General features: G+C 70.5%; 44 protein-coding genes and 2 pseudogenes (2 of these 46 cut by a window edge). 15 read left to right on the top strand and 31 right to left on the bottom strand.

Annotated elements, in window-relative coordinates; all coding sequences use genetic code 11:
• The 4 genes in view from K7C98_RS03150 to K7C98_RS03135 are tightly spaced (at most 6 nt apart) and all read left to right on the top strand, a layout consistent with a single transcriptional unit that may run on beyond the window.
• Nucleotides 1-579 carry the 3' portion of a hypothetical protein gene (locus K7C98_RS03150; protein WP_224189993.1) on the top strand. It extends 444 nt beyond the left edge of the window, so only the last 579 of its 1,023 coding nucleotides appear in the window; its start codon lies beyond the left edge, outside the window; the stop codon is at nucleotides 577-579.
• Between the two features lie 6 nt (nucleotides 580-585).
• The gene (gene murA, locus K7C98_RS03145; protein WP_224189992.1) at nucleotides 586-1,851 is read left to right on the top strand and encodes a UDP-N-acetylglucosamine 1-carboxyvinyltransferase; all 1,266 of its coding nucleotides are present in this window, start codon (nucleotides 586-588) and stop codon (nucleotides 1,849-1,851) included.
• Nucleotides 1,835-2,563 carry an ATP phosphoribosyltransferase gene (gene hisG, locus K7C98_RS03140; protein WP_224189991.1) on the top strand — a complete coding sequence of 243 codons (729 nt, stop codon included), beginning with the start codon at nucleotides 1,835-1,837 and terminating at the stop codon, nucleotides 2,561-2,563. Before murA ends, hisG begins: the two co-directional genes overlap by 17 nt.
• Nucleotides 2,560-3,267, top strand: a complete 708-nt coding sequence (locus K7C98_RS03135) for a hypothetical protein (RefSeq protein WP_224189990.1) — start codon at nucleotides 2,560-2,562, stop codon at nucleotides 3,265-3,267. The genes hisG and K7C98_RS03135 overlap by 4 nt, the downstream gene beginning before the upstream one ends.
• Nucleotides 3,268-3,358: 91 nt before the next feature.
• On the opposite strand, the gene K7C98_RS03130 is transcribed toward K7C98_RS03135, so the two are convergent.
• The 15 genes and pseudogenes from K7C98_RS03130 to K7C98_RS03060 all read right to left on the bottom strand — a co-directional run bounded on the left by K7C98_RS03130 (nucleotide 3,359) and on the right by K7C98_RS03060 (nucleotide 15,529).
• Entirely contained in the window at nucleotides 3,359-3,865 is a 507-nt protein-coding gene (locus K7C98_RS03130) for an Hsp20/alpha crystallin family protein (RefSeq protein ID WP_224189989.1), read from the bottom strand.
• Between the two features lie 87 nt (nucleotides 3,866-3,952).
• On the bottom strand, nucleotides 3,953-5,218 hold the full coding sequence (gene hutI / locus K7C98_RS03125) for an imidazolonepropionase (protein WP_224189988.1): 1,266 nt from the start codon (nucleotides 5,216-5,218) through the stop codon (nucleotides 3,953-3,955).
• A complete protein-coding gene (gene hutU, locus K7C98_RS03120) occupies nucleotides 5,215-6,885 on the bottom strand; it encodes a urocanate hydratase (RefSeq protein WP_224189987.1) in 1,671 nt (556 codons plus the stop codon). The genes hutI and hutU overlap by 4 nt, the downstream gene beginning before the upstream one ends.
• A 640-nt stretch (nucleotides 6,886-7,525) precedes the next feature.
• On the bottom strand, nucleotides 7,526-8,818 hold the full coding sequence (locus K7C98_RS03115) for a tyrosine-type recombinase/integrase (protein WP_224190597.1): 1,293 nt from the start codon (nucleotides 8,816-8,818) through the stop codon (nucleotides 7,526-7,528).
• A 48-nt stretch (nucleotides 8,819-8,866) separates the two neighbouring features.
• Nucleotides 8,867-9,064: pseudogene (locus K7C98_RS45420) on the bottom strand (helix-turn-helix transcriptional regulator); the annotation flags it as partial.
• A gap of 83 nt (nucleotides 9,065-9,147) precedes the next feature.
• Complete coding sequence (locus K7C98_RS03105) at nucleotides 9,148-9,375, bottom strand: hypothetical protein (protein ID WP_224189986.1); 228 nt, start codon at nucleotides 9,373-9,375, stop codon at nucleotides 9,148-9,150.
• 64 nt (nucleotides 9,376-9,439) lie between these two features.
• A complete protein-coding gene (locus tag K7C98_RS03100; protein ID WP_224189985.1) occupies nucleotides 9,440-10,228 on the bottom strand; it encodes an alpha/beta hydrolase in 789 nt (262 codons plus the stop codon).
• Nucleotides 10,229-10,238: 10 nt separating this feature from the next.
• Complete coding sequence (locus K7C98_RS03095) at nucleotides 10,239-10,838, bottom strand: hypothetical protein (RefSeq protein WP_224189984.1); 600 nt, start codon at nucleotides 10,836-10,838, stop codon at nucleotides 10,239-10,241.
• 75 nt (nucleotides 10,839-10,913) lie between these two features.
• The gene (locus tag K7C98_RS03090; protein ID WP_224189983.1) at nucleotides 10,914-11,957 is read right to left on the bottom strand and encodes a hypothetical protein; all 1,044 of its coding nucleotides are present in this window, start codon (nucleotides 11,955-11,957) and stop codon (nucleotides 10,914-10,916) included.
• 14 nt (nucleotides 11,958-11,971) lie between these two features.
• Nucleotides 11,972-12,637, bottom strand: a complete 666-nt coding sequence (locus K7C98_RS03085) for a hypothetical protein (RefSeq protein WP_224189982.1) — start codon at nucleotides 12,635-12,637, stop codon at nucleotides 11,972-11,974.
• A 3-nt stretch (nucleotides 12,638-12,640) separates the two neighbouring features.
• On the bottom strand, nucleotides 12,641-13,369 hold the full coding sequence (locus K7C98_RS03080) for a hypothetical protein (RefSeq protein WP_224189981.1): 729 nt from the start codon (nucleotides 13,367-13,369) through the stop codon (nucleotides 12,641-12,643).
• A gap of 9 nt (nucleotides 13,370-13,378) precedes the next feature.
• Nucleotides 13,379-14,023, bottom strand: coding sequence for a hypothetical protein (locus tag K7C98_RS03075; RefSeq protein WP_224189980.1), 645 nt, complete (start codon nucleotides 14,021-14,023; stop codon nucleotides 13,379-13,381).
• A gap of 13 nt (nucleotides 14,024-14,036) precedes the next feature.
• Nucleotides 14,037-14,411 (bottom strand): hypothetical protein, encoded by a 375-nt coding sequence (locus K7C98_RS03070; protein ID WP_224189979.1) that lies wholly within the window; start codon nucleotides 14,409-14,411, stop codon nucleotides 14,037-14,039.
• A gap of 3 nt (nucleotides 14,412-14,414) precedes the next feature.
• Entirely contained in the window at nucleotides 14,415-14,756 is a 342-nt protein-coding gene (locus K7C98_RS03065) for a hypothetical protein (RefSeq protein WP_224189978.1), read from the bottom strand.
• A complete protein-coding gene (locus K7C98_RS03060; RefSeq protein WP_224189977.1) occupies nucleotides 14,753-15,529 on the bottom strand; it encodes a hypothetical protein in 777 nt (258 codons plus the stop codon). Before K7C98_RS03060 ends, K7C98_RS03065 begins: the two co-directional genes overlap by 4 nt.
• 347 nt (nucleotides 15,530-15,876) lie before the next feature.
• On the opposite strand from K7C98_RS03060, the gene K7C98_RS03055 reads away from it, so the two are divergent.
• The 6 genes from K7C98_RS03055 (at nucleotide 15,877) to K7C98_RS03030 (ending at nucleotide 28,216) form a co-directional block, all read left to right on the top strand.
• Nucleotides 15,877-16,482, top strand: a complete 606-nt coding sequence (locus tag K7C98_RS03055; protein ID WP_224189976.1) for a hypothetical protein — start codon at nucleotides 15,877-15,879, stop codon at nucleotides 16,480-16,482.
• A gap of 33 nt (nucleotides 16,483-16,515) precedes the next feature.
• Nucleotides 16,516-17,823 carry a hypothetical protein gene (locus tag K7C98_RS03050; RefSeq protein ID WP_224189975.1) on the top strand — a complete coding sequence of 436 codons (1,308 nt, stop codon included), beginning with the start codon at nucleotides 16,516-16,518 and terminating at the stop codon, nucleotides 17,821-17,823.
• The gene (locus K7C98_RS03045; protein ID WP_224189974.1) at nucleotides 17,823-24,647 is read left to right on the top strand and encodes an SNF2-related protein; all 6,825 of its coding nucleotides are present in this window, start codon (nucleotides 17,823-17,825) and stop codon (nucleotides 24,645-24,647) included. The genes K7C98_RS03050 and K7C98_RS03045 overlap by 1 nt, the downstream gene beginning before the upstream one ends.
• 28 nt (nucleotides 24,648-24,675) lie before the next feature.
• Nucleotides 24,676-24,930, top strand: a complete 255-nt coding sequence (locus tag K7C98_RS03040) for a hypothetical protein (protein WP_224189973.1) — start codon at nucleotides 24,676-24,678, stop codon at nucleotides 24,928-24,930.
• Nucleotides 24,931-25,426: 496 nt separating this feature from the next.
• Complete coding sequence (locus K7C98_RS03035) at nucleotides 25,427-27,418, top strand: hypothetical protein (RefSeq protein ID WP_224189972.1); 1,992 nt, start codon at nucleotides 25,427-25,429, stop codon at nucleotides 27,416-27,418.
• A gap of 81 nt (nucleotides 27,419-27,499) precedes the next feature.
• Complete coding sequence (locus K7C98_RS03030) at nucleotides 27,500-28,216, top strand: hypothetical protein (protein ID WP_224189971.1); 717 nt, start codon at nucleotides 27,500-27,502, stop codon at nucleotides 28,214-28,216.
• Between the two features lie 130 nt (nucleotides 28,217-28,346).
• Here K7C98_RS03030 and K7C98_RS03025 read toward each other — a convergent pair whose 3' ends face one another.
• Nucleotides 28,347-29,267, bottom strand: coding sequence for a hypothetical protein (locus tag K7C98_RS03025; RefSeq protein WP_224189970.1), 921 nt, complete (start codon nucleotides 29,265-29,267; stop codon nucleotides 28,347-28,349).
• Between the two features lie 763 nt (nucleotides 29,268-30,030).
• Here K7C98_RS03025 and K7C98_RS03020 point away from each other — a divergent pair.
• Nucleotides 30,031-31,122, top strand: coding sequence for a hypothetical protein (locus K7C98_RS03020; RefSeq protein WP_224189969.1), 1,092 nt, complete (start codon nucleotides 30,031-30,033; stop codon nucleotides 31,120-31,122).
• Between the two features lie 14 nt (nucleotides 31,123-31,136).
• On the opposite strand, the gene K7C98_RS03015 is transcribed toward K7C98_RS03020, so the two are convergent.
• The 6 genes and pseudogenes from K7C98_RS03015 to K7C98_RS02995 form a co-directional block, all read right to left on the bottom strand.
• Nucleotides 31,137-32,765: a hypothetical protein gene (locus tag K7C98_RS03015; protein WP_224189968.1), complete on the bottom strand. Its 1,629-nt coding sequence runs from the start codon at nucleotides 32,763-32,765 to the stop codon at nucleotides 31,137-31,139.
• A gap of 20 nt (nucleotides 32,766-32,785) precedes the next feature.
• Entirely contained in the window at nucleotides 32,786-33,856 is a 1,071-nt protein-coding gene (locus K7C98_RS03010) for a hypothetical protein (protein ID WP_224189967.1), read from the bottom strand.
• A 5-nt stretch (nucleotides 33,857-33,861) separates the two neighbouring features.
• Nucleotides 33,862-37,230 (bottom strand): protein kinase domain-containing protein, encoded by a 3,369-nt coding sequence (locus K7C98_RS03005; protein ID WP_224189966.1) that lies wholly within the window; start codon nucleotides 37,228-37,230, stop codon nucleotides 33,862-33,864.
• Nucleotides 37,231-37,344: 114 nt separating this feature from the next.
• Nucleotides 37,345-37,713, bottom strand: a complete 369-nt coding sequence (locus K7C98_RS03000) for a hypothetical protein (protein WP_224189965.1) — start codon at nucleotides 37,711-37,713, stop codon at nucleotides 37,345-37,347.
• A 65-nt stretch (nucleotides 37,714-37,778) separates the two neighbouring features.
• Nucleotides 37,779-37,841, bottom strand: a pseudogene (locus K7C98_RS45415) (hypothetical protein); the annotation flags it as partial.
• Between the two features lie 942 nt (nucleotides 37,842-38,783).
• Complete coding sequence (locus K7C98_RS02995) at nucleotides 38,784-40,055, bottom strand: vWA domain-containing protein (protein ID WP_224189964.1); 1,272 nt, start codon at nucleotides 40,053-40,055, stop codon at nucleotides 38,784-38,786.
• A gap of 145 nt (nucleotides 40,056-40,200) precedes the next feature.
• Between K7C98_RS02995 and K7C98_RS02990 the strand changes: the two genes are divergently transcribed.
• Complete coding sequence (locus K7C98_RS02990; RefSeq protein ID WP_224189963.1) at nucleotides 40,201-42,747, top strand: Ig-like domain-containing protein; 2,547 nt, start codon at nucleotides 40,201-40,203, stop codon at nucleotides 42,745-42,747.
• 6 nt (nucleotides 42,748-42,753) lie between these two features.
• Here K7C98_RS02990 and K7C98_RS02985 read toward each other — a convergent pair whose 3' ends face one another.
• Complete coding sequence (locus tag K7C98_RS02985; protein WP_224189962.1) at nucleotides 42,754-43,845, bottom strand: hypothetical protein; 1,092 nt, start codon at nucleotides 43,843-43,845, stop codon at nucleotides 42,754-42,756.
• Between the two features lie 3 nt (nucleotides 43,846-43,848).
• A complete protein-coding gene (locus tag K7C98_RS02980) occupies nucleotides 43,849-44,718 on the bottom strand; it encodes a DUF4215 domain-containing protein (protein WP_224189961.1) in 870 nt (289 codons plus the stop codon).
• A gap of 161 nt (nucleotides 44,719-44,879) precedes the next feature.
• Between K7C98_RS02980 and K7C98_RS02975 the strand changes: the two genes are divergently transcribed.
• Nucleotides 44,880-45,929: a TIGR03032 family protein gene (locus K7C98_RS02975; RefSeq protein ID WP_224189960.1), complete on the top strand. Its 1,050-nt coding sequence runs from the start codon at nucleotides 44,880-44,882 to the stop codon at nucleotides 45,927-45,929.
• 66 nt (nucleotides 45,930-45,995) lie between these two features.
• Here the strand turns inward: K7C98_RS02975 and K7C98_RS02970 are convergent, their stop codons facing one another.
• Nucleotides 45,996-47,537, bottom strand: coding sequence for a hypothetical protein (locus tag K7C98_RS02970; RefSeq protein ID WP_224189959.1), 1,542 nt, complete (start codon nucleotides 47,535-47,537; stop codon nucleotides 45,996-45,998).
• A 444-nt stretch (nucleotides 47,538-47,981) separates the two neighbouring features.
• Here K7C98_RS02970 and K7C98_RS02965 point away from each other — a divergent pair, with 444 nt between their 5' ends.
• Nucleotides 47,982-48,911: a MerR family transcriptional regulator gene (locus K7C98_RS02965; RefSeq protein WP_224189958.1), complete on the top strand. Its 930-nt coding sequence runs from the start codon at nucleotides 47,982-47,984 to the stop codon at nucleotides 48,909-48,911.
• A 328-nt stretch (nucleotides 48,912-49,239) separates the two neighbouring features.
• Here K7C98_RS02965 and K7C98_RS02960 read toward each other — a convergent pair whose 3' ends face one another.
• From K7C98_RS02960 to add, 5 genes are all read right to left on the bottom strand, one after another.
• Complete coding sequence (locus tag K7C98_RS02960; RefSeq protein WP_224189957.1) at nucleotides 49,240-49,881, bottom strand: lysoplasmalogenase; 642 nt, start codon at nucleotides 49,879-49,881, stop codon at nucleotides 49,240-49,242.
• 56 nt (nucleotides 49,882-49,937) lie between these two features.
• Nucleotides 49,938-52,988, bottom strand: a complete 3,051-nt coding sequence (locus K7C98_RS02955; protein WP_224189956.1) for a hypothetical protein — start codon at nucleotides 52,986-52,988, stop codon at nucleotides 49,938-49,940.
• A gap of 33 nt (nucleotides 52,989-53,021) precedes the next feature.
• On the bottom strand, nucleotides 53,022-53,591 hold the full coding sequence (locus K7C98_RS02950; protein ID WP_224189955.1) for a hypothetical protein: 570 nt from the start codon (nucleotides 53,589-53,591) through the stop codon (nucleotides 53,022-53,024).
• Nucleotides 53,588-54,289: an STAS domain-containing protein gene (locus tag K7C98_RS02945; protein WP_224189954.1), complete on the bottom strand. Its 702-nt coding sequence runs from the start codon at nucleotides 54,287-54,289 to the stop codon at nucleotides 53,588-53,590. The genes K7C98_RS02950 and K7C98_RS02945 overlap by 4 nt, the downstream gene beginning before the upstream one ends.
• A gap of 136 nt (nucleotides 54,290-54,425) precedes the next feature.
• Nucleotides 54,426-55,481, bottom strand: coding sequence for an adenosine deaminase (add, locus tag K7C98_RS02940; protein WP_224189953.1), 1,056 nt, complete (start codon nucleotides 55,479-55,481; stop codon nucleotides 54,426-54,428).
• Between the two features lie 60 nt (nucleotides 55,482-55,541).
• Here add and K7C98_RS02935 point away from each other — a divergent pair, with 60 nt between their 5' ends.
• On the top strand, nucleotides 55,542-57,182 hold the full coding sequence (locus K7C98_RS02935) for a hypothetical protein (protein ID WP_224189952.1): 1,641 nt from the start codon (nucleotides 55,542-55,544) through the stop codon (nucleotides 57,180-57,182).
• Between the two features lie 91 nt (nucleotides 57,183-57,273).
• On the opposite strand, the gene K7C98_RS02930 is transcribed toward K7C98_RS02935, so the two are convergent.
• Nucleotides 57,274-57,671, bottom strand: the 3' portion of a protein-coding gene (locus tag K7C98_RS02930; RefSeq protein WP_224189951.1) for a VWA domain-containing protein. It continues 898 nt past the right edge of the window; the window shows 398 of its 1,296 coding nt (coding positions 899-1,296); the start codon falls outside the window, past its right edge; the stop codon is at nucleotides 57,274-57,276.

Below are 57,671 nucleotides of genomic sequence, written 5' to 3'. Positions count from 1 at the left end.
TCGGCCGAGTTGGTCGGCCCGGCCTCGCCCGACGCCGCCTGCTACGAGCGCACCTGGGACCCGGTCGAGGACGCGCTGGCGCTGGCCTGGCCGCAGCTGCCGGGCCGCCGCACCCGCGTCGGCGAGACCTGGCGCGGCGCCCGGGTCGAGGGCCGCTGCAACCGCTCGTCCTGCGTCGACCCCGACAGCGGCGCCGGCGGCCAGGACGCCCACGAGCGCCCGTGCGCGACGATGTCGTGGCGCGAGCGCCTCGACGGCCTCTACACCCTGACCGGTCCGAGCGGCCAGGTCACCACGGTGGCCCAGATCGCCGGGTTTTGGAGCGACGGCCAGCCGCTCGACAAGGGCGTGTGGAGCGAGCGCACCGCCCTCGTCGACGCCGACCACGGCCGCCCGCTGCGCGCCGAGGTGTCCATCCACCACAACTTCACCGGGATCGAGCGCCACGTCGTGATCGACGCGATCGACACCTGTCCCGGAGGACTGGTCGCGGCCGGCTGGACCGCGCCGCAGGCGGTCGCCGACGAGCGCGCCGCCCTCACGGCCGCGCTGGAACGCGCGACCTCCCGCAAGCGTTAGGGGCCCATGGACAAGATCGTCATCCACGGCGGCGCACGACTCAACGGGGAGCTCCGCGTGCTCGGAGCCAAGAACGCCGCCCTCCCGCTCCAGTGCGCCGCCCTCCTCGGCGACGGCCCCACCACCTACCGCCACGTCCCGCGCCTGTCCGACGTGCAGACGATGAGCCAGCTGCTGGTCGGCCTCGGCTGCGCCGTCGAGGGCGACCGCACCCTGACGATCGACCCCACCGGCGTCCAGGACGGCCCGAAAGAGGCGCCCTACGAGCTGGTCAAGACGATGCGCGCCTCGGTCACGGTGATGGGCCCGCTGCTCGGCCGCCACGGCTTCGCCCGCGTCTCGCTCCCCGGCGGCTGCGCGATCGGGGCCCGGCCGATCGACCAGCACCTGCGCGGCTTCGAGGCCCTCGGCGCCAAGATCCGCATGTCCCACGGCTACGTCGAGGTCAAGGCCAAGCGCCTCAAGGGCGCCCGCATCAACTTCGACATGGCCACCGTCGGCGGCACCCAGAACGTCATGATGGCCGCCGCCATGGCCAAGGGCACCACCGTGCTCGAGAACGCCGCGCGCGAGCCCGAAGTGCAGGAGCTGGCGATCGTGCTCGGCAAGATGGGCGCGAAGATCGCCGGCGCCGGCTCGCCGACGATCGAGATCGAAGGCGTCGACGCGCTGCAGGGGATCGACCACGCGATCCTCCCCGACCGCATCGAGGCCGGGACCTTCGCCATCGCCGCCGCGATCACCGGGGGCGACCTCCTCCTCCTCGATGCTCCGTCGTCCCACATGCACGCGGTCATCGCCAAGCTCGAGGAAGCGGGCGTCCGCTGCCGGGTCGAGCCCGAGGGCCTGCGCGTGATCGGCCCCGACGAGCTCGCCCCCATCGACCTCGTGACCCGCCCGCACCCCGGCTTCCCGACCGACATGCAGGCGCAGATGATGGTCCTGGCGACCCTCGCGCGCGGCCAGAGCGTCATCACCGAGACCATCTTCGAGAACCGCTTCATGCACGTGCCCGAGCTGTGCCGCCTCGGCGCAGACATCCACGTCAACGGCAACGTCGCCGTCATCCGCGGCAAGGCCCGCTACACCGGCTCGATCGTCATGGCGACCGACCTCCGCGCCAGCGCCTGCCTCGTGCTCGCCGGCCTGGTCGCCGAGGGCAAGACGGAGATCCGCCGGGTCTACCACCTGGACCGCGGCTACGAGACCATCGAGAAGCGCCTGCGCAAGGTCGGCGCCAAGATCCGCAGGTACCATGGCGCCCCGAGCTGACGGCCTCACCCTCGCCCTCCCCAAGGGCCGAATCCTCAAGCAGGCGCTGCCCCTGCTGCGCCGGGTCGGGATCGACCTCGCCGCCGCGTGGGAGGGCGAACACGACCGCCGCCTCCTGTTCGACCTGCCCCCCGGGCCCGATCTGCCCGGCGGCGCGCGCGTGCTCCTGGTCAAGCCGGTCGACGTGCCCACCTACGTCGAGCACGGCGTCGCCGACATCGGGGTCGCCGGGTCGGACACGCTGGGTGAGGAGGCCCGCGACCTCTACGAGCCGCTGGACCTCGGCATCGGCGCCTGCCGCCTGGCGATCGCGGAGCCCGCCGCGCGCCCGACCCCGCTCCGGCGCGGCGTCTCCCTCCGGGTGGCCACGAAGTACCCCCGCCTGACCCTGAATCATTATCGCTCCAAGGGGATCCAGCCCGAGATCATCCCCCTGTTCGGGTCGGTCGAGTTGGGCCCGATCACCGGCCTGTCGGACCAGATCGTCGATCTGGTGGAGAGCGGCGAGACGCTCCGGCAAAATAACTTGCGGGAGGTCGAGACCATCCTGTACGTGACAAGCCGGCTCATCGTGCACCCGGCCAGCCTCAAGCTCAAGCAGGCGCCCATCACGGCGCTCATCGCCGCCCTCCGTGACGCGCTCGCGACCGACGGGTCCACTGCCCGCAACGTTTCGTCTGCACGACCCACCGGGTCTGAAGGGACGGCATGAGCAAACCCGACGACCCAGCCCTCGTCCGCGCCGCGGTGCTCCAGCGCCTGAAGGTCCACGTCCGCCTGGCCCAGCAGGGCCTGGCCCCGACCCCCGACCAGCGCCGCCGCCTCGCCGCCTCGCTGCCCGAGCTGGTCGCGTTCGGCGACCGCCGTTACGCCCAGTGCCACGCGGTGCTCGACTGGGACCACCGTCTGCCGAGCGACGCGGCCGTCCTGCGCCTCTACCTGTCCTATACCGACCGCGAGGCCGGCGCCATCGAGAACGCGCTCAAGTCCCGCGACCGGGAGATCGACGCCGGCAACCTCTACCCCGAGTTCGACGTGCCCGACTACGCCGACGTCGACGCCAGCGAGTCGTACGTCGCGGTGCTGCGGCCCGGCAACCACGAGGTCGGCGACCTGCGGTTCTTCAGCGACTGGCGCAAGGGCGTCCACCAGTCGGTCGCCCGCGAGGCCGTCGCGGCCGTGCGCGCCAGCCCCAGCTACGAGCGCTCGATGCGGGAGCGCAGCCACGACAACCTCGGCCCGCCGGTCGTCATCGGCTGGACCCCGCCGTGCCTGGCCCAGAGCAAGCACTGGGCGATCGAGGTCTGGCTGCTGGTCGACTTCGACGGCCACGTCGGCCGCGCCCACGTGTTCATGATCGACAGCAAGACGCACCTGGTCACCCGCGAGTACTTCACCGAGGTCCAGATCGGCTGAAGGGACATGTCCCTCCGCACAGGCCTTTCAGGCATGCGCGTGAGGACATGTCCCGAAGCTCAGCAAAGCCCCAGCAGACGCCCAGCAGGCGTCAGCTCTCCTGGACCTTGATCGTCTTGCAGCTCTCGCCCGCGATCTTCGGCAGCGTGAGGCTGAGGACGCCCTTCTCGAGGTGGGCCTCGGCCTTCTCCGAGTTGACGTGGCACGGCAGCTCGATGCGACGGATGAACGAGCCGAAGCTGCGCTCGTGGTAGAAGAAGTTCTCCTTCTCGTCGCGGATCTCCTCGCGCTTCTCGCCGCGCAGGGTCAGGATGTTGCCCTCGACGCTGATCTCGACGTCCTTCGGCTCGAGACCCGGGACCTCGGCGCGCACGAGCACGTCCTCGCCGCAGTCGCTGACGCTGATCGCCGGGTAGTTCAGGTTGCCGATCACGTTGCCCATCACGTTGCCGACGTTGCCGAAGGGCTCGAGGCCGAACATCGGCAGGCGGCCGAAGAAGCGATCGAACACGCGCTGCATGTCCTGCTGCAGCGGCGACATCTGGGTCGTGACGGGGACGTTCTGCGATTGTTGCCTCTTCCACGGGAGCAGCGACATGGTCATCCTCCTCGGGCGAAAACCATGGGCCGGGCGTCGCGCGCCGCAACCTCAAAATTTGCGCGCCCACGAGGCCGGACTGGGCCGTCAGCGCTGGACCACGCGACCGCGGTGGACCACCGCGTGGATGAGCGGCGAGCCGGCGTGGTACACGAGGTCGCGGACATCGTCGGTGGAGAGCACCACGACGTCGCCGCTGAGCCCGGCCTCGATGCGCCCGCGCTCGTCGTGCAGGCCGAGCGACGCCGCCGCGTTGTGCGTCGTCGCCGTGACGGCCTCGGCGGGCGACAGCCGGTTGCCGTAGCACGCCAGCGCCAGCACCACCGACAGCGACTCGAGCGCGCACGAACCCGGGTTGCAGTCGGTCGCCACCGCCACCGCCACGCCCGCCTTCACCAGCGCGCGGCCGTCGGCGAAGCCCTTGCCGAGCACCAGCGAGGTGCCGGGCAGCAGCGTCGCCACCACCCCGGCGTCGCGCAGCGCGGCCCGCTCGCCGTCGTCGAGGTGCAGCAGGTGGTCGGCCGAGCGCGCGCCGAACTCGGCCGCGAGCAGGGCCCCGCCGGTGTGGCCGAACTCGTTGGCGTGCAGGCGGATCGGCAGGCCCAGCGCGCGCGCCTTGTGGAGGATCCGCCGCGTCTCCTCCGGCGTGAACGCGCCGCGGTCGCAGAACACGTCGCAGAAGTCGGCCAGCCCCGCCGCCACCACCGCCGGCAGCACCTCGTCGCACACCCGGCCGACGAACTGCTCGCGCCCCTCGGGCCGGTCGCGCAGCTCGGCCGGCAGCGCGTGCGCGGCCAGGCAGGTCGTGACCCCGCGGACACCTGTCTCTCGGGCCAGCCGACGAGCGACCCGCAGCTGGCGCAGCTCGGTGTCGAGGTCGAGCCCGTAGCCGCTCTTGATCTCGACCGCCGTGGTCCCGGCGCTCAGCATGCGGCGCAGGCGCGTCGCGCTCTCGGCCAGCAGCGCGTCCTCGTCGCGCTCGCGAGTCTTGCGCACGCTCGAGAGGATCCCCCCGCCGGCGGCGAAGATCGCCTCGTAGTCGGCCCCGGCCAGGCGCATCTCGAGCTCGTCCTTGCGGTCGCCGCCCCACACCAGGTGCGTGTGGCTGTCGACCAGCCCCGGCAGCAGCGCGCGCCCGCGGCAGTCGAGCTCGACCGCGCCGGGCGGCACCTTCTCCGCCGGCAGCGCCGCGTCGGGTCCGGCCCACGCGATCGTCCCGTCGCGCACGATCACGCTCCACCCCTCGCGCAGGCCCAGCGCCGCCATCTCGGCGCCCGCGCGGGGCCTGTCCTTCGGGCCATCTGCGAGCGTGTACACCCGCGAGGCCGCGCGCAGCAGCACGTCGCCGGTCATCGCCCGTCCTCGAAGATCGTCCGGCCGGGCACGCGCACGTCGTGCTCGCGGGCGAACTGGAGCGCCTCGTCGTAGCCGGCGTCGACGTGGCGGACCACGCCCATCCCGGGGTCGGTCGTCAGCACGCGGTGGAGCCGGCGCGCCGCGCCCTCGCTGCCGTCGGCGACCACCACCATGCCCGCGTGCAGGCTGTAGCCGATGCCGACGCCGCCGCCGTGGTGGACGCTGACCCACGTCGCCCCGGCCGCGGTGTTGATCATCGCGTTGAGGATCGGCCAGTCGCCGATCGCGTCGGAGCCGTCCTTCATCCCCTCGGTCTCGCGGTTGGGCGAGGCCACGCTGCCGCAGTCGAGGTGGTCGCGGCCGATCACGATCGGCGCCTTCACCTTGCCGCTGCGGACCAGGTCGTTGAACAGCAGCCCGGCCCGCTCGCGCTCCCCGTAGCCGAGCCAGCAGATCCGCGCCGGCAGGCCCTGGAACTTGACCTGCGTGCGCGCCAGCTCGATCCACCGCCGCAGCCCCGCGTTGTGCGGGAACAGCTCGAGCACCGCGCGGTCGGTCACCGCGATGTCCTCCGGGTCGCCCGACAGCGCCGCCCAGCGGAACGGCCCCTTGCCCTCGCAGAACAGCGGGCGGATGTACAGCGGCACGAAGCCCTTGATCTCGAACGCATCGGCGACCCCGGCGCGGACCGCCTGCGCGCGGATATTGTTGCCGTAGTCGAACGCGATCGCCCCGCGGTCCTGCATCGCCCGCATGGCCGCCACGTGCCGCCCCATCGCGTCGACGCTGCGGCGCACGTACTCCTCCGGGTCACTGCGGCGCAGCTCCTCGGCTGCCTCGAGGGACATGCCGTCGGGGACATATCCGTGCAGCTCGTCGTGCGCCGACGTCTGGTCGGTCACCACGTCGGGGATCACCCCGCGGCGGACCAGTTCGGGCAGCACCTCGGCGCAGTTGCCGAGCAGGCCGACCGACAGCGGCTCGCGGGTCTTGCGGGCCTCGTCGAGCCAGCGGAGCGCCTCGTCGAGGCTGGTCGTGCTGCGCATCAGGTACTTGTGCTGCAGGCGCCGCTCGATGCGCTGCGGGTCGACCTCGACGCACAGGATCGCCGCTCCGTTCATCGTCGCCGCCAGCGGCTGGGCCCCGCCCATCCCGCCGAGTCCGCCGGTCACCACCAGTCGCCCGCGCAGGTCGCCGCCGAAGTGCGTCTGTCCGCACGCCGCGAACGTCTCGAACGTCCCTTGCAAGATCCCCTGCGTGCCGATGTAGATCCAGCTGCCCGCCGTCATCTGCCCGTACATCGTCAGCCCGAGCGCCGACAGCCGCTCGTGCTCTGCCAGCGTCGCCCACTTCGGCACCAGCAAGCTGTTGGCCAGCAGCACCCGCGGCGCGTCCTCGTGTGTCTTGAAAATTGCCTGGGCCCGGCCGCTCTGGACCAGCAGCGTCTCGTCCGCCGCGAGGCTCTTCAGGCTGGCGACGATCCGGTGGTAATCGGGCCACGAGCGGGCGGCGCGGCCGGTGCCGCCGTAGACCACCAGGTCTTGCGGGCGCTCTGCCACCTCGGGGTCGAGGTTGTTCATCAACATGCGCAGGGCGGCCTCCTGCGGCCAACCCTTGCACGACAGCGCGGTGCCGCGCGGTGCGCGGATCTCGGGGGCATTCATGGTGGCCCGAGGGTAGCAAGCGCCCGCCGGACCGGCGGCCGCCGCGAGTGTGACTTTGTCGGCGCGCACCCCCCTGCGCCCCGCGAGCTCGGCATCTCACGCCGTTCCCCGCCCGCGCGGCGCGCCCGCTCACGCCGGGCCGCCTCGACCCTCGCTTGCCCGTCCGCGTCGCTCCCGACGTCGCGCCAGTGCGGCGGCGACGCTCGACGCACGGCCGCCCCGTCGCTACCGCAGCCTTGTCTTGACATCCATCAGATGGCCCTTGCGACATGTCCGAACCACCATCACAAGGGGTCTCCCGAAAGACAGCCTCTCTTCTCGTCGCCGGACACGCAACCCTACGTCCCACGACCAGCGGGGCCGAGACGATCGTAGCAGCGCGGGCCCGCGCGCGACGAGAATGGGACGCATCGAGGTGTCCCGAAAGACAGCCTCCCTTCTCGTCGTCGGACACGCAAACCTACGTCTCACGACCAGCGGGGCCCGAGACGCTCGTCGCAGGGCGGGCCGGGCGCGGCGAGAATGGGACGCAGCGAGGGGCCCCATGCCTGACGCGCAGACGCGGGATGAATCTTCGGACATGCCCCATCGACCACTCCGCGTCGAGCATCTGGCATGGCTTGTCCTGCATTCATGCATTTCAGGCCGTGCGGGCCCGTTTACGCCGGATCTGGACGACGTTGTCAGGCGTTGCCGCGCCGTTGCCAGCGGGCGGTGTCGTGACCCCCGAGGGGGCCGGCTCGAAGATGGACATCACCCGGCGCGCGACGTGGAACTTGCGCTCCTTCTCCAGGTGGACGTAGTACCCGCGGGTGGTCGCGGGGTCGGAGTGACGCGCGAAGTGCTGGGCCTCTTCGAGCGTCGCTCCGGCCACGTAGAGGTGGGTGATCACGGAGTGGCGGAAGAGGTGCGGGCCGAGCGGACGCTTGCCCCCCTCGTTGACGATCCCCGCGCGTTGCATGAGGAGTGCGATCCTCTGCTCGACGCTCGTGTCGCTCTCGTGGGCAAACTGCGGCTTCTTGCCCGGCCGCGGCGGCCGAATCAGCACCCACAGATCGGAGTGCCCCTCCGCGCGGAGTCGGCGGAGTGCTGCCGCGAGGCGCCCCGAGATCGGCGTCGCCCCCTCGCCCTCCTTGGGTGTGTCCTGCAGGACGCGCTTGCACACGTTCCGCTTGACGTCGATCCGCCCGCAGGTGCTGTCGGGCGCGGGGTGGTCCCAGAGGGTGATGTCGGCCCACTGGAGTCCCGCGACCTCGCCGGCGCGCAGACCCGCGTGCCAGGCGAGCAAGACCATCACCTCGTCGTGCGCGGTCTGGGCCTGCTGCATGACCGCCTCGCACTCCTCGAGGGAGAGCGGGTTGATCTGCGGCGTCTCCTCTTCGGTCTCGCGGATCAGGTTCCGCGGGATGTCCTTGAGGACACCCATCACCATCGCGTCGCGCAAGATGGTGATCACCTTGTCCACCGTGCCGTTCCGGTAGGACGGGGCATGCTTGCGCTCGCGCAGGTGCTCGCGCAGGCGGCCGATCGCCACCGAGTCGATCTTGTCGAGCCGGGTCTCACCCAGGATCGGCATGACGTTCTTCATCGCCAGCTCGTAGCCGAGGCGCGTGGCGTGCTTCTTGTTGTCGACCCGATGCTTGCGGAACACGAGCCATCGTTCCGCGAGCGTCGGCACTCGACCCTCGGCCTTCTCGGCACCTTCCTCTCTCGCCTCGCTGGGGATCGCGGGGACCCGGCAAAGGTCCGTGACGATCTTCAGGCGCTCGTGCTCACCCCACGCGATCGCGGCCTCCATCGTCGTCCGGTCCCTGGGGGCGACCTTGCGGACCCGGACTTCGAGGTTGGTGATCGGGTGGGTGAGGAACATCGAGACCTGCCAGCGGTTTGTGCCCCTGTAGGGCCACGCGGTGACTTCTTTGACTTCGCTCATGGGGGGACGGGCCTTGTCTCCGGTGCCCCCCGTTTCCTGGCTGTTGAGCCATTGGACGATAGCGCTCCTGGAGTATGCAACCCGTCGCCCGAGGCGAATCACTGGCGGGCCCTTCTGTTCAGAACGCCACTTTTCGAGCGTCTTTAGGCTCAATCCGAGGAATGCGGCGGCCTCAGCGGCAGACCAGAGTCCACCCGCATCGCGTGCGCCATCGCACCCCGCAGCCTCACCATCCCCCCCTTGCATCCCATCCTCCAATACTATCCAACACCGCCCCGTCCAGGATGGAGCGCCGCCCGTGTTCATCGACCCAGAGCGAGTCGGATGTCCTAAAGACCAGAACAACTAGCGTGCAGGTCTTCAACCATCCGGCCGAACGCTTCGCGCTTGTCCTTGGGCAAGGCTTGCCCGTGTGCGACCCCGTCACGGAACGCCGCGGCGAATGCTCGCCAGTTGGACAGCGCCTCTGCGAGTGCCGCACGACCCTCAGGCGAGGCTGGATCGTCAAGGGCTTTGCTGAGCAGCGCTTCCATGTGATCGATCATGTCCTGATCCATCGGGCGTCCATCCTTCCCTTTTCGTTCTGTCTCTTGGGTCAGACCAAGCACACCTTCGGGAGCATCAACGTCCCCTAAGCGTGCTCGTGGCGAGGCCGGCCGCGTTGCTGGTGAGCACTCGCTCGAGCGCCGGCGCGAGCGCGGTGCCCATGCTCGACAGGCCATGTCCCGCGAGGCGCTGCGTCGTCAGCCGGACCGGATAGCCGGCAGCCCGGAAGGTTCGCGCCGTCGCCTGGCCAGCGTTGTAGGGGATCACGGGGTCACGCATGCCGTGGACTGCTTCGATGCGCACCTGTCGAGTCGGACGCGGCGGCTTGAAGCTCGGCGGTAGCGCGCCCGACATGGCGACGACTCGATCGACGCGGCCGGTGGTCGCCAACCACCAGGCGATGTGCGCGCCCTGGCTGTAGCCGATTACGATCCGCTCCGTGTAGAGCCGCTGCGTGGCGATCTGATCGAGCACGGTCGCGACTTCGGCCGCTGCGCGCGAGACGTCCGTGATGAACGCCGCCGCGTTGCTCTTGAAGCGGGACCGGAACCATTGGAACCCGTTGCCGGTCGCAAGACCACCGCGCAGGAGCACGAGCCGCATCGGCCGGCTGGAGAGCATGTACGGCGCGAGCTGCGTCTCGTCGGCGCCGACGCCATGCAAGACCAGCACGAGGGGCACCTTGGTCCGAGCGTCGCCGCCCCCGTACAAGCGCTCGACCGCGACGCGGCCGGGGATCACCAGTGGGACCTGCGAGTCCGGCTCAGGGGCGAAGAGAGCCTGTTGCACGACCTGTCGCTTGAGCCAGATCCCGGCCCCGACCACACCCGCCGCAGCAAGCCCGCCAACAACGACACGCTTCATCGTCCACCCCCTACTTGAAGTCCTCGTCCACCTGCACGACCGTGTGCGCGTCGATCACCCCGTCGTCGTCGTCGTCGCCCTGGGCGTCGTCCGGCCCCCGCTCCGACGTCGCCGACACCGCGGCGAGGCTCAACACGAGCCCCGCCGCGAAGCCGCGATGCAGCGCCGTGATCGGACCCATCGAGACCGTGTGCGTGTCGGCGATGCCAGCCCATCGCGCCTGCGGGTGCAGCGTCGCCGTGAGCGTCCAGGGCTGGACCGTCACGACAAAGATGTTCTCCACCGAGCCGGCCATGCGCAGGAGCTCGTCCATCGCAGCGCGGACATCCGAGACGTACTCGAGGACGCACGCCGCGTAGACCACCGCCGAGTCGCTGGCGATGCGGTCGACGCGACCGCGCTCGAGCTCGGCCGACGACACGACGGGGATCCGCCGCATGTGGAAGACCTCGGGGTAGTGGCGGCCCATCTCGTAGACGCGCAGTGCCCTCGTGATCGAGCCCTCACGCTCGGGCAGCACGACCACGAACCTGCGCCGCTCGACACGAGCGCGCTCGGCCGCCGCCGCGAACAAAGACCGCCGCCGCTCCCACCGCGACCATGCAGCCATGGACTCGGCGAGCACCACACCGCCGAGGCCAAGCCGCGCGAGCGTTCGAGTGTTGTTGCTGGCCATCGTCCGGACTCACTTCCACGTGGGCGTTAGGCCCTTCATGCCCTCGACCACGGCCTTGAGGCCGGGCCAGCGCGACGCGTCCGGCGGCGGGAGGTCGGTGATCTTGAGGCCCAGCTCCGCGAGGTCCTCGTCGAGGCGGCCCTTCACCGCCTTGAACAAGGATCCCGCGGGGTCGCTCTTGAGCTTCGACGGGTTCGCCCAGCCGAGGCGCACGCGGTAGTTATCCTCGGACGTCGGAGCGCCGCCCGCGAACACGGTTGGGTAGTAGGTCACGATCCGCTGGTAATACTTCGCGGCGCAGATGGCAGCGACGATCGGGTCCTCGACGATCGTGTAGTCCTCGTCCAGGTAAGGCATGAAGTCCTCGTCGAGGCCCGTCCACGCGACGTAGGGCGCGAGCGCACCGAACAGCCCGCCGGAGCCTGCGCCCGCGATGGACGTGGCGAACTTTGGCGTCGGGTTCTTCCGACCAGGCCCGGCCGCGATGGCGGCCGCGGACGCAGCGGCCTCCACCTTGTCCTGGTTGCGGGCCTTGCGGTTCCAACCGGCCTCGCGGTTGGCGACGACCGAGAGGTAGAGACGCAGCGGCATGCGCGAGACCTCTTCGATCTTCGCTAGCACCGATCGGAACTCGGCGCCACGCGATGTCGTGCCCCAGAAGTTCGGATCTGCCGCCGGCGAGGTGCCCTGTGCAGGAGGGGCGACCCCGCCGTTCTGCCCACCGTTCGGTGGTGGTGTGCCCTGGGTCTGTCCGCTGTCGTCCGGCAGAGACGTGCCCCCCTCACCGGCGGCCAGCGCTTGGCGCCGGCGCCACCACTGGACGCCATAGATCGCCGCGCCCCCGAGCGCGAGTAGTCCGCCAGTCGCGACCACCGGGGCCATGCCCGTCTTCGGGACGAAGGGCTCGGGCACCGACGTCCTCGGCGGTTGCGAAGCCGCGGGTTCGTTGACGACGACGCGCGGTCCGTCTGTGCGCTCTCCAGTGGGAGCGGTCGAGCCGTCGTCCTTGATCTCGCCGCTCGCGGTCGTGCTGTTCTTGTTGCCGTTCGCCATACGCCACCTGTCTCTCAGGACTTGTCACGTAGCAGGTAGATCCCGCCGACCACCACCGCGCCGACGCTCAACACGCCGACGGCGATCTTCACCGCCCCGCCGATGCCCTCGCCGATCGACCCCAGACCGCCACCAAGACCCTTGCCGAGTCCCCCGATGCCCTCGCCGACGCCCTGGCCGACCGTCTCGACCACGCCGAACACGCGGTCGGCCGTCTCCGCGTACGTCTGGCCGACCTGCTCGAGGCGCGCCAGGAGCCAGGTCGACCACTGCTTCTTGTCGTCCGCGACGAGCTTGCTGATCTCCTCGTAGCGGTCGACCCACGCGCCGACCGGGAAGCTCCGTGCGACGAGCGACGGGATCAGCGGGTCCGCGTCGAGGAGCAGCTCCGAGCGGGCGCCCCATTCGCGCGGGGCGTTCATGAGGAACTCGAGGACATCGTCTTTGCGCGAGTGCGTGAGCAGCTCGCCAAGGAAGAGGTTGACCTCGCCGCGGAACGACCGCCCCGCGGCCTCGGCGGCCGCCGCTGCGGTCGCGCCGTGCTGCTGCGCCCGTGCCACATATTCGTCGCGCTTGCCGCGGAGCAGTTCCCACAGCTTCAGCCGCTCGGCGCGGTAGGTCGTGGTCTGCGGGAGCGTCTCCATCTCCAGCAGGCCGGGCGGATCGACGTGCGTGGGCATGATTCAGCTCCCCGCGAACACCCACTGATCGCCGTTGTGCATGACGATCCCGCTGCGCGTGACCGCCTGGGCGTTGAGGCCGGCGCCGAACGTCTCGCCTGCAGCCGGCAGGATCGTCGGGACGCCGCCCCCCTTGCGGGTGAACGTCATGACCGCGTCGAGCGGCACCGTGGCGAGCGGCGGCAGGTTGACGCTGCCGGCCACGTTGTCGTTGTAGATGACGTGCAGCACGCCGGCCCACGCGGCCAGCTGGGCGTTCGCCATCACCTCGGCGATGCGGGGTCCCGAGTTGTTGGCCCGGGTGATCGTCGACTCCGCCCACTGGTGCAGGCGAGAGCCGAGCTCGTTCGTGCCGCCGATGCTCTCGACCAACATCTCCAGCTTCACGAGGGCCTGCGGGGGCGTGAAGATGCGGAGCGCATCGCTGGGTCGCACCAGCGTGAGGCGGATGTTGGCCGCATAGGGCGTGTACTGAGCGCGCACTTGCATCGGAGCCCCGGTCCGGACCTCGAAGACCGACTGCGCGTTCATGATGTCGGTCGTCAGCAGGTTCGCGTGGAGCAGGTATGGATCGCCCGCGGGGACCTGTCCCCAGAGACCGGCGGGCAAGATGCCCGCCGGGGCCGTCAGCTCGGCCTCGTTCCACCCCTCGACCAGCCGGAACGTCGGCGGCTGCGTGACGGGGGTCTGCCCGTCGAAGCCGCCGCGGATGATGAGCTTGATCTTGTTCATCGCCGGCCCCTACTTGTCGCCGCCCTTGCACCCGCGCTGGCACGAGCGGCCGGACGCGCACCCGGAGCAGCACTTGACCGCGTTCGCGTGTTCGACGTGCAGGCGGATGTTCTCGATCTGGTTGGCGTTGCCGAGGTGCGAGATCCGGACGCGCAGGCGGTTGTTCCCGCCGATGCAGCAGTGCTCGCCCATGGCGAGCGGGATCGGCAGCTTGCCCTCGCCGATCACGGTGTTGTCGTTGTTGTAGATCTCGCTGCCGTACTGGAGCGCGTCGAGCGGCTCGCCATCGACGAACCACTCGATCTTGATGTCGTCGTGGTTGTTCGCGTTGTTGGCGAGCCGGTAGCGGAGGACGTAGCAGCCGGTGGCCCACGGCGGGTACGCGGCCTGCGACAGCACGACCGACGAGCCCGGCGCTACTGGGATCTGACCCTCGACCACCTGATCGATGTTGGTACGGCCACCACGGTAGAAGCGGGCCACCGTGATCGGCGCGTAGAGGAGGTTCTCGCAGCCGATCCTCGGCACGCTGGTGCCGCACGCCGGCAGCTCGCCTTCTCCGGCCGGTAGCACAGCGGTGCTGCCCATCCGCGCCAGGTTCTCGGCGATCTCGCGGCCGAGGTACTTCATCTTCTCTTGTGTCTCCGCGTCCATGGTCTCTCCTCCCTCACCGGCGCCGTCCGAACAGCGCGTCCATCTCTTCGTTCACATCACGCTCGCGCTCGGTGGCCGACGAGCCGAACACCGCGGCGAGCACCACATCCGTCATGGCCTGCTGGGCCGTCGCAGCCCCTGGGGGCGTCGAAGCGCTGCGCTCCGTCGCCGCGGAGGACCGCCCCATGCGTTCGCGCATCGAGGGCGCGCTCGTGGCGTCCAGGGCATCAAGAGAGACCACGAGGCGCTGACCCACGCGTGCCGGCAGGGAGCCCGCCGGGATCATTGCGCCCACCTGCACGCCGCCGGGCGCGTGGCCCTCCACGAAGACCATGGTCCCGGAGGGATCCACAGTCGTGATCTCGAGTTCCAGTCGCAGTGCTGCCATGGTCTACGCCTCCAACATCCGATCTTCTTCGAGCTGGTCCCAGAACGTGAAGTGCACGTTGGACAGCAGCAACGCCGCGCCGCCCACCGCGAGGCCGGCCTTGACCACGAACCGTTGGTGCGTCAGGTAGGCCGCGCCCGTCAGCGCGAGGCTGACGACGACGGGCATCGACCGCCATCGCCCGCGCAGGACCTGGTGACTCGCCCAGCCGGCGAGGATGCCGAACCCGACCGCGCCGGCGACGATCCCCACGTCGCGCACGCCGCAGAGACAGAAGTATTGGGTCATCTGGTCGCGCGTCTCCGAGAGACTGCTGACCGCGTCCTTGTTCTCGACGTCCGTCATGCTCCCTCCCTCACGGCCACCGGGGCCGGCGAACTCTGAGTGCTGGCGGCGAGCGCGAGCCGGGTGGCGAGCGTCGTCGCCAGCTGCGGCATGCCGCCGAGTCGACTTCGCACGCGCCGCGCTCGCGCGACGCGCGGCATGTCGACGGCCTCGATCGGTACCGCAACGTCGCCGCCGCGCTGCCGCGGCTCGGCGTGCACGGGTGCGCTCGCGTTGTCGGGAATGGCCGGCTCGCGCGGTCGGATGCGCGTGGGGACAGCCGGCGCGCACGGTCGGACCTCGGCGCCCTCGCTGGCGACCTCCTGGGGGACGGCCGGCTCACGCGCTTGCAGCTCGACGTCCGAGCTGTGCGTGACGGGCGAAGCGGGAGCGGCCGGGGTCACGCTGCGACGGCGGCGGCGGCTCTCACCCTCCTGTCGCGGCCGCTCGACGCGGCGGATCCCCATGAGGTTCGGCCCCGAGAAGGTGGTCGCCGCGATAAACGTGCCTGCGTCTGTCTCCACCTTAATCGTCGGAGGAGTCGCCGGCGGCGCGGGAGCTGCCCACCAGCCCGGCGTGGTCGCCTTGCTCGCCGGAGGCTCGCCCGATGCGGCCGGATTCGTGGCAGCGGGGTTCGCGGTGGGCTCTTTCGGCGGAGGCGGCGCCTTGTCCTCCCACCAGGGGCTCTCTTTAGAGGCCGCCGTGGGCCCTGCGCTGTCGCCGAATGGGTAGTCATCCACGATCCCCCAAAAGAGACCGCGCAGGATTGCCCATATCACTTCTAGCACCTTCACGAGGACGCACCGTAGCACGCCTCATCGAGAGTCAATACGCGGCCCGAAAGAATTTCTGCGAGCGCGTCATTGTGCCATTCGGCGCGCCAATGACCCCTTCTCGCTGGCCGGGTGCGAGGTCGACCGAATTGCTGGCACTTAAGATATCACCGCTATTTCTGGTGCTGTCCCAAAAGACATCATATGATGTCTTTCAATATATGACGTGGACAGCCTGGCGCACTTGAGCGCGCCGCATGCGATCAATGGCTGTCCTGTGAGACATGTGCGGCGGCCGCGGAGCAGGGGGCGAAGTCGCGGCCGACTTTCTGCGTGCATTCGCGGGTCCGCTGTGTATGCTCCGAGTTATGTCTGGTGATGGCGGTGTTAAAGAGGATGGGCCCGGCGCAGCGGGCACGCGCCCAGGTCGTGATCGCCACCGATATCGGATCTGCGAGCTGACGGAGGCGAGCGGCAAGGGCCGCCCGAAGCGCATCGAGATCATGGCCTGGGAGGACCTGACCGACGACGACGTCGAGCGCCTGCGCCGGCTGAACGAGCCGCGCCTCAAGCCGCGCCAGGTGGCCGAGCTGGACGGCCGGACGGTCGCGCGAGGAGCCGACGTCACGGCCGGCGAGGCCGAGGCGAGCGAGCCGGCGCCGAACCCCGCGAACATCCGCAGTGACAATCCGATGGAGTGCGCCGACTTTGCGTCGCGGATTTCCTGGGACGCCTATCAGCGGGCCGCAGACGCCTCGGCCGAACTGCGGGCGCAGATCGTCGAGCTCAACCAGCAGACGCTCAACCAGACCAAGCAGATCGTCGAAATGCTCGCCGAACTCCGCACGCAGGCGCAGCAGCAACCGCCGCCGCCGCCGCCGCCGGTGTTCCGACAGATCTCTGTCGAGGACATCGCCAAGCTGGTTCACGTCGGGGTCACGGCCGTCAAGGAGATCAAGAAGGGGAGCAACTGAGCCCCGCGCACCAGCGCGATGGAGATGTAGACGATGGCACGCGCAGCACATGAAGAGATCACGCTCCCGTGGCGAGAGACCGTCGACGGAGCCGTCGCAGAGTTAGGGGCCATCTTCCGCGTCGAGCTCGTCGGCGGCAAGTGGCAGTGCACAGCCAAGGACGGTCGCTGCCGCACCGTGATCGCTAAGGAGCTCTCGAGTCAGAACGAGGCCAAACGCCACGCACAAGCCCACGCGGCGACGATGCCGGAAGTTCGCGCAGCGGCGAAATCTCGTGCGGCGGACGCGAAGCCGGGGGCGAAGAAGACCGCGACGCGACGATCGAAAAGGCCGGACGCGAAGCCAGCGCAGACCGACACGCACGATCGTGCGCCGACGTCGAGGTCGCCGCGCAAGTCTGAGCCCGTCATCGTGGAGCAGCCGGGCCCGAGCGTGGAGCCACGCGAACCGGAGGTCCCTGAGCCCGCAGCGCCGATCACGACGCTCGGCGTCACGTACCAGACCATGGGCGACGGTTGTCTCTGCGGCAAGACCCAGGGCGTGTGCTGGGTAGCGAACGGTAAAGACGTGGTGTTCGCCCGGCCACCACCGCGCGACGTCCATGATCGAGTCCGCGACGCGGTGATGCAGCACTACGCAGCAGAAGAGGCCGCCCGCGTGGCCGCGGAACAAGCCGAACGCGACGCGGCGGAGCAGGCCGCGCGCCGCGAGACAGCGGCGCAGGCCCGAGCCAGCAAGACCGCGGCGAAGAAGGCGGCTGTCCAGAAGATCGCCAAAGCATCCAAACCCGCGAAGAAGGTCGTGGCCACGAAGCCCTCCCGTGCCGCGGTCAGGGACGCTGCGCCCGCGAGAGGTGCCAAGGGAACCCAGGCCAAGCCTGCGAAGGACGCGGGTGCCAAGCCCGGGAGGGGTCGCAAAGCTGGCCGCACGCGCTCGAGCAAACCGAAGCCCGCGAAGGGCAAGCGCAACGCGCCGAAGGAGGATGCCTCTGTGACGACCACGACGACCACGCCCACCGCGAAGCGCTCACGCAAGGAGACCGAGGCGCCCGCCGCTCCGCCGGGGCCGATCGCGTGGTCCGACGTTGAGGGCAAGCCACGTGGCGTCGCGGCGCACGGCACCTTCCTGATCGAGCCGGAGGGCCAGGGCTTCGCGCTCTACTTCGCCGACCCGGGCGGCCAGAGCCGACACCTGCGCAGCGGAGCAATGCCCGAGCTGCGCCGCGCCGCCGAGGAGTACGCCGCCCGCGGTGAGCCGGCGCCGCTGCACGACGCGCCGTCGCGCGAGCAGGACGAGGCGCTCATGCGGGTCTTCGCCGGCGGGGCGGTTGAGGGCGCGTGATGGACACGCTGGTTATCCCGCAGGAAGCGATCGACCGCTTCGAGCGGCGCGCGGCCGAGGTGCGTGACCTCCTCCGGCGCGCGCGGAAGGGCGGCCAGAACGTCCCCTCCGACGCGTACCTGGAGGACTTCCTGTCGCGGAAGCGCGGCCCGCTGATCCGCATGATTGCCGAGGCGCTCGCCCAACGCGCCCCAGTGATGGACCTCGAGCGCGCCGACGAGTGGACCGTCACGCAGCGCACCGACGCCAACCTCACCGCCATGCAGCTCCTTACCAGCAAGCCCGCGGCGAGCATGACGACGGCCGACCGCAAGGTGCTCGCGCGTTACAGCGGTTGGGGCGGCCTATCGATCGAGAAGGCGCAGGGGGGCTCCCCGCCCTCGCTGCGCGTCGACCCGGTGTCGCTGCAACATGAGTACTACACGCCGACCGCGCTCACCCTCGAGATCGCCCGCGCGGTGAGCTCGCTGCTGGCGGATCTGGTCGGCGCGGACGGCATGATCCGCGCGCTCGAGCCCTCGGCCGGCATCGGCCGGTTCATCCGCGCGTTCGATGCCGTGGGCAGCCCGCCGATCCGCTGGACCGCTGTCGAGCTGTCGGCGCTTGCGGCCTCCATGCTCGCCGCGGTGCGACCGGGCCTCGAGATCTTCACGTCGTCGTTCGAGTCGTGGGTCGCGCAGCACGGGCCCGAGTACGTCGGCCGCCTGAACCTCGTGGTTGCGAACCCGCCGTTCGGCTCGCGCGGCGAGTTCAAGGTCGAGGATCCCGACCGCAGCTACCGCGAGAGTGTGGCGTGGGCCTACTTCCTCCGGCGAGGTCTCGACCTGCTCGCGCCGGGTGGCCTCGGCATCTACATCATCCCCATGGGGTTCATGTCGGACCCCAAGCGCCGCAAGCTACGCGAACACGTGCTGCTGCGGCATCACCTCGTCAGCGCGTTCCGCTTGCCCTCCGTCCTGCGTCTTTCGGACGGCCGCAAGCGCGACCTCTTCCCCGGAACGCACAACGTCACCGACCTGCTCTTCTTCCGCCGCCGCGTCGGCGAGTTGGTCGAACTCGACGCGGAGGACACCTTCATCGCCGAGGGCCGCTACTTCGAGACGATCTCCGGCCATGTGCTCGGCACCGAGGATCGGTCCTACCGCCTGCAGATCATCGGCCCGCCCGTCCGTCTGCCCGCGATCGTCGAGCGGCCGATCTGCACCGCGTGCAAGATCCGCCCACCTGTCGCGCCGGCGGCTCGCGCGACGGAGAAGGTCGACAGCACCGATCCGCGGCTGTCGCTCGCGCGGGCGCTCGCGCAGCGGATCGACGCCTACTTCGCGGCGCTGTCAGGCGCGCGCGGCGGCGAGGATCCGTATCTGCTGTGGCCTGAGCTGGTCGGCGCGCTTCGGGCCTTCACCGCGCAGTACGGCAGCCCGCTCGATGTCAAGAACGTGCGCGTCCTGAGCCGCGACCGCGACGTCATGCGGAGCTTCGCTCGTGCATTCGAGCCGGACGGCGGCCTGCTCCCGAGCCTGCGCGAGCGACCGCGCCAGGCCGTGAGCGCCGGACCCACGCGTGACCCGCTCGCGCTCGCGGAGCACCTTTACCGGGCGGAGCGTGGCCTGACGCTCGCACGGCTGATGCAGCTCTACACCGGCGACGAGACCCGCGAGTCGGTCCTGAGCATGCTGCTTCAATCCGGGTGGTGCGTCGACGGTCCCGGCCTCACGCAGCTCGTGCCGGGCGAGGTCTACTTCACCGGCGACCTCTGGGCGCGGTACGACCGCGCCGTCGCGCACCCTGACGACCGGCAGGCGCAGAAGCAGGCGCGCCGCCTGCTCGACATCATCGGTCCGGCCCTGCTCACGGACCTGGGGAGCTTCACGCTGCGCGAGAGCTGGATCCCGCTCGCGCTCGTCTCCTCGTGGATCAGCGAGACCATCAACAGCGACTATCCGCCGGTCGAGCTGACCCGCGGCGAGGGTCTCGTCCAGGTTCGCGGCCTCGACTACCAGGCGCTCGAGGAGCACCCGCGGCTGTCGCCCGACACGATCTCTCTGCTCGGCTGGCTCAACCATGATCTCGTGCTCTACAAGCCCGAGAAGGCCAAGAAGATGGAGTCGCTGAACGAGGCGCGTGCGCGTCGGGCCGAGGGATGGGACCGCGAGTTCCGCGACTGGATCCGCGGCGCCCCCGAGCGCGAGCGGGCCCTGATGACCGCGTACAACCGCCACCACCGCGGGTTCGTGGTGCCGACGTTCAGCGAGGATCCGCTGGCGATCGCGCGGTGGACGAGAGACCCCACGAAGCAGCTCCACGACTACCAAGCCGGCGGCGTGCGCCGCATCCTGGAGAACCGGGGCGGCCTGCTCGTCTACGATACAGGCGTCGGCAAGACCTTCACCGCGCTCGCGGCGATCGCCGCTGCACGGCAGGAAGGCTGGGTCACGCGGCCTGTGGTCATCGTGCCGAACGCGATCGTTCTCCAGTGGCGTGACGAGATCGCCACAGTGCTCCCGGACTACCGCGTCGTCATCATCGGCGCGAACCCGACGACCACGGAGCGCGGCGGGCAGCTCGACGAGGAGAGCGAGACGGACACGCCGGCCGAGCGCGCGCAGAAGTGGGCCCGCTTCCAGGGCGGCGAGTACGACCTTGCCTTGTTGACCTACAGCTCCATGCCACGCACGCGCATCGACGTCGACGCGCTCGGGGCCATGTTCGCCGAGTCGCCCGCGCTGCAGCGACAGATCGCGCTCAAGCGCCGCAACATCCTCGACAAGAAGGAAGCCGATCGGACCGAGCGCGAGAAGGCGATCCTCAAGGGCGAGCTCGCGGGCTGGATCCTCGAGCGCCTGGAGCTTCCGGAGAATTGGGACTACGACGGCGACGTCCGGTGGGAAGACCTCGGGATCGACTTCCTGGTGATCGACGAGATCCACAACTTCAAAAACCTCTTCCTGCCCGAGCCGCGCGAGAAGGGCGTCCCCGCGTTCATGGGCTCCCCGGGCGAGGGCTCGGCCCGCGCGTGGCAGTTGTTCTTCCGCGCCGCGCTCGTCCGCCGCCGCACGGGCGGCGCGGGGATCCTCGGGCTGTCGGCGACGCCCGCGAAGAACGGGCCAATCGAGCTCTACAGCGTGATCAGCTACATCAACCCGCGGGCCTGGCTCGACCTCGGGATCTACGACGCAGAGAATTTTGTCGATCAGTTCTGCGTGCTGGAAGAACGCGAGATCGTCACTGCGGCGATGCGCCTCGAGAAGCGCCTGGCGATGGTCGGCTTTCGCCGGCTCCGCGATCTCCAGAGCATCCTGCGCCGCTTCCTCGACATCAAGTCGTCGTCGGAGATGGCCCGCCTTGGGCGCCTCAAGAAGCCGAAGGCGTCGTCCGAGCTGGTGCTCGTCGACCTAAATGACGCGCAGCGCGAGAAGACGGCACAGTACCTGGGCATCTACCGCCAGAAGATCGCCGAGGGCTCCGTGGGGAACTTCCACCTCGGCATGATCACGCGGTTGGGGCTCGTGGCGATCCACCCCGCGCTGGACGAGGGCTACAAGTTCGACACAGCGCTGACCGGCGGCGAAGAACTCCCGAAGCCGGACGACTACTCGTCGCCGAAGTTCGAGGCGGTCGCTCAGCGGGTGCTCGCGCAGGCGGTGTGCGGCCACATCGTCTTCGTCGAGCCACTCGCCGCGCAGGTGTGGCTCAAGGAGACGCTCATCCGGGCCGGCATCCCGGGCGCTAGGATCGCCCTGCTCAACGCTCAGAGCGCGCCGAGTGCCGCGGACCGGCGAAAGATTGCGCAGGCGTTCAACCGCGGCGAGTACACCGTCGTGATCGCCAACGCCATCGCGGGCGAGGGCGCGAACCTGCAGCGCCGAACGTGCGCCGTCCACAACGTTGATATCCCCTGGGATCCCATGACCCGGCGTCAGCGCAACGGCCGGGCCGATCGCCAGGGCAACGAGAACGAGGCCCTGATCGTCTATGACTACCTCGCGCGCCGCTCCGGGGACGGGCCGCGCCTGGCGAAGTTGCAGGGCAAGAGTCACTGGATCGAGGAGGTGCTCGAGAGCCGCGACGACGTCGCGCTCAACCCTGCCGCGCAGGTGAGCCTGTCGCCGATCGAACTCCTCGCCGAGCTGACCGAGGACGCGCAGGAGACCGCCATGCTGTTGGCGCGCGTCGAGGAGGAGCGCCGCAGGCAAGCGCGCGGCCGGCTGCTGCGCCAGGTCGCGGCGCTGCTGCGGGCCGCCGACGCCCGCTTCCGCGAGGCCGAGCGCGCGGTGGATCCGCTCGAGGCGGCCCGTCTCCGCCAGGAGGGACAGCGCGAGCTGACGGCGCTCAAGTCGGTCGACGCCGCGATCTGGCCGCTCTACGAGCAGGCCCGCGTGCTCGAGCGCCAGCCGGTCCTCGTGTCGCTCGAGGGCGTGCCGTTCTGGGACGGTCTCCGGCTGTGGTCGCAGCGCGGCGGCGCGAGCACGTTCTACGAGTTCGGCCGCGTCGTCGACGGGCGGATCGGCCACCGCAAGCTGGGCGAGGCAACATGGACCACCGTGGGCGTCGAGGGCCTGACGATGCCGATCACGCCGGCGAGCTACACCGGCGGCTGGCCCGAGGAGGGCGAGAGCACGGGCGAGGCCATCGCCGCGGCGGTGGGTCGCCTCGGCGCCGGCGGCGGGTGGGAAGACCTGGGCTGGCCGCTCGCGTCGCAGCGCTTCCTCGAGGAGTGGTGGCCCCGCTTCGCCGAGGACTTCCGCGACCAGCTGGCGCGCCGCACGTGGGCCGGCGCCGACGAACTCTACCCGGCGCTCACGCCAGACGACGCGCTGATCCTCGTGGAGGCGAAGAACCTCCACGGCCTGCGGCTCATGCCGCCGGACATGGCGAGCTTCGAGCGCTTCCTCGTGCTCGCACGCGGCAGCACGTTCAAGCTGCACGAGCTGCGCGCCGCGGCGCGGCTGTGGTGGGAGCGGACCGTGCCCGCGTCGGTGAAGGCCCGCGAGATCGAGCTCGCACAAGCCCCCGACGTCGAGCCGAGACCTGTCGAGCCGCCACCTGCGCCGCGCGACGCCGGCTTCGCCGAGGCACCACCGCGCGGCACACCGGCTACGCCGGCGCCACCGACCGCGACCACTAGGCCGTCGGCGGAGACCTCGCCGCCGCGTGAAGTCGGCCACTTCTGGCGGATCGCGGATCGCTACTACGGCGACACGGCGCTGATCCGCAGCATGCAGGCCGCGGGCTACCCGGCCGAGCATGCCGGGTTCGGTTTCTTCGACGTCGTGCTCCCGAAGGGCAAGATCAGCTTCAACCGCGCGCAGGATGAACGCCTCTTCGAGGAGCAGATCGGCCGCCTTCACACGCTCGACGTCCGGGGCGACGTCGACCTGCCCGCCATGCTTGTCGAGCTCGAGGCCGCCGGACACGCCGTGTCCGGTGGCGAATGGGAGACGATGCCCACGAGCTACCCGCCGCCGAAGGAGCCGATCCTTGCAAGCGTGCCCCCGCCGCCAGAGCCCTCCTTCGCAGCAGCAGCGGCCGAGGTCGCGCCAGAGGTCGAGGCGGAGGCCGAGGAGCACGAGGCCGAGGAGCCCGCGCCGGCGATCGCAGCGGAGGAAGGCGGCCTCGAGTTCTCGATCGACCCGAAGGAGCTTCAGGGCGCGCTGAACCTGATCAAGCGGGTCTCTGATCCGAAGATGGACAACCTGTCGATGGTGCAGATCGAGTGCCACGGCCACGTGTTCTTCCGCATCGGCTCGCCGCGGAGGTTCTTCGAGCTGCGACTGCAGTCGACCCGCTGCGCGGCGATGGGCGACGCGACCGTGGAGGTCAAGCCCTTGCTCGACGCTGCTCGCACGCTCGGCAAGCAGCGCCTGACGATCCGCAAGACACGGGGCGCACGGGCGCTGCAGCTCGTGGCGGGCGCGCGCCAGGTCGAGATCCAGACCATCGACTACACCCCGACGCGGATCGAGTCCGAACCTGTCCACGTGGTCAGCCTGCCCGGCGATGTCCTCGCGGATCTGCTTCACCGAACCACCTACGCGATCGGCAGCGATCCGAAGCGAAAGCACCTTCAGGTCCTGCACGTCGAGAGCGACGAGCGGTCGCTCCGGTTCCTCAGCCTCGACGGCCCGCGGCTTGCCGTCGCCAGCACCCCCGTGGCCGGTGCCGCCGAGCTAGACGGGTTCCAGATCAGCCGGCCCGCCGCGGAGCGCCTGGAGGCCCTGATCGACCAACATCTCGCCCTCGCGCGCCCGCGCGGCCGCGGTACGTCTCGCGCGGTGCCCCCGGTCCAGATCCTGGTGACGGCCGAGACCCCCATGCGCCCCAGGATGCTGGTCTTCCGCTCGGAGCTGTTCACCTTCGCCGCCGCTCACATCAACGTCGACTTCCCGAGCTTCGAGCGCGTCGTGCCTGCGCTCGACAACCTCGGAGGGATCGGTGTGGTCGCGGCGCGTGAACTCGTCGATGCGCTCGCCGCCGTCGCACGAACCAAGGACAACGCGGTCCTCGAGTTCAAGGACGGGCTCCAGATCACGAACAAGGGCGGGGGCAAGCAGCCCGTGTTGCGCTTCGCCGTGCGCGACGCGTTCGTCAGCGGCCCACCCCTTCGCATCGTCGTGAACCCCGACCTGATCCAGCCCGCGATCGCCGCGGCAAGCGGCGACGATCGGGCGTATGTCGGGCTGGCTTACCAGACTGACCCAAAGGCCCCGTTCGTGGTCACACGCTGGCTCGCGGACGAGCGGCCACGGGACCGCCGCGAAGCCCTCGCAAAAATTCACGAGGAAGTGCGAACCCACAACCTTGCCGTCGTCATGCCCATCACGTGACGCAAAGGACAGCATGCTTGACCGAACGATGCTCACCCTCGGCGCCTTCCGTTTCGACACGGTGGTCCTCGGCCCCGGCGAGTCCTCCGTGGAGATGCTCGAGCACCGCGCGATCGCGGTGGTCCTCATCTCAGGCCGCGCTCGGTGCAACGGCGTCGACCTGCAGCCCTGGCGGTCGATGACGGTGCGCAAGAGCTGCTGCATCGAGGCGAACGGGCCCTGCATGGTCGCCCGCATCACTGTCGACGGCCCCGAGGCGGTCCACCTGGGGGAACGGGCGTGACGCACCACAGCGAGGCCGCCGGTGGCCGTCCGCAGGCCGGACGTGGTAAGGAGCGAACATGCGCAACGCCCCCATGATCGCCCTGTCCGCCCTGTGCTTCCTTGTCGGCTGCAAGAACCCCGGCGGCGACGACTCGACGTCGTCGTCCACCGGCGATGAGGCGCATTGCTCAGAGGGGTACGGCGACGGGCCCGAGGTCGACGCAGACTATCCGCCGTGCGGGTGTGATCCGCAGACATGCGACAACGGAGGCACATGCCGGGTCTCAGGGTTCTCTCCCGCATGGACGTCCAGCGTCTGTCAGCCCACGTGCACCTGCACTGACCCCGACGACGTGGACGGCGAGTGTAGCGCCAACGATTGCCCGACGCTGGCGGACCTTCCGGCGACCTGCTTCGATGGCGTGTGCGTCGTCTTCTGCGACAACCGAGCGTGTCCCCCTGGCTACGTCTGCGGGGATAACTCGACCTGCCAAGTCCAGTTGGAGTGAGATCAGATGGTAGCGCTACGATGGGGAACGGAGGAGTTCACGCAGATCTTCGGCGCCGATGTGTCGGACCTGGAAATGTTCCGCTCGCGGTTACCCTCGCATCAGGAGCTCCAGAACGCTTGGTGCGACCCCTCCATCCGCACCAGCCTCGGCCTCGACCGGTTTGAGGCACTCGCCGCGAGACAGAGTCAGGACCTCAGCAAAGGCGCCAGAGCTCTCCTGTTTGACCTGGCCAGCAACCTCGGCAACGAGGCGGGCAAGCTGGTGAACTTCCCGATGGAGAAGCTCGCTGGTTTGCGAGCGACGATCCAAAGCAGCCCGATCGCGGGGGCCATCAGCGAGAACGACGTGATCGCAATCTTCAACGGTCAGGACGCTGACAAGGCCATCAAGGCGGCGGGCAAGGTGGCGCTCGGCGTGGGCCTCGCCGCCGTGGGTACCGCGATCCCCGTCGTCGGCCAGATCGGCGCTGCCGTCGTGGCGCTCGGCAAGGCGATCTACTCGATCCTCGACGCCCAGAAGAAGGCGCTGGACCAGAAGGAAGCAGCCGTCCGTGAGGCGATGTACCAGACCTTCCCGCCGCTCCAGACGGCCGACAGCGTCACGGACAGCGGCCTCGTGCAGAACCACCTGCGGGCCATCCTGACCTCGCAAGACTGGACCCCGGTGTTCCTGCCGCGCTTCCAGGGCGAGTGGGTCGGCATCGAGCGCGACAAGGGCTTCGCGTTCGCGCCGGGCAAGAAGACCAAGTGGAGCGACGAGTTCGGCGGCGACAAGGCGGAGGCGTTCGTCCCGAGCGGCGGCGTCGGTCTGATCCCGGGCACCTCGATCCTGACGTCGGTGATCCAGGTGAACCTCGACCCGCGCGGCCACGCGTTCAGCAACTTCCTCAAGGGTGGCGACGACCCGCGCGGCCCGATGACGGCGTCCAACCCCATGAGCGGCGCGCAGTACGTGATCGACACGGGCTCCTTCTACCCCGCGACGGCGCGCCTCGGAGCGCTCGCCTGGGAGTGGGCCACGCGGACCGGCTCACCGTACCTCTACCGGCTCGACGTGCCGCGCATGCACGCGGCCTGGAAGGCATACTGCGACGCAGGGATCGACTACCTCCGCGAGCGCGTCTTCCCCTGGTACGCGAAGTTCCTCAAGGCCAAGGCGCACGGCGACGGCGACAACGTGAACCTCGAGGGCTTCTTTGGCGCCGCCGTGTACTACGGCGTCGGCTCGTGGGCCTGCCGGCAGTCCGGCGGCACCAATTTCAAGCCGGTCTTTACGAAGAGCCCGATCCCCTCGGGCCGCTACCGCGAGCAGATCAAGGCGGCCAACCTCTACCCGAACAGCGCTCACTCGGGCGGGTTCCTGCCGATCCTGAGCGAGCCGAGCCAGACTTTCCAGAACTGCATGGGGACCATCTACTACCGGAACCCTGCGATCCGGGACGTGCTCAACAAGCTGCAAGAGCGCCAGCGGTCGGACCTGCGGCGCACGCTCGTCTGCGCCTACGTCCGTCGCACCGACGCCGCGTTCGTGGGGGAGGAGAACAAGGCCCTGCTCCACCTGCTCAACAAGCAGCGCGCGCTGCTGCTGACCAGCGAGGATCGCTTCTACGTGAACATGCTCGACGTGCCCGAGGACGAGACCCACGAGGGCCAGGACTGGCGTGGTCTCCTCCTCAAGTCTGGCGTGCCTGCGCTGCCGAACAACGTCTCGGAACCCAAGAAGCGTCTCACGGCGGACGAGCCCGGCGAGCCGCCGGAGCTGCCGCCGCTCAGGGTCGGAGACCCGGTCCCGGCAGCGTGGAAACCGAAGGTCGCAACCCTCGTGCTTGGGGGGTTGAGCACGGGCCAGGAGGACGAGGCAGGCGGCCACGGTGAGGCCGTCGCTGCGGGTCGGGACTGGCGCGACCTGGCGACCGGAGCCGCGGCGTTCGGCGGTCTGTTCGCCGCGGGGTGGGCCATCAGCAAGCGCTGGAGTCGCAAGTCGGCGCCGGAGTGAAGTTCACCGCTGGCGAGTGAGCGGCCGTCGCCCGCGGGCCGGTTGCCCCACTCGCCGCCCCTTCCTGCCAGGGATAGTATGATGGCGATGTCGTTCACTGCGCTCATCGTTGTTGGGGGGGCGCTCGTCGTCGGGCAGACGGTCGGGCTCGGCGAGCCGCCCGGATGCGTTGCGACCGCGATGATCGCCGGGGCCAGGGCGAACGTACCCGTCACCGCGGACTCGCAGCAGCTGCGGGCCCGGATCGACTCGGCAAGTTCATCGGCGCAGGCCGCCGAGAGGGCGAGCGATCGGCGCGAGCGGCGGAAACGTTGCGTCGACGCGCTGCTGGCCTACGCCGACCTCGCGCCCGAGGTGTACGGACGGGAGCGCGGCGAGAGCGAGGCGACTCGGGCGAGGCAGATCGCGGTGGCATCTTCGCTCGGCGTCGACGCGTACATCCCGCCGCGCGCTCCACTACCTGCGCCGACGCCAGAACAGCAGTGGGAGCGACGCCGTCGCCGTCTGGTGGGGCATACCGCGACGTCCGGAGTCTTCACGGGCATTGGCGTGGCCATGTTGACCGTGCCGTGGATCGTACTCGCCGCGTCCTGCGGCCCCGAGAACTTGTGCGAGGGGTACGGGGCGATCTGGCTGTCGGGATTCGGCGCGCCGATCTTCGTCGCCAGCGCAATCCCGCTCGGGATCTGGGCCACGCGTTTGCACAGACACTTGCGAACGCTCCCGCCGGGCCTCGCGCTCTCCCGCGGCCGCGCGCGCCTCGGCCTCTCCGGTTCAGGTTTCCGCCTGGATTTTTGACCGGGTTCCCAGCGTTCGGCGGCCTTTCGCGGCGGGGTGGGCGATCAGCCAGCGCTGGGGTCGCAAGTCAACGCCCGAGTGAGAGCGGGCGGATCTCGGACGCTGGGCGAGCCTCGACCCGCGCCCGCGACTACGGCGAAGGAACACCGCAGAGGCCGACGTTCTCGTAGCCGGGCGGGGCCTGGCCCGGGTCGAACCACGCGAGACACTCCTGGCCCTGACCCGGGCAAGTATTCGGCTGCGAGACGTCACAGAACGGCAGGCAGCAGCCGAGGCCGCTCGGATCGCACTCGACCGCGAACTCGGGCAGATGGCAGACGAGCCCCGGATCGCAGCCGTTGGCGTGCTCGCACACGTCGAAGACCTGGCCATCCTCGCCGCTGGCGTCGAGGACGCAGAGGAAGCTGTTCGGGTCCTGCGGGTTGGGGATGCACAGATCGCCGCCCGTGCAGTCCTGAGCGAGTGGGTCGCAGTGCGGGAGGCAGAGGATCAAGGTGGCCTCCGCGGTGATCGTGCAAGACGTCATCGGCTCCGGGCAGGTCGGCGCCTCCGGCGAGCCCGTGCACATCGAGAGGCACGTGCCCATGCCGGTGTCCCAGTCGACGAACCAGCACATCAGGCCGTCGTCGCAGGAGTCCTTGCCGCTGACTCCGCTGTCGATGACCATGCACGGCTCGTCGACCCCGGCCGGATCGGGCACGAGGTCGAAGCAGCCCCAGCTCTCCCACACGTGGTCGCCGTCGCCCGAGTACGGCATGCACTTCTGTCCTTCGGGACATGCCTTCCGCCACGGATCGCACTCGCTCGGGCCCAGATCCGGCCCGGCAGTGAACGAGCCGCCGTGGTCGGTGCTTGCGGCAGAGGTGCTCCCGCTGGCGACGCCGGTTGTTGGCTCGTCGTGGCTCGTCGCCGCGACGCTCGTGCTCATCGCCGCTGCGGTGGTGGTCGTCATCGTGCCCGTGCTCGTCGCCTCCGTCGCGCTCTCGCCGAACTCGTAGGGCCGCAGCGAGCAGCCGGCGACGACGTGGAAGACGAGCAGCGACCACGCCAAGGAGCGCGGAAGGATCGCGGTGCGCATACGCCCAAAAATTGGCATCTCGTTGATCAACATGCCCGATCCGCCCGAAAAAGTAACAAGAGGGCTCCAGCTGACACGCCCCCGTGGGCTCGATGTGTCGCTCACGAATTCTGCCGTGCCGCGTTCGCCGCAGACTCGAAATCAGCCCAAGGGATCCATTTGATGAGCCGACGCATCGGGTCATCCGGGGCGCGCTGTAAGACCGCGTCCCTGACAAGCGCATGCAGTTGCGGATCAACGGCACATCCGGCTTCCAGCCAGCCCTCGCCGTTCATGGGGTAGACCCAAGTCTCCGGTCCGCCGTGCCCGATGTGGTGTATCAGCCGCGCTTGACGCCACGAAATTTCGAGACCAGCTTTGAGGGGCCATCCTGTGTCGATCTGGCACCGTTCCATCAAGACGGACAGGTCAGGGCTCGGACCGTAGTCCATGGACAGGTCCAGAGACCGGGCCTGTTCCAGTGTGCTCGCGAGATGGCCCTCGATTCGCCCAAACGCTCCAGCTGGCAGGGGTCGCAACCATGTGATCAGCACGAGGGCCCCACGGCTGGCGAGAGCAGGGATCTGTGTCGGTGAAACGTGGCTCATCAACCCAACTCTATCCGCGGGAGCCGCCGACGTCGACGCCCAGGTCGGGCCAAGCTGGCGCGCCGCGCTGGGGTCGCATGTCGACGCCAGCGAGACCCATCTGGCTGGTGGTTGGAGCCGGTCTTCGGCTCGTGGACGCTTCACGCACCATGGGCTACCGTTGGGGCATGCGGCCACGGTCCCGGCCTGTACTCGTCCTCGGTCTCGCGCTCGCCTGCCAGCCGTCGGAGACTAATACGTCGCCGTTCACGACGGCGCCGACAAACCCAGCGACCTCCAACGCGAGCACCACCAGCTCCTCGAGCAGCAGCTCGACGACGGGCGGCGAGCTGTCGACCGGCTCGGGGAGCGGCGGCGCCAGTACCGGCGGAACGACGACGCTCATCCTCGATGTCGGCAGCAGCGACGACCTCGGCAACCTCCAGCCCGAGGGATGCAAGGGGAAGATCGACTTCCTGTTCGTGATCTCGCGCCACGACTACATGAACGCGGTCCAGGCCCAGCTCGCCGAGGCGGTCCCGAAATTCCTCGAGACGATCCAGACCAAGTTCGCCGACTTCGACTACCACGTCATGGTCGTGAAGGGTGATCCGCTCTGGGGATCCTTGGCCTGCAACGCGGAGTGCCCAGGCCCCTTCACGTATTGTTCGGTGCCCAACGCCTACCCCTGCGAGATGCTCGGCAAGCTCGCCGAGTGCGACACGACCTGGGGCGCGGGCGCGGTGTTTAACGTCGGTGAGAACACCCCCAACAAGCCCTGCGACATCGCAGATGGCCGCCGCTACCTGACGCGGGACACGCCGGACCTGTCCGAGACCTTCGCCTGTATCGCACAGGTCGGCACGGACGGCGGTGACCTGCTCGGTGAGGCGCTGGTCCACGCGGTGAGCCCGGAGCTGAACGATGCCGGCGGCTGCAACGAGGGCTTCCTTCGCGACGACGCGCTCCTCGTCGTCACGCTCGCCTCCATCACAGGCGACTTCAACTCCGAAGGCACTCCGGCCGAATGGGCGCAGGCGGTGATCACCGCCAAGCATGAGGAAGAGGGGTCGGTGGTGATGTTCGGCATCGGCAGCACGAAGATCGCAGGAGAGTGCCCGAAGACGGACCGGGATTGTCAGCTGGTAGCGCTGTTCCCCTACTCGCACTGGATCAGCCGGAACGAACCAGACTTTGGACCCGGGTTTGACGAGGCGACAGGCCTTGTCGACACCGCATGCTCGAAGTTCATCCCGCAGTGAACTTCGCCGCACGCTCACGGTTCGACGAACGCGAACGCCGGGTAGCCCGCGCCGAAACCAGCGCCGACCACAACACCCGGGGCGGCCACTACCGCGAACGCTATGTGCAGGCCGGCTTGCTTCCCCTTCGCGAGGGTCCACGCGGGCGCGTAGGTGTGGGGCACGTAGCCCTGGAGGAGAAACTGCGTCGTGTTGCCGGTGCCGAGGGACCCGGCAATGACGGCGTACCCCGCAGGACTCCACGTCAGGCCGAACGGAACCGAGACCTCCGCAGGCAACGTCACTTGCCACGCGAGGACACCACCAGGCTCGTAGAGGCGCAGCTCGGGCTCGGGGTCCAACGCGTCGTCACAGGTGTAGAGCCCGACGACGGCGCGGCCCTGATCGTCGATCGCCACAGTGCTCGCGCCTCCCTGTGTCGTGTTGCCCGGCCCGAGGCCAGGGACGATCCAGGACGGCTCTCCGCCTTGGCCGTCGAGCTCGAGCACGAAGGGTCGCTTGCGCTTCGTCGGGGGATCGACGTCCTCGTGCAGCCCGTACACCTCGCCGACGAGGACGAGCTGCTCACCTCGGATCGGATGACTTCGGAAGTCGCAGTCCTTCACGGTCTCGTCGAACGTATGCCACTCTTGTGGGTTCGGTCGATAGTCGAGCTCGACCGTCGACCCGTTGAGCGTCCAGACCCGCCCATCGATCGTGTCCATGAGCGGTAGGGACGACGGGCCGGTGCCGCAGATGGCCCGTCTGTCGTTCGCGCCACGGGCGAGCGCATGTGCAACCTCGTCTTTCTCGCCCGTGCGGAGGACGGTCGGCGCCTGGCCCCACATCATCGTCGCCACGCGCCAGCGCGGGCCGTCGCCGCCCGTGACGTTGACGAGCAGGTCGATCGTCTCGCCGTCGATCTCGATGTCGACTGCGGTGCAGGGGTACTCCGGGAACAACAGCACCACGTCGGCGCCGCTGTAGCTCCCGTCGAGGTTGCGGCGGTGCGCGTAGCAGTGCGGGGTATTGCCGTCGAACACGGTGCCGAGGCCGACGAGCGCGTCGTCGCCGAGCAGGGCGAGCGCGTCGACCTGGCCGAGCCCGTCGTCCGGGATCACGTCCCACAGCACCTCCGAGCCGGCCTCCGGGAGCGCCACCGTGTAGTGGCCGAGTTCGGTCGCGCCCTCGATCTGCTCCAACCGCGGCGCGAAGGTCGCCTCGCGTGTCCCGTTGGACAGGCCGCTCAGGATCTCGATCGCGCCGTGGAAGTGATCGTCTGGCCCCTTGGACAGCTCGACCGACGCGAAGCCGGGACGGTCCATGCGGACGTGATCCGCGTCGGCGACGACGTCGACGTCGATGATCCCGACCTGCTCGAGCGGGTCGGGCGTGAACACCACCGACATCACCGCCGGCACCACCGGATCGCCCGTCGTGCTGGGCGCCTCCGAGGTCGAGGTCGTGGGCGTACCCTCGCCGTCGCTCGTGACGGTCTGGATCCCGCCGGTCGGCAGCGTCGGATCGCCGCCGGTGGTCGTCGCGGTCGAGTCGGATGAAGCGGTGCATGCATCGTAGTCGGCACAGCTCGCCAGCGGATCCAGCGGACAGCCGGCAAGGCAGATCAGGGCGACCGGGGCAAGCGAGCGGTGTAGCGCGATCATCGGGACCTCGGGTGAGCAAGTCAGAATCGAGCACGGAGGACAAGCCCGCCGGGCGCGGGCAGGAGCATTGCATGGGAAGTGGCACGGGCGAGGCGCTTCGCGCCGACGCCAGTCAGTACGGCGCCGACGACGAGGGTGCTAACGCCGATGACCGCCGTCGCCACCATCAGCGGCCGCTGGCGATCATAGTCACGCTCCAGGGCGGCGTGCCTATCTGCTTGCTCCACCGTGCCGTACGGGCCTGCTTCTTCATGCAGGGCCCGGGACTCGCGCCAGGTGTCGAGCATGCGGCCGCCCATGACGCCGGCGGCGACGCTGAGACCAAGACCGACGCTGAGGGTCACGCCTCCGGCGATCAGCAGTTCGCTACCCCGCCGCGGCGAGGTCCGTGGGACGGGCGAACGCCACTCTCTCGCGGGGGGCCCGTCGACGTCGCCTGGCGTCGGAGCGGTCACCTCCGCAGTCGCTGGCGAGGACGTGGATGACTCACTCACGTTGTCCGCGTAACGGGGTGCCTCTCGCGGAGCTGGCGAGCGGCCAGTCACCGGCAACAGCGGATCGGTCAGCGCCGTCCTGAGCGGCCCAGCTTCACCTGTCGGGGATGGTACGGCGGGCGTGCTTGTCGAGACGTCCGGCTCGTCCGTGGCCTTCGCGCTGGGCGACGTGCTTGTCAGGGCTGCAGCGGGCTCCTTCGCCGATCTCTTCGCCAGGCGCGGCGGATCGGCCGCTGGCCGCCTTGGGGTGCTCTGGCAGCGCACGCCCGCCTTGCGCTCGCGCGAGACGAGATCCTCGATCTCCGCCATGAAGCTCGCGCGCTGGGCGGAAGATTGACCCTTGACCGCCACGCTCTGGTCGAAGGCGCGCCGCGCCTTGCACACGGCCTTCGCGTCCCCCGTCTGGTCGAACAGCAAGAGGAAGTCACGATACGCGTAGAAGTAGTACCTCGCGCGGTGCTCGTCGCTCTTCGCCGTCTTCGCGCGCTGCAAGGACTGCTCGGCCTTGCATCGCTTGTCGAAGAGGTCGCACGAGGAGCCGGCTGGGGTCGCCGTCGCAGGTTGAAGGGCGAGCAGGCATGCGAGGAACAGAGACATCGGACTCATGGCGTGTACTCCTGCGCCAGCGTTTGGTCGCCGGCCGGCTCGAAGCGGAGCGAGAGGGTCGCGTCGTCGACGCAGCGACGAACCACGTCGTCCGCGTGAGGGACCGCGACCCTGGCGAACTTGGAGAGGTTCTCCGCGGTCTCGAACTCGATCCGCAACAGACCGCCCGCGAGAGCGGAGCAACGGCGAAGCGCAGGCGCGGCGGCGTCGAGCGCGTCGCGCAGGATCGGGAGCGGTGGGGCCTCGGTACTCGTCGCCGCCCTGGCGGTGAGCGGGGTCGCCGGAGCTGCCGCCGTCGTGACGGGCGAGGGCACGGCGGCCGGCCTCGCCAGCAGGACGATCGGGCGCTCCGGCGCGCGCGGGGTCTCGCGGAGACTTAGCCATGTCACCGCACACAGCAGCGACGCGGCCAGCACCTCACCGATCAACGCGCGCCGCCTCACCGCCGGGGGCGTAAACACCGGCGATGCACCTCCCTGCACTCCATCGTCGAGCGGCGGCGGTAACACCGGCTGAATCAGCGCCAGCGGCTTGTCGAGCTCGGGCACGATGATGGCTGGCATGGTCCCGGTCGCGCGTGCGTTCCCAGCCTCGGCCTCGACCGCGAGTGTGCTGCTGACGGCAGCCTCGTCGACCACCCGCTCGTCGATCTCGTCGGCAGCCGCGGCCATGGCCTCGGCCTCGATCTCCGCCAGCTCGTCAGCAGCCGCCTCCAGGCGCCCGATCAGCCCCTGCGTGTCCACCCGCTCCGCAGGGTCATCCACGAGTGCGCCCATCATCGCGGCCGCCAGCGCTGGCGGGCATGATGGCGCGTGTTTTCTCAACAACGCCAATCTCTCGTGCTCGTGCTGCGCCGGCTTCTTGCCGCCGGTCAAGAGCCGATAGAGCTGCAGCCCGAGCGAGTACACGTCGCTCTTGGCTGTCCAACCCTTGCCGGCGCGGGCTTCGGGCGCGGTCCAGGGCAACGTCTCCAGCCCGCCCGTGCCGATCTGCACCCGCGCCTCGGGCGGCGTCAGGTAGCGCTGGGCCGTGGTCGCGTAGAACTTGGCCTCGAACTCGACCATCCCGGCGTCGATCAGGGACGCGGTGGGCTCTCTCCCGAGGTCGACGAGAATATTGTTGCCGTGGATGTCGCGGTGAAGGATCCCGCGCGCGTGCAGGGCCGCCAAAGCACCGGCGAGTGCTCTCCCTATCGCGAGCACGTCGGCGGGCTTCAGGCGCTCGCCGCCGAAGTAGAGATCACTCGCCGGCTTGCCGGGCATGAGGGTCATGACGAGGTAGGGCCGCGGGTGTGTCGGCGACGTCCGGCACTCGAGGAGCTGCGGCAACACCGAGTGCTGCACCGCGCTCAGGGCTCGGGCCTCGCGGACGAATCGGAGCCGCGCCTCGGCGTCGTTGCGCAGCGACGGGTCCAGGATCTTGAGGGCCACGTAGCGCCCCGCGTTGCGGTCGTATGCGCGGTGGACCTCGCCCTTCGCTCCCGAGCCCAGCATGTCGAGCAGCTCGTAGCACCCCTCGAAGAGGAACGGCGAGTCGTCCTCAACATGGGCCACGCGGACACGCTCGAGGCGGCGCTGGAACTCGGTCATGCTGGCGATCCGGTCCTCGGGTAGCGGTGCCAGTGCGTGGGCGACCAGCGCCTCGAGCTCGGGCGGGACGGCACACTCGGGCCGGACCTCGCGCATCGGCCGATACTCAAGGTGGTCGGGCAGCTCGCCGGTGCAGAGGAGGAAGATGGTCGCGCCGAGCCCGAAGACGTCGAAGCCTGGGGTCGGCCGCACGAGCGCCGCCTCGGGCGGGATGAACCCGGGCGTCCCGACGACCCTGCCCAGCTCGGTCGGGTGCCGTGCCGCGGGCTCGCTGTCGGAGGTCCGGACGCGCTGCCAGTCCTCGACCTTGGCGCCGCCGAGATCGATCAACTTCACGAACGGGCGATCGGTGGCGCCCTTGACCGCGACGATGTTGCCCGGCTTCACGTCGCGGTGGATCACGCCGACCCGATGGAGCGCAGCGATCGCGCTCGCCACCTGCGACATCTGGTCCACAACCTCGAGCCAGTGCAGCGGTCCGTCTCGCTTGAGGCGCGCGTCGAGGTTCTCGCCCGTCAGTCGCTCGAGCACCATGAACGGTGCCCGAGTGTCGGTCTCGCCCACCGCGAGCACCTGCACGAGGTGCGGGTGTCGCAGGTGCGTGAGCAACCGGCCCTCATCGAGAAAGCGTCGTCGCGCGTCGTCATCCGCGATCGAGAGGATCTTGACGGCGACGTTCAGGTTCTTGCACGCCCACACGCTCGACGTCCCGCCGCTGCCGAGCAGCTCGCCGAGCTCGAGCCCGTCGCCGATGCGCTGACTGGCGAGCGCTCGCCGGCCCGCAGGTACCCCCGCCGTCGGCGTGGCGTCGCCTTCGCCCGCCGTCGTGTAGAAGGTCCAGCCGTGCGAGTTCGGAGGTCGCGGGGAGCCCGCGCCCACGAGAGGCAACCGGGCCGCCGCCCGAACCCGCTCGAGGCGGCGCTGGAATTCGGCGACGCTGGCGATCCGGTCCTCGGGCGTCAGGGCCATCGCGTCCACGACCAGGGCCTCGAGTTCGGGCGGCGCGCCACACTCCGGGCGAGCCTCGCGCATCGGTCGGTAGGCGATGTGGTTCGGCAGCTCGCCGGTGCAGAGAACGTAGATCGTCGCCCCGAGCCCGAACACGTCGAAGCCAGGGGTTGGCCGCACGAAGCCTGCCTCCGGCGGGAAGAAACCCGCCGTGCCGACGAACACACCCACCTCGGTCTGATGGCCCGTCACGGGCTCGCTATCGGACCCCTGCACGCGCCGCCAGTCCTCGACCTTGGCACCTCCGAGGTCGATCAGCTTGACAAACGGCTCGCCCGTCGCGCTCTTGACCGTGACGATGTTGTTGGGCTTCACGTCGCGGTGGATCACGCCGAGCTGATGGAGAGCGGCGAGCGCGCTGGCGACCTGGGCGATCAGCTCGACGACCTCGAGCCACGGGAGTGGACCGTCTCGTCGCACCCGCCTGTCGAGGTTCTCGCCGAACCGCTCGAGCACCATGTACGGCGCGCCCGTGTCGGTCTCGCCGACCGCGATCACATGCACAAGGTGCGGGTGTCGCAGGCGCGTGAGCAGCCGGCCTTCATCGAGGAAGCGGCGTCGGGCATCCTCGTCAACGCTGTCGAAGATCTTGATCGCGGCGTCGAATCCCTTGCACGCGTACACGCTCGAGGTGCCCCCCAACCCGAGCAGCTCGCCGAGCTCGAAGTGTCCGCCGACGATGCGCCGCTCATCTGTCGGCCCGCAGGCCGGCGGCGTGGAGTCGTTCTGGGGACGCGGCTGCCGGTCGGTGCTCGGTGGGGGCTGCATCGCGCCCACGTTGCCACAAGCCCATCACTCCAGGTTGGCCCCGATGACCTGAACATACCATCATGTACGCAAGGCCATGCGCCTGGACCAACGTTCTGCCGGCCGCTCCGTGAACTACCGGCGCCGCTTCCACCGAGACCGGCCATGTCGTGTGCGCGGCGGCGGGTCGGGCATGTCGTATGGCGACGGGTCGCCCGGCTTCGGGATGCGGCTTGGGTCCGGGTTGGCGAGGTAATCCTCGACTGCCAGGTTCCACTCCTCGAGCTCCTCGTCGCTGAGGTGCTGCATGTTCTCTTCGGTGACGAGCCGCTTGGTCTTCATGTACGCGTAGGCGTACTCCAGCGGCACCTTGGCGTCGTGCATGATCTCGAGCATGGTGGCGTCGAGCTCACGCTGCGTGAGGCTGTCGGATATGCCGTTGGGTAGGAGCGCGCGGAGCATCTGCGCCCGTTCGGCCATCGCTTCCTCAGTGGTCTTGCCCATTCAAGAGAACGTGGATCGCGGCAGCGGCGAGCGTCAAATTTCCAACCGGACGACCGCCGCCGTCGTCGCAGCGCTGCCAACCCGATCAGCCCGAGCAGCCCCGGCGAGCCGCCCTCAAGCGAGCAGGTGCACCCGCCGCTGCCACCTGTGCCCGTGCCCGTCGCTCCGCCCGTGCCCGGGTCGCCGCCCGTCGTGGTGCGCGACGGGCCCGCGACCGACGGCCTCAACGCGATGCTCCGCCGCTACCGCGCCCGCTGCGAAGCCGTGCAGTGACCGCGAGGACCAACGCTACTTGACATTTGCCGTGACGCGCTTCCAGTTGTTGCATGCGTTCACGCAGCGCTCTTCACCAGGTTGTCAGCCTCGCCATCTTCTTGGCGCCCCACTTCGGGTGTTGCCATGAACTGCCCGATCCGGAGACGCCGGAAGAATTGGAAGGGAAACTCGAAGGCGCTTCACTTGACGCGATTCGAGAGTCGGAGGACGACAACGACGCGAGATGTGCCCAGGCCTGCGAGCGGCTGGCTTCGGCTGTGGGGCTGAGCATCGAGCACGTCCTGGAGTGCACGGCCAAGATTTTTGAATCCGATGTTTCGGAGCCCAGAGATCCCTGGGACCCAGCACACAAAACTCTCTCGATTTCATGCACAATTGATCCAGCCCTTCCCGCCAAGTCCTGTCCCCACTGATGCGAGAAGCGGCGCGAAATCGCGCAAGTGCCGTTGCCAGGCCGTTGCCAGGAAGGGCCGTTGCCAAGCAGAATCGGGCTCAGGAGGGCATGAGCGGGCGCAAGTTCACCCCCTCAAGACGCGGTCCTGGCCAGGAAACGGAGGGGCCGGGGTTTGGAGCGTCTTGAGGGGGTTCAGGCAGGACAAGGCATGGCAGGTCTCGCGTCGCGACGGGACCCGTTCTCGCCACGCCCGGCCCGCCCCACCAGGTTCTCCGCGGCCCCGCCCCGCGCAGCGGCGACGTCTCGCGCGCGGCCCTGCGATAGCCTGCGCGCGCGCCCCCGTCCCGCGCAGCGGCGACGTCTCGCGCACGCCGCCCTGCAGACGAGCGCCGGGTTCCCGTCACCCCGGCGTGCAGAAATAAAGCGCCTGCACCTTGCCCGTCTCCTTGAGCGCCTCGCAAGCCGCCCCGCACAGCGTGACCTCGGAGTGCGGCACGCTCCACACGAAGCCGTCCTGATCGCAGCTTGCGACCTCGGGCACCTGCTGTCCGTCGACGTGCACCTCGAACAGCTCCGGCTCGCTCGGGGCCGGGTCGACCGCGATCACGCAGCTCAGCGTGTCCTTGACGATCTGCGAGATCGCCGCCTGCAGCTCGGTTTGGTTGCTCGTCTGGTAGAAGGGTTCGGGCCCGGGCTTCGGCTTGCCGCCGGCGACCGCCAGCGCGGCCAGCTGTTCGCTGGTGGAGGGGTCGACGTCGATGCCGACCACGTAGGTCGGGATATCGAAGTCGACGAACGTCTCCTCGACGGCGGCCTGGGCCTCGAGGAAGTTCTCGCCGGCGCAGGTGTCGGAGATCTCGCCGTCGGCCACGAGGATGGCGAACCGCGGCAGGTTCGGGTCGAGCATCTTCAAATACTCGAAGCCGCGCTTGAGGCCGGTCTCCATGGGAGTGCCGCCGAGCACCTCGTAGTCGATCGCCGGGATGCCGGCCAGCACCGCGGCCGCGTTCATCGGCGCGATCGGGACCTCGACGCCGGGGTTGACCACGCATGCGCCGACGTTCACGAACGAGCCGGCGTCGATCTTCGGGTAGAGCTTCACGCCGAAGTGGACCACCGCGTCGAACATCGTCACCACGCCCGAGACCACCTCGTGGAGGCTGTGCCAGCGGGTCACCGTCGGGGTCGCGGGCTTGTCGTCGTGGTCCCACTTCTCCATCGACATCGAGCCCGACTTGTCGAGGATGAGCAGCACGCTCGGCGGCACCGGCACGACCTCGGTCTCCTCGGTGTCGCAGGGGATCTTGTCGGGCGGCGTCGTCGTGCTGCCGGTGCTGGTCTCCTCGCCGGTCGTCGTCGTCGTCGTCGTCGTCGTCGGGTCGACCGTCGTGGTCGTGGTCGGGTCCGGTCCGGTGGTCGGTGGGTCGACCGCGTCGGTCGTCGTCCCGGTCGCGCTCGCGGTCCCCTCCGTCTCTGTCGGTTCGGACATGGTCGAAGAGACAGTGCTCGTCCCGGGCGTCGTCTCGGTGCCTTCGGTGGCGGAGGTCGGCTGCGTGCCGCCGACGGACAGGCCGGAGCTCTGGCCGTCGGAGTCGCCGCAGGCGGGGGTCACGCTCGCCAGCGCGAGCACGAGCGCGAACGCGCGGGGATGGGGAGGGGCGATCTGCGTCATGACCTAATCTCCAAGCTGCGGACTCATCATGAGAGATTCCGGGACGCTCGGCCACGGCCTTCGCGGGCCGCCGAACCGCGTCCGGGCGAGCGGATCGATTCCGCGCGTGCGCCGGCGTGCCGGGTCCGATAAGGTGGTCGTCACCATGCTGCGCTTGCCGCTCCGCCGCGCCTTCGCGGCGCTCTCGCTCGCCGTTCCGGTCGGGTGCACCGACGACGACACCACCACGCAGGCGACCGCCGGCATGCAGACCAGCACCGGCGGGACCACGGACACCAGCGGCGAGAGCGACACCGAGACCCCGACCACCGGCGTCGGCACCACCGGCACCGGTCCTGCGCCGACCACCGACCCGGTCCCGACCACCGGCGAGCCGCCGACCACCGGCACCGCCACCACCGAGACCGCCACCACCGGCGTCGAGCCCGGCAACACGCCGCCGGTCGCGCTCGTCGACTACTACGTCACCAAGTCCAAGCAGGCGCTCGCCGTCGGCGCCGCCGAGGGGCTGCTCGAGAACGACTACGACAACGACGGCGACCCGCTGAGCCTCATCGCCGCCGACCCGATCACCCCCGGCGGCGCCAAGAACACCGCCCTCGCCGACGGCTCCTTCACCTACCAGCCGCCGCCCGAGCTGTGGGGCAGCGACACGTTCGTCTACAAGATCTGGGACGGCAAGGACGGCTTCGCTCAGGCCCCCGCGCGCATCGACGTGCGGCCGACCGCGATCGACCTCGAGTACGTCGGCGACGGCCACGGCGGCTTCGTCATCGACGGCCAGGCGCCGGGCCACTACTCCGGGCGCAGCGTGCACTCGGTCGGCGACCTCGACGGCGACGGCCTCGGCGACCTCGTCGTCGCGGCCCGCAACGCCGACGGCAACACCGGGCGGATCTACGTCGTCCACGGCCAGGTCGGCGGCGAGGCGATCGCGCTGAGCAAGATCGAGGAGCAGCACCGCGGCTTCATCATCTACGGCCAGCTGCCCGGCGAATTCGCCGGCACCACGATCGCCGGCACCGGCGACATCGACGGCGACGGCCTCGGCGACCTCGTCATCGGCGCGCCGAAGGCCACGCCGAACGGCCCGTCCTCGGGCGCGGCCTACGTCGTGTTCGGCAAGGGCGACACCGACCCCGTCTATCTCGAGGCGGTCGCCGCGGGCACGGGCGGGTTTGCGATCCACGGCGCGAAGGCCGGCGACGGGGCCGGGCGCAGCGTCGCCGCGGCCGGCGACGTCAACGGCGACGGCCTCGCCGACGTGGTCGTCGGGGCCTACGGCGCCGACCCGGGCGGCACCTTCTCGGGCGCGGCCTACGTCGTGTTCGGCCACGGCGCCGGCGCGCCCACCCTGCTGGCCGACCTCGACGCCGGCCTCGGCAACGGCTTCGCCGTCCACGGCGAGGCGGCGCTCGACTTCGCCGGCTTCGCCGTCGGCGGCGCCGGCGACGTCGACGGAGATGGCCTTTCGGACATCATCGTCGGCGCCTACGGCCACGACACCGCGGGCGACAGCGCCGGGCGGGCCTACGTCGTGTTCGGCAAGACCGACGCCGTCCCGGTGCTGCTCGCCGACGTCGCCGCCGACGTCGGTGGGCGCAGCTTCGACGGCGCCGCGGCCTACGACCGCGCCGGCTTCGCGGTCGCGGGCGCCGGCGACGTCGACGGCGACGGCTTCACCGACATCATCGTCGGCGCCCCGCTGGCCGACGCTCCCTCCGAGGACTCCGGCCGCGCCTACGTCGTCTTCGGCGGCCCCGACCTCGCCTCCGGCCCGCTCAAGCAGCTGGCCCAGACCCCCACCGGCTTCACCCTCAACGGCGTGCAGGGCCGCGACTACGCCGGCACCTCGGTCGAGCGCGCCGGCGACGTCGACGGCGACGGCTACGACGACGTGTTCGTCGGTTCGCCCGGCGCCAACCCGCACGGCGGCGACTCCGGGGCCGGCCACGTCGTGTTCGGCGGCCCCGACGCCACCACTGTCTCGCTCGCGTGGATCGCCAACGGCGACGGCGGCTTCGCCGTCAGCGGCGAGGCCATGGAGGACTACTGCGGCTTCGCCGTCGCCCCCGCCGGCGACGTCAACGGCGACGGCCACGCCGACGTGATCGTCGGCGCCCGCGGCAACGACGGCAAGGGCGACGACGCCGGCCGCAGCTACGTCGTGTTCGGCGGCAACTTCAGCGGCGCCTCCTACATGTCCTACGGGTCAGGTGCGGACAACATCCCCGGCACCGCCATGGGCGAGTCGTTGATCGCCGGCCGCGGCAACGACGTCGTCACCGTCGACGGCGCCGACGTCGTCTACGCCGGCGCCGGCGACGACGAGGTCCGCTGCGCCGCGCCGAGCTTCGTCCGCGTCGACGGCGGCACCGGCGTCGACACCCTCCGCCTCACCGGCCAGGCCCAGCACCTCGACCTCACCGCCCGCTCCGACCTCGACCTCGTCGACATCGAGGTCGTCGACCTCGGCGCCGACAACACCCTCACGCTCGAGTGGCGTGACCTTCGGGCCATGTCCCCGCGGACACACACCGTCACCGTCGACGGCGCAGGCGGCGTCCTCGTCGCCGACCTCGCCGGCGCCGGCTTCGTCGACGGCGGCCTCCAGGGCGGCTACCGCGTCTACCAGAGCCCCGTCTTCACCCTCCGCGTCGCCGCCGCCGTCGAGGCCCAGGTCGCGCTCTGACCTGTCTCAATCCTCGCGCCAGCCGTCCTCGAAGCAGTACAGCCGCCGCGGCTTGTGACATGTCGACTGCAGCGCGCTGGTCCAGTGCCGCTGCTGCTGCCACGCGTCCCACTCTGGCCCGGCCTCCACTGATGGAGCATTCATGCCGATGCGCACACTGGCCCCCGGGTCGGCGACCGTCCACCCTGAGCAGTGCTCGCTGGCGCTGAACACCTCGCCGAACGGGTCGGTGTTGGTCCACACCAACTTCTGGAAGATCGACGTGCCGAGCTCGGTCATCGAGATCCCCGTGCGCGGCCCGTCGGTCACCAGCTCGGCAAAGTCGTCGGCGATCACCCGGCCGCTGAGCAGCACGTATGGCACGCCCGCGAGCTCGATCTGCTCGAAGCGGGTCAGCGGCGAGTCGACCCCGTCGCTCAACCAGGCCCGGAACGTATCCGCGTTGGCAAGGCCCGCCGCCTCGGCGAGGTTGATGCACTGCAGATCGGCGCCGGACAGCCCGCCGAGCGCGCCGTCGAAGACCGCGCTCGTCACGAACCCGATCCGGCCGACCCAGCCGCAAAAGGCGCTACAAGCCGCGTCCTCGCCGAGGCTCATGCCCGTGCCGTTCAGCGCCGCGAGGTCGCACTCCTCGTGGCCGGCGTCGACGTCGCCGTCGCCGCAGTACGGGGCGAGCTCGCACTCCGGCGTGCAGCCGCCGTAGCTGCCGACGTTGCCCGGGCCGAAGTCGCACGCCTCCTCGCCGATCCACAACAGCCCGTCGCCGCACACCGCCGGGTGACACATCATCGTGCACGCCCCGTTGTTCGAGTTGTCGGCCCCGAGGTCGCACGTCTCGCCGGGGTCGATCACTCCGTCGCCGCACATCGGCCCCGGCGCGCCCGTCGTCGGCACGTCACCGGAGGTCGTCGTGGTCGTGGTCGTGGGCTCGACGACGTCCGTGGTCGACGTCGTGTCAGGCTCGTCGGGCGGCGCCTCGGTCGTCGCCGGCTCTCCGGTCGAGGTCGTGGCCGTGCTCGCTCCGGGTGCCTGCGGCTCGACGCACGTCGCCTGCGCCAGCACGAAGACACCCGCGCAGATCCGTCTCGCGCTGCCCATGTCTCACGCTCCCTCGAAGCAATAGAGGTGGTTGTCCTCGGCGCAGCTCTCGGCGTTGGGTAAGAGCGTCCACCGCTCGTCGGTCTGCTTGACCGCGCCCGCGGGGCCCTCCTCCTCGAGGTAATACGAATTCGTCCAGTCGTCGCAGAACGTGTGCCCCACCGCCGCGGCGCCGTCGGGCCGGGTGCCGGTCCACGCGCTGCCGAGCACGACCTCGCCGAACTCGTCGATGTTGATGGGCGCGGCGATCGAGCCCGACAGGAACCGCGCGAAGTTCTCCGCGACCATCACCCCGTCGGGGCGGACGTAGCGGCCGGGCGCCGGCGTCACGCGGTCGATCGCGCTGGTCTGCGAGTCGGACATCCAGGCGACGAAGGTCGTCCAGCGCGGGTGACCTGACTGAAGGGCCAGCTGGCGACACAGACTGTCGGCCCCGGCGAGCCCGAGGATCAGGTCGGGGGTGAACACCTGGCTGGACGCGAACACCAGCCGGTCGCGCGCGCAGGCGTGACAGCCGTCGTCGGCGACGTCGTTGCCGTCGTCGCACTCCTCGTCCGCGTCGACGATCGAGTCGCCGCACACGGCCGCCGCGCCCGTCGTATCCGCCGTGGTCGACGTCGAAGCGTCCGACGTCGCCGTCGAACCATCCGACGTCGACGAGCCATCGGCCCCTCCCGAGCTGCCCTCCTCGTCGCCGCTCGAGCTCGACCCCTCCTCGCCCTCACCGGTCGTCGACGAACTGCCCTCGGTCGTCGTCGACGGACCGTTGCCGTCGTGCTCGTACCCGTAGGTGCTGACGTGGTCGAGGCCGGGCGCGGTGCAGCCGCCGAGAGCGAGGACGAGGACGAGGCCCGACGCGGAAGCGCGCGACATCGCGCCACAGTATCACAGGCGCTTTCGGACCGAAAGTCATGACAATTCCGCCCCCGCGGCCCGGCCACCGAGGATCGCCGTCGTCGCGCAGGTGCGCCCGCCACCGCGCGCGGCCTCCTCCGCGTCCCGGCCGCCAGCCGACCACCTGCTATCGTCCGCGCATGGCCGAACGCCTCGAGGTCCTGTCCTCGCGCCACTTCCCCGCCCTGCTCGCCGAGCTCGGCGTGAGCCTCGCGTTCACCACCTACCAGGCCGGCAAGCTGTTCCTCCTCGGCAGCGGCGACGGCGGCCGGCTGTCGCTGTTCGAGCGCACCTTCGCCCGCTGCATGGGCCTGTGCGTCGACGGCGAGTCGGTCTGGCTGGCCACCCTCTTTCAACTGTGGCGCCTCGACAACGCCTTGCCTTCGGGACATGTCCATGAGGGCTACGACCGCATGTACGTCCCGCGCGTCGCCCACACCACCGGCGACCTCGACGTCCACGACCTCGCGATCGACCGCGCCGGGCGCCCCGTGTTCGTCAACACCCTGTTCAGCTGCCTCGCCACCCTCGCCCCGCGCGCCAGCTTCGCCCCGCTGTGGCGCCCGCCGTTCGTCTCGCGCCTGGCCGCCGAGGACCGCTGCCACCTCAACGGCCTCGCCATGCACGACGGCAGCCCCGCCTTCGTCACCGCCGTCGCCCGCAGCGACGTCGCCGACGGCTGGCGCGACCACCGGCGCGGCGGCGGCGTCGTCATCGACGTCCGCACCGACGCGATCGTCGCCGAGGGCCTGTCGATGCCCCACTCGCCGCGCCTCCACGCCGGCGCGCTGTGGCTGCTCGAGGCCGGCACCGGCTTCCTCGGCAAGGTCGACCCGGTCTCGGGCCGCTTCGAGCCGGTCTGCTTCTGCCCCGGCTACGCCCGCGGCCTCTGCTTCGCCGGCCCCTACGCGATCGTCGGCCTGTCCAAGCCCCGCGGCAGCCGCACCTTCGCCGGCCTCGCGCTCGAGCAGAACCTCGCCGCCCGCGGCGCCGAGCCCCGCTGCGGCCTCGTCGTCGTCGACACCCGCACCGGCGAGGTCGCCCACTGGCTCCGCCTCGACGGCGCGGTCGAGGAGCTCTACGACGTCGCCGTCCTCCCCGCCGTCCGCCGCCCGATGGCGCTCGGCCTGGTCAGCGAGGAGATCCACCGCACGATCACGATCGCCGACCCGGCCCCGCTGCGCCCGTGATCGCGCGCGTGGTTCATGCCTGCTGTTTTCGACATGTCCTGAACGACATGTTTTATAAACCACCTGCTACGGCCGTCCGCGCTCGCACGCCAGCAGCGCCTCGAACCTGGCCCAGGCCGCCCCGCCGCGGGCCTTGAGCCGCCCGGCGAGCGTCCGGTTCTCGCGCGCCCGGACCAGCCGCTCGAGCTTCGCGCTGCGCGCCAGCAGCTCCGCGACCTCGGCTTGCGCCGTCGCGACCTCGGCCTGGGCCGCGCGGAACTCGGCGTACTGCACGCTGTCGGCCAGGAGATCCGCGATGTCCACGCGATGCGCCGCGAGCGTCGGCGCGAAGTCCGGGTGCCACGGATCGTCGAGCACCGGGAAGCGCGCCAGCAGCTCGGCCGCGGCCGCGCGATACGCCGTGTCCTCGCGCCCGCTCGCCGCGTCGAGGCGCGCGTACGCTTCGGACATGTCCTTTAGGACATTATCAAAGTCACTCTCGACCTCGCCCTCGCGTCCGACGTAGCCGAGCGCCGCCGACAACCTGGCGATCACCGCGTCCTCCTCGGGCAGCGCCGCCGTCCGCGAATTCCCGCGGCGCGGCGCCGTCGCGCGGAGCCACCGCTCCGACGTCGTCGTCGGCACGTCGATCCCCTCGCCGGCGATCCGCGCCCGAGCGTGCGCCTCGAGCAGCGAGATCTGCCCGTCGCCGTCGAGGTCGAGCTCGGCTGTCGGCAGCGCCTCGCCCCCGCGGCCGCGACCTCGCAGCGCATTTAAAAAGTGCAGCGAGTAGCCCTCCTGCGCCGCGCGGTCGGGGTTCGGATCGCAGCCCGACGCCTCGCGCTCGGCCGTCGCCGCGAACAGCCCGCAGCGCAGCGGCTTCGCCGGTCCGGCCTCGCTGTCGGCGCGCGCGAACACCAGCTCCGCGAACGCGCCCGAGAAGCAGCTCGTCGCCACGACCTGCGCCGGGCGCCGCCCGGCGTCGAGCACCTCCGCCAGCTCCGCCACCCGCAGCGTCGTCTGGCCCCACAAGCTCAGACCGCCGTCGCGGGGCGGATCGCCGCGCTCGCCGTGGCCCGCCAGGTACACCAACAACGGCGGCCCCGGCTCGGCCACCGCCAGCTTCACCGCCTCGAGCACGCCGCCGCGGGTCGCCGAGCTGCTCGGGTTCGTCAGCGTCGGCCGGTACGTCGCCGTTCGTCCCCCGCGCGGCGCGAACAGCTCGGCCAGCGTCGCCACCAGCGGGTCGCCGCGCGGCACCGCGTCCTCGACCTGCACCCCGTGGCTGCCGGGCCCGCCGGCGAACAGCAGCGCCCCACCGTCCCCGAAGACCTCCTGCGCCAGCAGCAAGTCCTGCTCGATCGACACCTGGTTGAACTCGGGCGTCGCACCGCCGCCGACCGCCAGCCAGCGCGGCGGATCCGGCCACGGCGTCGGCTCCTGGTGATGCAGCGGACCGACGCCCAGCGGCGGACGCGGCGGCGCGCTCGCCTCCGACTCGGCGCTCGTCGCCGGCGCCGCTGCCGTCGTCGCCTCGCGAGTCGTCGCGACCTTCGGCGGCTCCACCTCGCGGTGGGTCGTCGCGGCCCCCTCGCTCGCGGGCGAGCCGCAAGCGAGCAGCCCGGCCACGAACACTGCGCCCGTCGTGCGTCCACCGCGTCGCGCCGCCTCGATCAACCCCGCGACGATACGACCTCCGCGTCCCCGACGAAAGCGGCGCGCTCGCGAGCGCCGCAGGCGCGCCTGGGAGCCGCCCGCGCCGCGCCCCTGTCTCCTCGACCAGCTCCCTCCTGCTCGACCGCTCGCTCTCGACCTGTCCTTTTCGCCATGTCCTCACGGCCACCCGGCGACCTGCCCCTTCGAACATCTCACACGACTGCCCCGCGCGACTCCTGACCCGATCCGAGCTGTCTCGAAGTACATGTCGCTCGCGCGTCCGCTCGCCGCGCCCGTGCTCCGCTGCACGGCCTGCCGTTCGCGGCCACCACGCGCCCCACGCGCGCACGATGATTGTTCACCGCCGCGGCGATCCGTGCTTGACTCTCCAGTTACGGGAGACCTCAAGGTGACGCCATGGTGAGCGAGCGGATCACGATCGGCGCCCTGGCGCGTCGGTCGGGCGTGCCGGTGAAGACGCTGCGGTTCTACTCCGACGAGGGGCTGTTGCCGCCCGCCGGGCGGACCCGCAGCGGCTACCGCGTCTACGCCGAGGATGCGGCGGTGCGGCTCGATCTGATCCGCACCCTGCGCGAGGCCGGGCTGGGGATCGCCGCGATCAAGGCGATCTTCGCCCGCGACATGACGCTGGCCGAGGCCTTGCGTCTGCGGCTGCGCGCCGTCGAGACGCACATCGTCTCGTTGCAGCACGTCGCCGCCGCCCTGCGCGCCGCGCTCCGCTCCGAGCCGAGCGAAGCCGACATCAGGAGGTTGTGTACCGTGACCCGATTGACCACAGAAGAACGCAAGGCCGTCATCGAGCGCTTCTACGAGCGCGTGTCCGAGGGCGTGCCGATCGACGACGGCTGGAAGCGGCAGATGATGGCCGCGAGCACCCCGAAGCTGCCCGACGAGCCGTCGCCCGAGCAGCTCGACGCGTGGATCGAGCTGGCGGAGATCGTCCAGGACGAGGACTTCATCGCCAGGATGCGCGCCGCCGCGGCCGAGACGTGGAACGGCAACTTCGACGTCGCCGCCCACCAGCGGGTCAGCCAGGAGGCCAACGCCGCCGCGCGCGCGCTCATCGAGCGCGGCGTGGCGCCGACCGACGACGCCGCCCGCGAGGTCGTCGAGCGCATGATCACGGGCCTCGCCGCCGCCCAGGGCAAGGCCGCCGACGCCGAGTTCCGCCGCACCTGGCACGAGAAGTCGCAGAACCACGACCCGCGCGCCAGCCGCTACTGGGAGCTCGTCGCCGTCCTCAAGGGCGAGCCGCCGCGCGGCGGGCAGAGCGAGGAGTGGTACTGGCTCAACGCCGCCGTCGGGCACCACCTCGCCCCGCGCTGACGACCGGCCGCCGTCATGACATGTCCATAAGAACATGTCATGGCGGCGCGACGCGAGACACGGCGCCTGTCGACCGCCATCACGACATGTCCGAATGGACATATTGTTCACGATGGTGGCGGCCGTGGTGACGGCGGCGCCGTGCACCACCAGGACATCTTCGCTCGCCACGCCCGTCGCTACGGCGCCGGCGGCCCCTTCCTGCACCCGAGCTCGACCAGCTCCATCCGCACGATCGCGCCCTCGTCACCGACCGCGGGCCCCCCTTCCCACGAGCCGTCGACCGCCAGCAGCGCGCTCGTCGGCGCCGACGCGTGGCTCCACGAGCTCAGGTCTCGCGGTCGGTCGAGGCCGCGATCAGCACCTGCGCCGCCCAGTAGAGCACCATGAGCAGCAGCTCCACCCCGAGCGACCAGGCGATGAAGCGGTTGACGGCGATCAGCGTGTCGCTCAGCGCGAACGCGATCGCCCCGGCGAGGCCCGCCCACGCGCGGCCCTCGGAGCCGGGGCGTTCGCCGATCTGGGCCGCCGCGCGCCACATCATCGCGCAGATCACGATCACGTAGGCCAGCACCGGCCCGCGCATCTCACCGAGGTTCGGCGCCAGCCAGCCGAACGTGAAGTACCCGAACGCGGCCACCGGCGCCAGCCGCATCAGGTGCAGCGCCCGCGTGCGGCCGACGTAGGCCGCCACATAGGCGATGTGCGCCAGCAGGAACGCGGCCAGGCCGGCGATGAACAGGTCGATCGCCTCGGCGAGCAGGACGTCGCCGAGCACCGAGAGCATGAGACCGAGGCGGATCCGTCGCGCATCGGCGCCCTTGACCGGCCACATCCAGGCCAGCACGCACAGCACCGGGATCGGCTTGAGCAAGAGACCGGCGAGCTTCCACTCGAAGACCAGCGCGCCGAGGAACAGCGCCGCGGCAGCGAGCCCGACGCGCGAGAGCAGGACGGTGCGACGTGACACGCCCGCGAGGATGGCCGAGCCCGCGCCCGCGCGCGAGCGCAAAAGCAGGCCGACGGTCAGGGCTTCTGCGGGCCGAGGTGGATCGAGAACTTCGTGTGCAGCGAGCGAGCGTCGGGGCCGGCCGCCTCGGGCTCCTCGTCGAACGACACCTCGCCGCGGATCGCCGTGAGGCGCTCCATCAACCGCCCGATCGGCGAGTCGGGGATCGGCAGCATCGGGAACGTCGGCGCGATCGCCGAGCCCTGCAGCGGATCGGCGGCGCCCTCGGGGCGGAGCACGAAGTACGACGCGCCGAGGGAGTCGAGCGGCGCGAAGCCGAAGTACGCCAGCCCCAGGCGCGCCAGGCCGCCGTCGCTCGCCGTCGTCTGCGGGTCGCCGCGGAGCAAGATCTCCGCCGAGCGCAGCGCCGACTTCGCCGCGGTGTTGGCCTGCCCCTGCAGCATCCACAGCAGCGCGGTCCACAGCGGGGCATAGCGGGCGGTCCGCATCTGCACCGTGAATTGCGGATCGTTCGCCGCGCCGACCTTCGGCAGGCGGCCGTCGAGGAGGTCGTCGATCACGCGGGTGATCGTCGGGCGGTCGAGGCCGACCACGATCGCCGCGCCCGTCTGCACGTAGTGGATCCCGAACGCGTCGGCGATCGCCTTGTCGGGCAGGAGCGGCGCGCCCGGGCTGACGCCGACGCGCACGATCGGCAGGTCGCGGTGGCGGGCCACCTCGCCCCACTGGACCATGCCCGGCGCGACCGACTCGACCGTCGTCCTCAGCGCCGCCAGCGTGGCCACCAGCGTCGTCGGGTTCTTCACCTCGGCGACCGCGTAGACCGGGAACTTGCCGACTTGCCGCCACAGCTCGAGGTCCTGCAGCGCCTCGCGCTCGCGCTTCGGCGGCAGCTGGGCGGTGTCGTCCCACTGCGACAGCAGGCCGACCAGGCCGGCGCGGTCGTCGACGCCGAGCATCACCCAGTCGCCGAGCCAGCCGAGGCCGACGTCGCCCTTGCCGGTCAGCGTGCGCATCAGTTGGTCGAGGTCGCGCCGCAGCCCGCTGTCGGCGCCGACGGCCCACACCGCCGACAGCCCGTGGTCCTCGGCGGCGGCCACCGCCACGCGCGTCTTGCCGACCACGGCCTCGATCTCGCTGTAGTCGGTGGCGGAGATCAGCGGCAGCACGCGCACGTCGACGTCGACCGCCGCGCGGGCCCCCTCGTCGCGGACGTCGAGGCGGATCGCCACCGGGTCGATGAACTGCTGCCAGTAGTTCTGATAGCCGCGGGCGAAGTTGTCGTACGCGTCGCGCTCGGCCGCGCTGACCTTCTCGAGCGGCGGCAGATCGATCAGCGGCGTGAGCGCGTCGGGCGAGCCCCACGCCGAGCGGGCCGCCTGCCCCGGCGCGAACGCGATCGCCGCCCCGTCGGCGTGCTTCAGCTCGTCCGGCGCCAGCAGGCCGGCCGCCGTCAGTTCTTGTGTGTCCTTCGGAGCATGTCCGAACAGCCAGCCGTACAGCAGCGCCGCGTAGCCGGGCACCAGCAGCTCGGCGAGCGCCTCCTGGCGGCGGGCGGCGAGGATCTTCTGCTGCGGGCCGACGACCGCGGCGATGAACCTGTCGCTGAGGAACGCCAGCGCCTGGTGGGTGCCGGGATCGCGCGCCAGCATGTACTTCAGGTCAGGTTGATCCGCGAGCCGCGGCGCCTGGCCCTGAGCGGCCGCGAGCACGCGAGCGAGCGCGCCCGGGCTGTTGGACACGAACGCCAGCTCGCCGACGCGGGCGCGGTACTGGCGGATCTGCCCGCTCGGGTCGGCGGCGCGCTGGACCGGCACGCCGGCGAGCGTCACGATCGTCGTCTCGACGCCGGCGATCTCGCCGCGGTAGCCCTCGAGCTGGCGCGCGAGCTCGGCGTCGAACACCTCCGGCTGCTTGAGCGCGAAGATCAGGGTCACGTCTGTCCCTTCGCGCAGGTACGGGTCGCTGCCGACGACCGCCACCTCGCCGACCACCGTGTGGCCGAACAGCCTGGTCAGGTCGCTGCGGCGCAGCCCGAGCTGGCGCTGGTAGCGGGCCGTCAGGCCGCGGTCCTCCGCGCTCTGCTGCAACACCTGCACCACCGGCGTGATCCAGGCGTCGGCCTCGTCGAGCAGGCGCAGCAGCAGGCGCACGTCGTCGACGCGGGCGTACCAGAACTCCGCCGGCGTCGCCGCGGCCAGCGGCTCGGCCGCGCCCCCGCCTGGGTTCGGCAGCGCCGCCTGCATCGCCGCGAACGGGTGGGCGGCCAGCGGTGGCGGCTTGCAGTCGGCGATCGCCACCGCGCGCGGGCCCTCGGCCCGCGGCAGGCGCAGGCCGCGGTCGTGCTGCAGCGCCTCCTGCATCGACAGCACCCCGGTGGTCGTGTCCATCAGCTGCGTCAGGTCGGTCCGCGCCGGGCGGTTGCGCAGCAGGTCGGCGCCGGCCAGCGACTTCGCTCCGGGCTGTCCCTTGAGCCATGTCAAGATCCGCCCCGCCGCGAACTGCTTCCACGGGTGCGGCTCGTTCCACGGGTCGCCGAGCACCTGCGCCAGCGCCTCGGCCCAGCGCGCCTGCAGGCCGGCGTCGGCGGCGACCGCGGGCGCGCCGAGGGCCGCGAACGGCACGCGGACCCACCCGATGCGGCCCGCCTCCCAGCGACGGGCGTACAGCGCCCCGCGCAGCGCCTCCGGCGGCGCCGGCGACTTCGGTCGCCGGATCTGCAGCACCACCTCGCTCGCCCCCGTGGCGGTCGCCATCACCCCGACCGCGCCCGGCTTCGCGTCCTCGAGCTCGATGTGGAGGCGGTCCCAGTCGAGCGAGAGGTCGTCGCCGGCGACGCCGATCTTCACCTCGAGGTACTCGGCCTCGCCCTCGACGCGGTAGGCCGTCAGCGCGGCCTTCAGCTCGGCGTGCTCGGCGGGCGCGCTGGTGCCGGCGCGCAGGGCCGGCACCGGATCCGCCGCGACCTCGACGCGGGCCCTGGGCCCCGTTTCGACCTGCTCGTTCGGACCTGTCTTTTCAGACTTGTTACCGGCCTCGTCGCCGCACCCGGCGAACAGCGGGGCGGCGAGCAGCGGGGCGAACCAGCGGGGGGCGGGGCGTCGCATCTTCGCCGCAGCTTACCGCGGCGGCGCCGCCGCTCACCAGCGGACGCGGTACAGGCACGCCGCGCCGCCCTTCGAGCGGCACTCGCCGGGCTCGTGGGTCACGGCGACGTCGGGGGCGAAGCGGGCGGCGAAGCCGTGGGCCAGGCCCATGTCGAAGCGGCACGGGTAGGGGTTGTCGCAGCGGACCAGGGCCTCGCGCTCGCCGACGCGCTCGTAGTGGTAGTGGCCGATGCCCTCGGTCATCTCGCGGGTGGCGAGATCGAACATGACCTCGCCGTCGCGGCGGTGGTTGAGGTGGTAGATCACGTCGAAGTTCTCGAGCACCACGTGCGCGTCGTCGATCCCGGGCGGGAACACCACGAACGGCGGCACCTGACGGCCGAAGCGCTCGAGGCCGCGAGCGCCGAGCATCAGGTCGACCTTCTGGTAGGCCCGCAGGATGCCCTCCTGCGGGTACCACTTGTCGGGCTCGACCTCGCGGACGCCGAGCGCCTCGAGCATCGCCTGCTGCAGCACCGCGAACGACTTGAGGACATCGACGAACACGCTGGTCGTCTGACCGTAGACGGTGATGCCGGGGACCAGCGGTTGGTACGTGGTCATGTCGCTTTCGTGGCGGCCGCGCCGCGGCCGAGGTGGGCGAAGCAGGCCTTGAGGCCGTCCTTCAGGGTGGCGAGGGTCGGCGTGCCGGCCATGTCGACGCCGAGCTCGGTCATCGCCGCGGCGATCCGGGGGCTGATGCCGGTGATGACGCAGAAGGTGCCGACCAGCCGCGTGGTCGCGACCAGGCGCAGGAAGTGACCCGCGGTCGCGGTGTCGACCAGCTCGACGCCGGTGACGTCGATGATGACGCAGCGGGCGCGCGTCTGCGTGACCCGCTGCAGCAGCTCGCCGATCATGTCGTCGGCGCGGCGGGCGTCGACCAGCCCGACGATCGGCAGCGCCAGCACGTCGTCCCACAGCTCGACCACGGGCGTCGACAGCGTGCGGATGGCCGCGCGCTGCTCCTCGATGGTGTTCAGCTGCTCGACGAGCTCGGCGCGCGACGCCTCGAGCTCGCGGATCGTGCCGCGGTGGTCGCGGACCGTGAGGTCGAGCTGACGCGCGAACAGGTTGACGGCCTCCTCGAGCGCGGCGAAGCGGTCGGTGCGCTCGATCGGCAGCAGGTCGACGGCGGGGTCGAACTCGTCGAGGGAGATCGAGGCGAGCAGATCGTGGACCCGCTCGATCCGCGGGATCTCGACCGAGACCGTCTCGGGCGCGGGGTCGGTGACGTCGTCGCTGATACTTCCTCCTGGCATCGCTGCCGGGCGCGGGAGGATAACCGAATCAGCGTTCCGCACCACCACCAATCGAATGCAGCGATCCCGGCGCCCGGGCCGCCGGACGCCGAACGAGACCGCGCAGCAGCGCCTGCTCACATTGGCCGGAGACGACCTATGTATGCAGTTCGGCGAGCACCGCCGCCTGTTCGGCCAGCAGCCGCACCTTCGCCGCCTCGGGCATGAAGCTGTGCAGCACGCTGTTGCGGGCCAGCGCGGCGATTTGCTCCGCGTCCCAGGCGAACGCCGCGGCACAGCGGCGGTACTCTTCGTTGATCGAGGTGGCGAACATCGGCGGGTCGTCGCTGGCGAGCGACACCGCCAGGCCGGCTGCCAGCAATCGCGGCAACGGGTGCTCGGCGAGCGCGGGGAACAGGCCGATGCCGAGGTTGCTCGTCGGGCACACCTCGAGCGGGATCTGGCGCTCGCGCAGGTGCTCGACCAGCGCCGGGTCGGCGAGGCAGCGGACCCCGTGGCCGATGCGGTCGGCGCCGAGCTCGCGCAGGGCGTTCCACACGCTCTCGGGGCCGTCCATCTCGCCCGCGTGGGGCAGCGAGCGCAGGCCCTCGGCGCGGGCCCGTGCGAACAGCGGGGCGTACGGCGCGGTCGGCCACTCGGGCGACTCGGGCCCGGCGAAGCCGAGGCCGATCACGCCGACCTCGCGGCCCTCGAGCGCCAGCGCCAGCGTCGGCGCGCCCTCGGCGAAGCGGTGGCGGACGATGTCGAACACCCACGCCAGCTCGACGCCGTGCTCGGCCCGGGCGCGCGCGCGGCCCTCGGCGAGCCCGGCGAGCAGCGTGTCGCCGGCGACGCCGCGATTGACGTGGGTCATCGGCGTGAACGTGACCTCGGCGTGGCGCACGTTCTCGGCCGCGAGCTTGCGCGCGAGGTCGACGACGATCGCCGCGAAGTCGTCGGCCTCGGTGAGGCAGGCCGAGATGGCGAGGTACATGCGCACGAACTCGCCGAAGTCCTTGAACACGTAGCTGCGGCGCAGCCCCTCGACGCCGTCGGCATCGCCGGGCAGCGACTTGCCGTGCTTGCGCGCGAGCGCCAGCGCCAGCTCCGGCTCGACCGAGCCCTCCAGGTGCAGGTGCAGTTCGGCCTTCGGCAGGCGCTCGATGAGTCGGCTGCGCAGGGGGTCGAGGGCCGGCGAGGACGCGGCGGACATCGGCGAACGCTAGCACGCGCTCGACAGGGCGCGCGACATCGCCTATTGCTCGGGGTGACGATGCCGCGCGCGCGCCCCTGGCTGTCCGTATCGCTCGCCGTGCTGCTGTCCGCCTGCGGCGACGACGGCGCCGCGACCGGCGACGGCACCGCGGCCACCGGCACCACCGGGATCGACCTCACGGCCGCGACCACCGGGGGGCCGACGCCGACCACCGGTCCGCCGCCCTCCGAGACCGACACCGACGGCCCGCCGGCGCCGACCTTCTGCGCGCAGATCGACGTCTCGCTGGTGCTCCACCCGAGCGTCAAGATCTACGACCCCGCCAACAAGCAGGCGCTCCGCGGGTACTTCAGCAAGCTGGTCGAAGAGACAGGCGCGACGGTGCGGATCTTGCCGAACGTCGGCACCGAGTTCATGGTCACGACCGACTGCCTGCTGCCGCTCGGCAACGCCGCGGACGACCCGATCCTCGTCTACGGCGCGGGCGGCGAGGTCGCGCCGGGGGCGGCCGAGGCGCTGGACTGCACGCTCGACGCGTTCGACGTCTACGAGAGCGACTTCGACGTCGGCAACTACATGTTCTCGGGCCTGCTGTTCCCGGTGCTCGAGCGCAGCGACTGGCCGGCGCCCGGCGCCACCGGCATCGCCATGCTGGTGGCCGCCAGCGACGACAAGCAGGCCAACATGTACGCCCAGCCCGGGCAGGCCTCGGAGGCCTACCTGCGGCTGGTCGGCGAGGGCGACCGCCGGCGCGTCGCGGCGTTCACGTTCGGCGACGGCGGCGACGAGCTCAACATGTTCTCGCTGGCGGTCAGCGCCAACAGCCGCCACTACGAGGCCTCGTCCACCGGCTACGCCGCCGCGCTGGCCGACTTCGCCCCGCTGGCGGTCCGGACCTGCGAGGACTTCGACTACGAGGAGCCGCCGCCGGAGGTCGAGCCGAGCGGGTGCGAGCGCATCGACGTGCTGTTCGCCATCGACGGCTCGGGCAGCATGGACGAGGAGCAGAGCGCCCTGCGCGGCACGAACGGCATGCCGCCGGTGTTCGCCGAGTTCACCGACGCGCTGCTGCAGGAGCTCACCGACGTCGAGGACTTCCACGTCGGCGTCGTCTCGAGCGAGCAGGGCTACACGGCGATGCACACGCACAGCGACTTCCCGCTGATGCCGGAGAGCCCGGAGACCGACTGCGGCCTGCCGCCCGGGCAGCGCTGGCTGGTCGGCCCCTCGCCGACCTTCGCCGACGACTTCGCGTGCGTCGCGGCCACCCGCAGCGGCACCGAGGAGGTCACCTACTACAACCTCGCCGAGGCGCTGCACGACCCCGCCAACGCCGGGTTCCTGCGCGACGACTCGCTGCTGTTCGTCGTCATCCTCACCGACGAGGACACCTACGACTTCGTCCTCACCCCCTCGGTGGCGATCCGCCGGCGGATCGTCGACGCCGTCGGCGGCGACCTCGACCGCCTCGTGGTGCTCGCCATCGCCGGCGGCCAGGGCGTGTTCGAGATGCCCGAGACCGTGTGCCAGGGCGTCTACGGCGACGCCGCGCCCGGCCGCCGCATCATCTCGATCACCCGCGGCTTCCGCGAGCGCGGCCTGTTCCACGACATCTGCCAGGGCGACCTCGCCGCCACCTTCAGCGGCGTGCTCGACGACATCGTCTCGGCCTGCGCGCAGTTCAACCCGGTGCCGTGAGAGAGAAAGCGAGAGAACCGCGGGACCGCTGTTACAGCGACCCCACGGTCGGTGACTCTTGAGACCCGGCGGGCGCCGCCGGGGCTTCACGCTAGCCCGAGTTCGGGCAGCGGTACTGCGCGTCGAGGACGCCGCTCATCTGGAAGTCGGAGCAGGCCTTGCCGCACAGGATGATCTCGTTCATGTCCGGCGACGTGAACATCCAGCCGTCCTCGCTGCCGTCGCAGGTGGTGACCTGCGTGTTGCCGTAGGCCATGCCGTTGACGCTGACCTCGACGTAGTCGGGGTACTTCGGCACCGGGTCGAGGGCGATCGAGCAGCTCAGGATCTGCATCGAGATCTCCTCGAGCGCCATCTGCAGCTCGACCTGGTTCTGCGTGTCGTAGAACTTGACGTCGCCGGCGCGCGGACGGCCGCCGGTGTCGGCGAGCTCGTTGAGCCGCTGGAACGTGTTGGTGTTGTCCGGGTTGCCGTCGTTCGTCATCGGGC

The sequence above is a fragment of the Nannocystis pusilla genome, assembly GCF_020073745.1.
Classification (GTDB): Bacteria; Myxococcota_A; Polyangia; order Nannocystales; family Nannocystaceae; genus Nannocystis; species Nannocystis radixulma.
Note: the sequence above shows the minus strand (reverse complement) of the source record. Positions and strands in the feature narration are given on the sequence as shown.

Excerpts from the sequence above, each read along its gene's own strand:
- K7C98_RS03105 (WP_224189986.1), bottom strand. The coding sequence starts at position 9,375 with ATGGATCAGGACATGATCGATCACATGGAAGCGCTGCTCAGCAAAGCC.
- K7C98_RS03090 (WP_224189983.1), bottom strand. The coding sequence starts at position 11,957 with ATGGCGAACGGCAACAAGAACAGCACGACCGCGAGCGGCGAGATCAAG.
- K7C98_RS02955 (WP_224189956.1), bottom strand. The coding sequence starts at position 52,988 with ATGCGACGCCCCGCCCCCCGCTGGTTCGCCCCGCTGCTCGCCGCCCCG.
- K7C98_RS02950 (WP_224189955.1), bottom strand. The coding sequence starts at position 53,591 with ATGACCACGTACCAACCGCTGGTCCCCGGCATCACCGTCTACGGTCAG.
- K7C98_RS03070 (WP_224189979.1), bottom strand. The coding sequence starts at position 14,411 with ATGGCAGCACTGCGACTGGAACTCGAGATCACGACTGTGGATCCCTCC.
- K7C98_RS03055 (WP_224189976.1), top strand. The coding sequence starts at position 15,877 with ATGTCTGGTGATGGCGGTGTTAAAGAGGATGGGCCCGGCGCAGCGGGC.
- K7C98_RS02990 (WP_224189963.1), top strand. The coding sequence starts at position 40,201 with ATGCTGCGCTTGCCGCTCCGCCGCGCCTTCGCGGCGCTCTCGCTCGCC.
- hutI (WP_224189988.1), bottom strand. The coding sequence starts at position 5,218 with ATGACCGGCGACGTGCTGCTGCGCGCGGCCTCGCGGGTGTACACGCTC.
- K7C98_RS03020 (WP_224189969.1), top strand. The coding sequence starts at position 30,031 with ATGGGCTACCGTTGGGGCATGCGGCCACGGTCCCGGCCTGTACTCGTC.
- K7C98_RS03095 (WP_224189984.1), bottom strand. The coding sequence starts at position 10,838 with ATGGCTGCATGGTCGCGGTGGGAGCGGCGGCGGTCTTTGTTCGCGGCG.
- K7C98_RS03080 (WP_224189981.1), bottom strand. The coding sequence starts at position 13,369 with ATGAACAAGATCAAGCTCATCATCCGCGGCGGCTTCGACGGGCAGACC.
- hisG (WP_224189991.1), top strand. The coding sequence starts at position 1,835 with ATGGCGCCCCGAGCTGACGGCCTCACCCTCGCCCTCCCCAAGGGCCGA.
- K7C98_RS03115 (WP_224190597.1), bottom strand. The coding sequence starts at position 8,818 with ATGAGCGAAGTCAAAGAAGTCACCGCGTGGCCCTACAGGGGCACAAAC.
- K7C98_RS03035 (WP_224189972.1), top strand. The coding sequence starts at position 25,427 with ATGGTAGCGCTACGATGGGGAACGGAGGAGTTCACGCAGATCTTCGGC.
- K7C98_RS02995 (WP_224189964.1), bottom strand. The coding sequence starts at position 40,055 with ATGACGCAGATCGCCCCTCCCCATCCCCGCGCGTTCGCGCTCGTGCTC.
- K7C98_RS03130 (WP_224189989.1), bottom strand. The coding sequence starts at position 3,865 with ATGTCGCTGCTCCCGTGGAAGAGGCAACAATCGCAGAACGTCCCCGTC.
- K7C98_RS02935 (WP_224189952.1), top strand. The coding sequence starts at position 55,542 with ATGCCGCGCGCGCGCCCCTGGCTGTCCGTATCGCTCGCCGTGCTGCTG.
- K7C98_RS03065 (WP_224189978.1), bottom strand. The coding sequence starts at position 14,756 with ATGACGGACGTCGAGAACAAGGACGCGGTCAGCAGTCTCTCGGAGACG.
- K7C98_RS03135 (WP_224189990.1), top strand. The coding sequence starts at position 2,560 with ATGAGCAAACCCGACGACCCAGCCCTCGTCCGCGCCGCGGTGCTCCAG.
- K7C98_RS03000 (WP_224189965.1), bottom strand. The coding sequence starts at position 37,713 with ATGGGCAAGACCACTGAGGAAGCGATGGCCGAACGGGCGCAGATGCTC.
- K7C98_RS02980 (WP_224189961.1), bottom strand. The coding sequence starts at position 44,718 with ATGTCGCGCGCTTCCGCGTCGGGCCTCGTCCTCGTCCTCGCTCTCGGC.
- K7C98_RS02945 (WP_224189954.1), bottom strand. The coding sequence starts at position 54,289 with ATGCCAGGAGGAAGTATCAGCGACGACGTCACCGACCCCGCGCCCGAG.
- K7C98_RS02985 (WP_224189962.1), bottom strand. The coding sequence starts at position 43,845 with ATGGGCAGCGCGAGACGGATCTGCGCGGGTGTCTTCGTGCTGGCGCAG.
- K7C98_RS03010 (WP_224189967.1), bottom strand. The coding sequence starts at position 33,856 with ATGTCTCTGTTCCTCGCATGCCTGCTCGCCCTTCAACCTGCGACGGCG.
- K7C98_RS03045 (WP_224189974.1), top strand. The coding sequence starts at position 17,823 with ATGGACACGCTGGTTATCCCGCAGGAAGCGATCGACCGCTTCGAGCGG.
- K7C98_RS02975 (WP_224189960.1), top strand. The coding sequence starts at position 44,880 with ATGGCCGAACGCCTCGAGGTCCTGTCCTCGCGCCACTTCCCCGCCCTG.
- K7C98_RS02965 (WP_224189958.1), top strand. The coding sequence starts at position 47,982 with ATGGTGAGCGAGCGGATCACGATCGGCGCCCTGGCGCGTCGGTCGGGC.
- K7C98_RS03040 (WP_224189973.1), top strand. The coding sequence starts at position 24,676 with ATGCTCACCCTCGGCGCCTTCCGTTTCGACACGGTGGTCCTCGGCCCC.
- K7C98_RS03030 (WP_224189971.1), top strand. The coding sequence starts at position 27,500 with ATGGCGATGTCGTTCACTGCGCTCATCGTTGTTGGGGGGGCGCTCGTC.
- murA (WP_224189992.1), top strand. The coding sequence starts at position 586 with ATGGACAAGATCGTCATCCACGGCGGCGCACGACTCAACGGGGAGCTC.
- add (WP_224189953.1), bottom strand. The coding sequence starts at position 55,481 with ATGTCCGCCGCGTCCTCGCCGGCCCTCGACCCCCTGCGCAGCCGACTC.
- K7C98_RS03085 (WP_224189982.1), bottom strand. The coding sequence starts at position 12,637 with ATGCCCACGCACGTCGATCCGCCCGGCCTGCTGGAGATGGAGACGCTC.
- K7C98_RS03075 (WP_224189980.1), bottom strand. The coding sequence starts at position 14,023 with ATGGACGCGGAGACACAAGAGAAGATGAAGTACCTCGGCCGCGAGATC.
- K7C98_RS03100 (WP_224189985.1), bottom strand. The coding sequence starts at position 10,228 with ATGAAGCGTGTCGTTGTTGGCGGGCTTGCTGCGGCGGGTGTGGTCGGG.
- K7C98_RS03005 (WP_224189966.1), bottom strand. The coding sequence starts at position 37,230 with ATGCAGCCCCCACCGAGCACCGACCGGCAGCCGCGTCCCCAGAACGAC.
- K7C98_RS03050 (WP_224189975.1), top strand. The coding sequence starts at position 16,516 with ATGGCACGCGCAGCACATGAAGAGATCACGCTCCCGTGGCGAGAGACC.
- hutU (WP_224189987.1), bottom strand. The coding sequence starts at position 6,885 with ATGAATGCCCCCGAGATCCGCGCACCGCGCGGCACCGCGCTGTCGTGC.
- K7C98_RS03015 (WP_224189968.1), bottom strand. The coding sequence starts at position 32,765 with ATGATCGCGCTACACCGCTCGCTTGCCCCGGTCGCCCTGATCTGCCTT.